The following is a 56,755-nucleotide window of genomic DNA, read 5'->3' as shown; positions in this document are numbered from 1 at the left end:
TGTCGGGCCGCGAGAACGCGAGCCCTGCCGCGACGAGCAGCGCCGCTCCGGCCACGCCGATGGCGACGACGGGGGTCCGCTGCCACCGGAGCGTCGTGTGTTCCGTGACGCGGATCGGATCGGTCATCGCACCGCGGATACGGTCGGTGGCACCGACGTCTTCGCGACGACCGCCGCGACGACCGATCGGGGATCCACGCCCTGCGCCCAGGCCTGCGGGGTGAGGGTGAGGCGGTGCGCGAGCACGGGTTCCGCGATGCGCTTGATGTCGTCCGGCCGCACATACGCCCGCCCGTCCAGCGCGGCGAGAGCGCGTCCAAGCAGCACCAGGGACTGCGAGCCGCGCGGAGAGGCACCCACCGAGACGTTCGCCACCTCACGCGTGGCGCGGACCAGCTCGACGCAGTAGCGGGCGACGTCCGCGTCGACGTGGATCCGTTCCACCGCTCGCTGGATCGCCCGCAGGCCCTCGCCGTCGACGACCGGCTCGACGGAGACGTCGGGCGACTGCCGTCGCACGCGGTCCAGGATGATGCGGGTCTCGTCGTCGACGTCCGGATAGCCGACCGAGAGCCGCACCATGAAGCGGTCGAGCTGGGCCTCGGGAAGCGCGTAGGTTCCCTCGTACTCGATCGGGTTCGACGTGGCGATGACATGGAACGGCTGGGGCAGCGGGAACCTGTTCCCCTCGACGGTGACCTGGTGCTCCGCCATCGCCTCGAGCATCGCCGACTGGGTCTTGGGGGTGGTGCGGTTGATCTCGTCCGCCAGCAGCAGCCCGGTGAAGATGGGCCCCGGCCGGAACTCGAAGTCGCCTGTCGCCGGTGCATAGACGTATGACCCGGTGACGTCTCCGGGGAGCATGTCGGGTGTGCACTGCAAGCGCCGGAAGTCCAGACCCAGCGCAGAGGCCAGGCTCCGCGCTGCGAGTGTCTTGCCGAGCCCGGGGACGTCTTCGAACAGCACGTGACCACCGGCGAAGATCGCGGCCAGGGCGATCGTGAGCGGCTCGTCCATGCCGACGACGGCGGCGCCGACGCTCTCCCGCACTCGGTGTCCGAGAGTAGCGATCCGGGTGACGTCATCCGTGTTCATCGGTTCTCCTCCATGCCGGCTTTCGCGGCGGTCGGGTGGTCTGCGTTCGCGGAGGCCTCGGTCGTGATGCCCTCGACCGCGTCGAGCACCTTTTCGAGATCGGCGGCCTGAACCTCGCGCTTGTGGAGCGCGTCACGGACTCCCGGCCCGAGAAGCGCATCGATCGTCGCGTGCTGACCGGGATCATCGAGGTCGAGCCCCCGATGGGCCAGTCGACGATGCAGCACGTTCTGCACTCGACGAACGACCACGTGCCCGGCGACGCCGGTCCGCGAGTTGATCGACCAGGCGAGCCGAGACACTTCGGAGCCGCGCTCCGCACCTCGGCGTTGCTCCGGAGGCCAGAGGGAGCTTTCGTCGAAGAAGACCTGACGGCTCACGAGCGCGATCGTCAGCACGATCAGCAGCCAGGAGGCGGCGAACAGCAACGGCACGCCGAGTGCGCCGAGCAGCACGAGGACGACGGCCGCCACGACCGCCCCGAGCGCCAGGAGAATCAGCCGCGCCTTCATCGCCACCCCTCCTGGATGCCGCGCAGACAGGCCGCTGCCGCGGCGCGATCGCGCTCGTCCGCGACGAGACCGCCGAAACGGACCTGCTCGTATAGTCGGAGCAGCCCGACGACGTCGGCGGCTATCCCCGCACGTCGGCCGATGATCCGGACGGTGAACTCGGAAGGCGTCTCGTGAGGGGCGCGGCCGGCGCCGGCATCCGTCGCCGATTCCTCGAGACCGACCCACGCGGCGACGATGCTGTCGCCCGGTGCCGGGTCGACGTCGATCGTCCGCAGTGCTTCGTCGATCCCTCTTCGGATGACCGCTGCGTCAGGCTCGGCATCCACCCCGGCGACAGCCGCGCTCGACGCATCGATGTCGGCGGCCGCGCGCCGCGCGAGCGGTCGATCCCGCCAGAGACCGCGCACGTAGCGGACCAGCATCCTCACCCCGAAGAACAGCAGCGTCAACACCGCGATCGCGACGAGTGTGGCCATCACGGCGCCGATCACCTTGAGCAGGGGCGATTCCTCAGTCTGCTCCATCGGTCCGGGCGTCGACTCGGCAGGCGCGGGCTCACTGGTCGCTTCATTGACGATCTCCGCACCGTTGCCGGACAGCGGTCGGAACTGCGGAAGACCCTGGTGTGCAGCGACGAACATGAGGACCGCGAAGACGCCCGCGACCGTGATCAGAGACAGCAAGACACGGACCGCGCGAGAGCCGCCGACGCGCCTGTCCCCGGAAACCGGGGCTTCGGGGCGCGACATGCCTCCACCCTAGGGCGCGACTCCCGATGAATCCGTCGTCGGTCGCGCGAGTCGTGGGCGGCATCGCTCGGGTTCAGCCGAGATCCGGACGCCGCCCGGCGAATGGACCGAGGCCGTCGCGGAGCGCAGCGATCTCATCGATGCCCATGCCGACCGCCGCCATGACCTGGTGCGGAACATCCACGGCGCGCTCGCGCAGTGCCACGCCTGTCGCTGTCAGGGTGATCTCCAGTCGTCGCTCGTCCTCGCTGCTTCGCTGTCGCGCCACGAGTCCGTCTGCTTCGAGCCGCTTGACCAGGGGCGACGCGGTCGCAGGCTCCAACGCGAGATCCAGAGCGAGATCGTTCAGCGTGCGCGGCGCCCTCTCCCACAGGGCGAGCATCACGAGGTACTGCGGGTGCGTAAGTCCCAGTGGCTCGAGGATCGGGCGGTAGAGGGCGACGACGTTGCGTGCCGCGGTCACCAGGGCGAAGCACAGCTGGTTCTCCAGCTTGAGCAGGTCGTCGTCAGCCGTCACATGGACGACTATACATCTGCACTAATCATTAGTACACTAAGCAACATGGCACAGGACTCCGACCGCCCGCCCCTTCGCACCCGCATCCGCGAGGCAGGTGGCCTCTACTCCTGGGTGAACACGAACCTCATCCGGCTCGCCGGTCCTGCCTCCGTCGGCCCGTACGAGAAGACTCCTCCGCCGAGTGCCGCCGAACGCGCCGAACGCGCGTGCCCGCTGTGCGGTGCCCCGATGACCCAGCACGAGATCGATCGGTCGGGCCCCAAGCCGCTGATGCACTGCCCATAGGTCAGTCCGAGCCGGACGTATCGGTCGCCGAGCCGGTCGACTCGCGCGCGACATCGAGCCAGAACATCAGTTCGCTGTCGTCTTCGATGGCCTCAGGCGAGACGTCGAGCCATCCGGAACCCATCGTGCGCGAGCCCATGACCGCCCGCGCGACACCCGCGCGAGTCACGAGCGCCGCTCCGTTCTCGTCGTCGACGCGCACCAGGAGGACGCCGCCCGGACGCGCACCGAGAAGAATGCGACCGTCGTCGAGGAATGCCCGGGTTCCGAACATCCGCCGCTCCTCGATCTCGATGTCGGCGCTCAGCAGCGCCCTGATCCGATCGGCCAGCTCGTCCCCCGCAGCATCCATGGTCCGCGCGTCGCCTTACGCGTGCCCCGCGCGTTCCATCGCCCGGAGTTCCTTCTTGAGGTCCTGCACCTCGTCGCGCAGGCGTCCGGCGAGCTCGAACTTGAGCTCCGCCGCCGCCGCGAGCATCTGGTCGGACAGATCCTGGATCGTGGCTTCGAGCTGCAGCGCTCCCTCGGCCGCGATGCCGGTGCGGCGCAGGTTGGGCGTCGGCGACTTGCCCTTGCCCGATGCGCGACCACGGGCCGACATCAGCTCTGCCGTGTCGGCGCCTTCGCGGGCGAGTACGTCGGTGATGTCGGCGATGCGCTTGCGGAGGGGCTGCGGGTCGATGCCGTGTTCCTTGTTGTACGCGACCTGCTTCTCGCGTCGACGATCCGTCTCGTCGATCGCCTTCGCCATCGAGTCGGTCATCTTGTCGGCATACATGTGCACTTCGCCCGAGACGTTTCGCGCGGCGCGACCGATGGTCTGGATGAGCGACGTCCCCGACCGCAGGAATCCCTCTTTGTCGGCATCCAGGATCGCCACGAGCGAGACCTCCGGAAGATCGAGGCCTTCACGCAGCAGGTTGATGCCGACCAGCACGTCGTACACGCCGGCACGCAGCTCGCTGAGAAGCTCGACACGACGCAGGGTGTCGACGTCGGAGTGCAAGTACCGCACGCGCACACCATGCTCACCGAGGAAGTCGGTCAGCTCTTCGGCCATCTTCTTCGTGAGAGTCGTGACGAGAATGCGCTCGTCCCGCTCGACGCGGACGCGGATCTCCTCGAGCAGGTCGTCGATCTGACCCTTCGACGGCTTGACCACGATGTGCGGGTCGACCAGACCGGTCGGGCGGATGATCTGCTCGACGATGCCGTCGGCGATCCCCATCTCATACTTGCCCGGCGTGGCCGACAGGTAGACGGTCTGCCCGATCCTGTTCTTGAACTCGTCCCATCGCAGCGGGCGGTTGTCCATCGCGCTCGGGAGCCGGAAACCGTGGTCGACGAGGGTGCGCTTGCGGGACGCGTCTCCCTCGTACATCGCGCCGATCTGCGGCACGGTGACGTGCGACTCGTCGATCACCATGAGGAAGTCGTCGGGGAAGAAGTCGAGCAGCGTGTGCGGCGGCTCCCCCGGCATGCGCCCGTCCATGTGACGTGAGTAGTTCTCGATCCCCGAGCAGAAGCCCAACTGCTGCAGCATCTCGAGGTCGAAGGTGGTGCGCATGCGCAGACGCTGCGCTTCGAGGAGCTTGCCCTGCCGCTCGAACTCGGCCAGGCGCTCTTCCAACTCGTGCTCGATCGTGCCGATCGAACGCTGGATCACGTCGGTACCGGCGACGTAGTGAGACGCCGGGAAGATGGGGACGGCGTCGAGCTTCTCGATGACCTCGCCCGTGAGCGGGTGGAGCGAGTACAGGGCCTCGATCTCGTCACCGAACAGCTCGATGCGGATGGCGTGCTCTTCGTAGACGGGGATGATCTCGATCGTGTCGCCACGTACCCGGAAGTTGCCCCGTGAGAAGTCGACGTCGTTGCGGTTGTACTGCATCGCGATGAATTGACGGATCAGCGCGTCGCGGTCGTATCGCTCCCCCACTTGCAGGGCCACCATGGCGCGCAGATACTCTTCGGGAGCACCGAGTCCGTAGATGCAGGACACGGTCGAGACCACGATCACGTCGCGACGACTCAGCAGCGAGTTGGTCGTGGAGTGCCGCAGCCGCTCGACCTCGGAGTTGATCGACGAGTCCTTCTCGATGAAGGTGTCTGTCTGCGGAACGTAGGCCTCAGGCTGGTAGTAGTCGTAATACGAGACGAAGTACTCGACGGCGTTGTTCGGCATGAGCTCGCGGAACTCGTTGGCCAGTTGGGCCGCGAGCGTCTTGTTGTGCGCGAGAACGAGCGTCGGCCGCTGCACCTGCTCGACGAGCCAGGCGGTGGTCGCCGACTTTCCGGTACCCGTCGCCCCGAGCAGCACGACGTCGGTCTCGCCCGCGTTGATCCGCGCCGCCAGGTCGGCGATCGCCGCCGGCTGGTCGCCGGCGGGCGCGTACTCGCTGATGACCTCGAAGGGGCGGACACTGCGCGTAGGTTGCATACCTCCAGCGTATGCCGCCCCTCCGACATCGAGGCCGTCAGGCGAGGATGGGGCCGTCGATCTGAGCGTCCCCGGAGCGGAGCCCACGACGGTGGAGGTCAAGCACCTCGCCGAAGGTTACCGCTGCCGGAGCCGCCCCCAGAGCGCGTCGGTCTGCTCGTGCGTGCGCTCCAGGGTTCCTGCCGTGTCGATCACGACATCGGCGATGGCGAGCCGCCTCTCGTCGGAGACCTGGGCATCGATCCGCTCCTGCGCCGCCTTCTCCTCCATGCCACGCAGCTCGGTCAACCGTCGGAGCCGTTCCGACGCGGGGGCATGCGCGACGACGATCAGATCCCACGGATCGTCGACCCTCGCCTCGACGAGCAGCGGCACGTCGTACACGACCACGGCATCCGCGTCAGCCGCGAACGCCGCATCGAATCGGCGCTGCGACTCCGCTCGCACAGCCGGGTGCACGATGGCGTTCAGCTTCCCGAGGAGTTCGGGGTCTCCGAAGACCTTCGCACCCAGGGCTGCGCGGTCGAGCGCACCCTCGCCATCGATCATCGACGCCCCGAACGTCTCCGCTATCCGCTCCAGCACCGGCGAGCCCGGCGCCTGCACGTCGCGGACGATCTGGTCGGCGTCGACGATCACCGCTCCGTGCTCCGCCAGTCGCCGGGCGATGGTCGATTTCCCCGACGCGATGCCGCCGGTGAGCGCGATGAGTGGCATGTCGCCAGTCTATGTTTCGATCAGGTCGACGCTCAGCGGGCGAGCAGCTGACGCCGCGAGCTGATCACACCGGTGTCGAACCCGGCGAGGTGCAGACCGCCGTGGAATCGGGCGTGCTCGATCTTGATGCAGCGATCCATCACGACCGACAGCCCTGCCGCCTCGGCGACCGCCGCAGCGTCTTCGTTCCATGAGCCGAGCTGCAGCCAGAGCGTCTGCGCGCCCGCCTCGATCGCCTCCTGCGCGACACCCGGAAGGTCGTCGTGCCGGCGGAACACGTCCACGATGTCGGGGACGACGGGAAGGTCGCTCAGCGACGCGTAGACCGGCTGCCCGAGGATCTCGGTCTCGCGCGGGTTGACGAGATAGACGTCGTAGCCGGTGCTGGAGAGGAGATAGGTCGTCACGAAGTACGACGCCCTCGCCGGGTTGTTCGACGCCCCCACGATCGCGATGGACTTGGCCCGCCGGAGCAGCCCGAAGCGCTCCTGCTGGCTCGGGCCGCCCCAGCTCCGCTCGGGATGAGCTGCGGGGGCGCCGGGCAGCGCACAGGCCACCCCGTCCGACACCGCCGGAACAGCGCAGGACTCTGCGGTGGCCGTCTGCGTCTCGCTCATCGGTTCGCTCCCGTCGCGGTCGTGAGGGCCTGGTCGAGGTCCCAGATGATGTCCTCGGCGTCTTCGAGACCCACCGAGATACGGATCAGGTCGGGGCGCACGCCGGCGGCGACGAGCTGCGCCTCGGTGAGCTGGCGATGCGTCGTCGAGGCCGGGTGGATCACGAGGGTGCGAGCGTCGCCGATGTTGGCGAGATGCGAGGCGAGCTGCAGGTTCTCGATCAGCGTCTCCCCCGCTTTCCGGCCATCCTCCGCCGCGACGCCGAACGCGAACACCGAACCAGGGCCGAGCGGCAGGTACTTCGCCGCCCGATCACGATGCGGATGTCCTTCGAGACCCGCCCACGTCACGTACGCGACCCGTGGATCGGAGGCGAGCCAGTCGGCGACGATGCGCGCATTCGCGAGGTGGGCGTCGATGCGCTGCGGGAGCGTCTCGATCCCCTGGAGCAGATTGAAGGCCGACTGCGGGCTGAGTGCCGGGCCGATGTCGCGCAGTTGCTCCGAGCGAAGCTTGGTGAGGAATCCGTACTCCCCGAAGTTGTCCCACCATTTGATGCCGCCGTAGGAGTCGACGGGCTCGGTCATCTGCGGGAACTTGCCGTTGCCCCAGTCGAAAGTGCCCTTCTCGATGACGACGCCGCCGAGGGTGGTGCCGTGCCCGCCCAGGAACTTCGTCACGGAGTGGATCACGATGTCGGCACCGTGCTCGAGCGGCCGCGCCAGGTACGGCGTGGCGAGGGTCGCATCCACCACGAGGGGAACCCCGGCCTCGTGGGCGACGGCGGCCAGTCCTTCGATGTCGGCGATCTCCCCGGACGGGTTGCCGATCATCTCGACGTAGACGACCTTGGTCTCCGGACGGATGGCCGCCGCATAGTCGGCAGGGTCGGTGGACGGGACGAACGTCGTCTCGACCCCGAACCGTCGCAGTGTCACGTCGAGTTGCGTCACCGTTCCGCCATAGAGCTGGGCCGCGGCGACGACGTGGTCACCGGCCCCGACGAGCGCCGCGAACGTGATGAACTCGGCGCTCATGCCCGACGCGGTCGCGACGGCGCCGATGCCGCCTTCGAGCGAAGCCAGGCGCTCCTCCAGCGCGGCGACCGTGGGGTTACCGATCCGCGAGTAGATGTTGCCGTACTTCTGCAGAGCGAACAGATTCCCGGCATCCGCCGCATCCTCGAACACGAACGAGGTCGTCTGGTAGATCGGCACCGCCCGGGCACCGGTAGCCGCGTCAGGCGTACCGCCGGCATGCAGGGCTCTGGTGCGAAATCCGAAGCGGTGTTCTTCCGTCATGCTGTCCTCAGTTCGGCGGCGGCGAGCACGTCGGCGATGTCGTCGACGGCCCAGGGGTTCTGGAGCGATGTGGTGTCCCCGAGGGGGCCGGGGTCGCGGCCTGACCGGCGATCCTGCTCGGCCTCCCACAACTGTGCCAGGAGTCTGCGCATGATCTTGCCGGAGCGGGTCTTCGGCAGGTCCGGCACGATCACGATGTGCTTCGGCTTGGCGACAGGGCCGATGGCGTGCGCGACCTGCGTGCGCAGGTCGGATGGCGTGATCTCTGCCCGGCCGGACGGGGTCACGAAGGCGACGACAGCCTGCCCGGTGACCGGGTCGGAGACTCCGGCGGACCCGGCCTCACCCACGGTGTCGTGCGCGACCAGTGCCGATTCGATCTCGATCGTGGAGAGTCGGTGTCCCGACACGTTCACGACGTCGTCGAGCCGGCCGAGGATCCAGATGTAACCGTCGGCGTCCCTGGTCGCTCCGTCACCGGCCACATAGAACCCGCCGTGCTCGCCCCGTCCGGCGAACGCCGACCAGTAGGCGTCGCGATATCGGGCGGGGTCGCCCCACACGGTCCTGGCCATTCCTGGCCAAGGTCTGCGGACCACGAGTGTTCCTGAGCGCCCGGGCGCGACCTCGTCGCCCCGCTCGTCCACCACGGCCGCATCGATGCCCGGGAGTGGCACGGAGGCTGATCCCGGCTTGAGAGCGGTGATACCCGGGAGCGGGGCGATCATCGCCGCGCCGGTCTCCGACTGCCACCACGTGTCGATGACGGGCAGCTCGTCGCGGCCGAAGTTGCGTCGGAACCAGACCCACGCCTCGGGATTGATCGCTTCGCCGACGGTTCCGAGCAGCCTCAGGGCGGAGAGGTCATGTCCCCGTGGGAATTCCGCCCCGAACCAGGTCATGAACGTGCGGATCAGCGTGGGCGCCGTGTAGTAGACGGTCACCCCATAGCGCTCGATGATCTCGAGGTGGCGTTCCCGGTGCGGTGCGTCGGGCGTCCCCTCGTAGAGGACCTGGGTGAGTCCGTTCGAGAGCGGACCGTAGATCTCGTAGGTGTGCGCCGTGACCCACGCGAGGTCTGCGGTGCACCAGTGCACGTCGTCGGGCTTCGCGTCGAAATGCGCCCAGTGCGCCCAGCTTGCGTGTGTCAGGTACCCGCCCGACGTGTGCACGAGCCCCTTCGGCTTCCCCGTCGTTCCCGATGTGTAGATGATGAAGAGCGGATGCTCCGCATCGAAGGCCTGCGCCTTGTGCTCCGGCGACGCCGTGTCGACGACGTCATGCCACCACACGTCGCGGCCATCCGTCCACGGAATGTCCTGCCCCGTGCGGCGCAGCACGAGGACGTGCTCGAGGTCGGGAAGCTCCGCCGCAGCGACATCGGCCGTCGACTTCACCTCGGTGGCGGTTCCGCGGCGATACTGACCGTCACTCGTGACGAGCAGCTTCGCGCCGGTGTCCGCGAGACGGAACCGCACGGCCTCGGCCGAGAAGCCGCCGAAGACGAGCGAGTGCACGGCGCCGATCCGCGCGCAGGCGAGCGTGATCACCACCGTCTCGACGAGCACGGGCAGGTAGATCACGACGCGGTCGCCGGGACGAATGCCGAGGGCGACGAGCGCGTTGGCTGCCTGCGACACGCGGCGCTGCAGATCGGCGTACGTGACGGACAGACGGTCGCCGGGCTCGCCCTCGAAGTGCAGGGCGACCTTGGCGCCGCGCCCGGCTTCGACGTGACGGTCCACACAGTTGACCGCGACGTTGAGCTTCCCGCCGAGGAACCAGCGTGCGGCCGGTACCGCGTCGCCGACCGGCGGATCCCACTCGTGGGCGGTGTGCCAGGGCTCGGACCAGTCCAGCCGATGCGCGGCCTCTTCCCAGAACGCGATCGGATCCGCGGCGGCGCGCGCATACGCCTCCGCGGTGACGTTCGCGTCGCTGAATCCGCCGCCAGGCGCGTACACACGCGACTCCTGCAGTCGAGCCTCGGTCATATTCACACCCATCGACGGAGCAGGTACTTCTCGATCAGCACGAGGATCCCGTTGGTGAGCGTTCCCAGAAGGGCGAGCAGCACGATCGAAAGCAGGATGCGGTCGACGCGACCGCTGCTCTGCGACTCGGTCAGCAGGAAGCCCAGGCCCATGGACGCTGCGATGAGCTCGGCCGCGACGAGGAACAGCCAGGCTTGCGCGAGCGCCAGACGCAGCCCGGACACGACCGACGGCACGACCGCCGGCAGCTGCACGATCCGGAACAGCGACCAGCCCCGCAGGCTGAACGAACGCCCGGCCTCGACGAGCTGAGGATCGACGTGTCGAAGCGCTGACGAGACCGTCGTATACACGGGGAAGAATGCACCGATCGCGATCAGCGTGACCTTCGACTCCTCGCCGATCTGCATCCAGAGGATGAGGAGCGGCACCCAGGCCAGCGACGGCACGGCGCGGACCGCCGTGAGCGTCGGGCTGAGAAGCACCTCTCCCAGCCGGGACAACCCCACCACACCTGCGGCCGCGAGCCCGATGACGGACCCGATCGCGAAACCGAGCAGCACGCGCTGCACGGATATCGCGATATGCGTCCAGAGTTGTCCGGTCTCGGCGAGCTCCACGCCGGCCTGGAACACCGACGCCGGCGTGGGCAGGCGGTACGGCGGCACCATCCCGCTCGTCGTCACCACCTGCCAGGCAGTCAGGATGATCACGGGCAGCAGGAGACCGGCGACGATCCGGACGACCGGCCGATCCCACGAGCGCCGCGCAACCCCGCTCCGGGGCTGCGACTTGCCCTTCGCGAAGTCGAGCGCGTCCCGAGACTCCTCGGGAACGATCAGTCGGTCGGGAATGGTCACTCGCCGTCGACCGCCTTCTTCGCGAACGTGTCGTTCACGATCGATGAGAGCGCCTTGTCGACGGAGTCCTTGCCGCCCTGCACGTCACCGGACTCGACGAGCACGGGCGCGATCTTCTCGAGCACCGCGATCTGGTCGTCACCGGGGACGCCACTCACGTCGAGGTTCGAGCGCTCCTCGATCACCGTGGTGGCGACGTCGGGGTCGATGCCGGCGACCTCGGCGAGCAGCGCGGCCGTCTCCTCCGGGTTCTCGAGAGCCCACTCGCGGGCCTGCTCGTACGCGTCGACGACAGCCTGTGCGAGGTCGGGATGGTTCGTGATGAAGTCCTCGGTGGCGTTCAGGAAGCCGTACGTGTTGAAGTCGACATTGCGGTAGATGAGCTGGTCACCCGACTCCACCTCGGCCGCGGCCATGATGGGGTCGAGTCCCGCCCAGGCGTCCACGGAGCCACCGTCGAGCGCGGCCCGGCCGTCGGCGTGCTGCAGGTTCTGCACCTCGACGTCGGAGAGCGACAGGCCGCCCTCCTCGAGTGCCTGCAGGAGGAAGAAGTAGGGGTCGGTACCCTTGGTGGCGGCGACGGACGCACCCTTCAGGTCTTCGAGCGAGGTGATATCGCTGTCCGGACCCACGACGATGGCCGACCACTCGGGCTGCGAGTAGATGTCGATGACCTGGATGGGCGAGCCGTTCGCCCGAGCCAGCAGTGCAGCCGATCCTGCCGTCGAGCCGACATCGACGGAGCCGGAGCGCAGCAGCTCGTTGGCCTTGTTCGACCCGGCGGACTGCACCCACTCGACCTCGACGTCGTCGCCGAGGATCTCCTCGAGGATGCCCTGGTCCTTGATCACGAGGCTCAGCGGGTTATAGGTGGCGAAGTCGATCGACAGGGTGTCCGACGACCACTCGGTCGTGCCCAGCGTGCTCTCGGTGTCGGACGCCTTGGCGTTCTCTCCGGCCACGCAACCGGTCGCGACGAGCATCATCGTCCCGGCGATCGCGATCGCGGGGATGATTCGGCGTGTGGTGGTGCTCATCGGGACTCCTCGGTGATGCGGTGGTGGGTGTCGACGCCGAGACCTTCGAGAAGGTCGGCGCGCAGGTCGGCGAGGCCGCGGTCGGCGCGGTCGCGGGGACGGATGCCCGGCACGGAGATCGTGCGGGCGATGGACGGTTCGTCGTCGGCACCCGTGCCCGAGGCGTCCAGCGTCCGCAGGAGCAGCACGCGGTCGGCGAGGTAGAGCGCCTCTTCGACGTCGTGGGTGACCAGCAGGATCGTGGTGGGCTCGGCCGCATGGATCTTCAGGAGCAGATCGTGCATGCGCAGGCGCGTCAGGGCGTCGAGCGCGCCGAACGGCTCGTCGAGCAGCAGCACCCCGGGGTTTCGGGCGAGCGCCCTGGCAAGGGAGGCGCGCTGGGCCATACCGCCGGAGACCTCGCGCGGCCGCTGGTCGGCCGCGTGTTCGAGTCCTACCAGGTGCAGCAGTTCGCGCACCCGCTCTCGGCCGTCACGACGAGCGGTGCCTCGCGGCAGTCCGAGCTCGACGTTCTGGGCGATGGTGCGCCATGGGAGCAGTCGCGGCTCCTGGAAGGCGATGGCGGTCCGCTCGTCGACGTCGGCGACGCCGATGTCGTCGAGGAGGATGCGTCCGCGCGACGGAGCGTCGAGTCCGCCGATGAGACGGAGGAGGGTGGACTTGCCGCACCCGGAGGGGCCGACGACCGCGAGGATCTCCCCCGCTGCGATACGGAGGTCGATGCCGCGGAGCACGTCGCGCCTCCCGCGCGGCAGCGCGAAGGAACGGTCGATCCCGTCGAGACGGACGGCCTGCGCAGTTCCTGCCGACGGCGAAGCGTCAGCGGTGCGCGACGCGGGCAGCAGAGCGGTCATACCCCCATGCTGGCGGGGCGCGTCGATTGTTACGAATGCCGTCGTAATGTTCCGTCACGCAACAGCAGCCGCATCCCGGAAACGCGAAACGGGCCGCCACACCCGCCCGAAGGCGAGGTGGCGACCCGTTTCAGAGTGCTGCTTAAGCGTTGCCGCCCGAGAGCTTCTCGCGCAGAGCCGCAAGAGCCTCGTCGTCCGCGAGGGTGCCGGCACCGGCGACCTCGCTGGCGAAGGACTGGCCGCCGCCGAAGTCTTCTCCGGCTGCTGCCTCGGCCTCGGCCGCCTTGACGACCTGAGCCTTGTGCGCCTCCCAGCGAGCCTGGGCTGCAGCGTACTCCTGCTCCCATGCCTCGCGCTGGGCGTCGAAGCCGTCCTTCCACGCACCAGTCTCGGCGTCGAAGCCCTCCGGGTACTTGTACTCGCCGGCCTCGTCGTACTCGGCAAGCATGCCGTACAGGGCCGGGTCGAACTCGGTGCCGTTGGGGTCGACCGACTCGTTGGCCTGCTTCAGCGACAGCGAGATGCGACGACGCTCGAGGTCGATGTCGATGACCTTGACGAAGACCTCTTCGCCGACCGACACGACCTGCTCGGCCAGCTCGACGTGCTTGCTGGAGAGCTCGGAGATGTGGACGAGGCCCTCGATGCCGTCTGCGACGCGGACGAACGCACCGAACGGAACGAGCTTGGTGACCTTACCCGGCGTGACCTGACCGATCGCGTGGGTACGGGCGAAGACCTGCCACGGGTCTTCCTGCGTCGCCTTCAGCGACAGGGAGACGCGCTCGCGGTCGAGGTCGACCTCGAGGATCTCGACGGTGACCTCCTGGCCCACCTCGACGACCTCGGAGGCGTGCTCGATGTGCTTCCAAGACAGCTCGGAGACGTGCACGAGGCCGTCCACGCCACCCAGGTCGACGAACGCACCGAAGTTGACGATCGACGAGACGACACCCTTGCGGACCTGACCCTTGTGCAGGTTGTTCAGGAACGTGGTGCGCGACTCCGACTGCGTCTGCTCGAGCAGCGCACGGCGGCTGAGGACGACGTTGTTGCGGTTCTTGTCGAGCTCGAGGATCTTGGCCTCGATCTCCTGGCCGAGGTACGGCGTGAGGTCGCGGACGCGACGCAGCTCGATGAGCGACGCCGGCAGGAAGCCACGGAGGCCGATGTCGACGATGAGTCCACCCTTGACGACCTCGATGACCGTTCCGGTGACGACGCCGTCGTTCTCCTTGATCTTCTCGACGTCTCCCCAGGCACGCTCGTACTGTGCGCGCTTCTTGGAGAGGATCAGACGGCCTTCCTTGTCCTCCTTCTGGAGAACGAGGGCCTCGACCAGGTCGCCGACAGCGACGACCTCGTTGGGGTCGACGTCGTGCTTGATCGAAAGCTCACGCGAGGGGATGACACCCTCGGTCTTGTAGCCGACATCGAGGAGGACCTCATCGCGGTCGATCTTGACGATCGTGCCTTCGATGATGTCGCCGTCGTTGAAGAACTTCAGGGTCTTCTCGACCGCGGCCAGGAAGTCCTCAGCAGATCCGATGTCGTTGATGGCGACCTGCTTGGTGGCCGGGGCGGTCGTTGCGGTAGTCATGTAGTGGGTTGTCCTTGTGAATGGAGACTCAGGCTGAGAGGCAACGACCGCGCACGGCCGACTGCATGCTTCTCAGCAGTTGGATTTTGGTTTTCTTGCCACGAGGGCATGCGCATGCACGCCACGAGTGACGGTTAAGGCTATCAGAACTTCGGATGCTGCAGGGAGTCGGATTCCGGGCAGGCGAGCTGTGGATAACTCGAACGGGCAGGCGGTCTCGCGAGTTAGCGTGACCGGGTGATCTCCCCGACGCCTTCCTTCCGCTCGTTCGCGCGCGTTGCAGCACTGACGAGCGCTCTTCTCCTGCTCGCCGGCTGCACCCCCGATCCCGTACCGTCACCCACCCCGACGCCCGCCTTCGCCTCGGAAGAAGAGGCCTTCGCCGCCGCCGAGGCGACGTATCGGGAATTCACTGCTCGACTAAACGAGCTCGATACGGCAGACCCCTCCACGTTCGAGCCACTATTTGACCTGTCGAGCGGGGAGTTTGAAGCGGCTGACCGCGAGGCCTATTCAGCCATGCACGCGGATGGAATGACGATCCAGGGACAGACGATAGTTACGTCCTTCGTCGGAACTCTCTCAACCAAGCCGTTCGACACGGTCACGGCCAACGTGTGCCTCGATGTGAGCGATGTGACGGTCACGGACTCAGAAGGCAATTCGCAAGTAGATCCGGGTCGCCCAGACGTTTATGCGCTCAACGTAACCTTCGTGCGCGAACATGCACGCCTAACCATCGACTCCGCAAGCAGAGCCTCCGACGTGCAATGTTGAGGTCAGTGGTTCTAGTTGCCTTTACAATCTCGGCCTCTCTATTGACGACCGCAGCCGACTCTCAGGAGGAAGCCCCTCTCGGGAGCGCGGCAATCTCTATGGGAAACTCCAGCTTGTCTGTCTCCGGTACCGATACCCGATCCCCCCGCGACACCTCCCGGTCCCCCAACTCTCCGACCGACCCACGTACGAATCCCGACAAACCAAAGCCCTGCACCACCGACCCCGTCCGCCAGGCGTCCTGCAACATCACGGCTGTGCGGATCACGAACGACGAAGGCCGCCCCCTCACCATCACCGACGTCGCGCAGTTCGCCCCCACCCCCGTCACGACCGCCGGAGAGCCGGGCAATGTCGGTATCGCGGGCATGCCCACGAACTTCGTCTCCGCGGCATCCGTGCACACGCGCGCCGGCACGCTCTTCGACAGACCGATCAGCGTGCGCTTCACCCCGGTCCGATTCACCTTCGCGTTCGGCGACGGCGCCTCGGCCACCTCGAACACGGGCGGCCGGTCCTGGGCTTCCCTGGGCCAGGCGCAGTTCACCCCGACCCCGACGAGCCACGCGTATCGCGACCGCGGTACGTACGCCGCGCACGTCACCGTTCACTACACCGCCGAGATCGACATCGGCGGCGGGTGGTTCTCGGTCGCGGGCGAACTCGCCGTCGCCGGCCCGGCACAACAGATTCGCGTCTACGAAGCAGAGACCGCACTGGTCGCTCGAACGTGTGTCGAGCAACCCGGTGCGCCCGGTTGCTGACCGCGGGCCGACCGCGCTCTACGCTGAGTCCATGCCCCGCGCCGACCGCCTCATGCTGCTCGACACCGCCAGCCTCTACTTCCGCGCCTTCTACGGCGTTCCCGACAAGGTGACGGCGCCGGACGGGTCGCCGATCAACGCGGCCCGCGGTCTCCTCGACATCATCGCCAAGCTCGTCACCCTGTACGAGCCGACGCATGTGATCGCGTGCTGGGACGACGACTGGCGCCCGCAGTGGCGCGTCGATCTCATCCCGAGCTACAAGACCCATCGAGTCGTCGAAGTCGTGGCCAGTGGGCCCGACGTCGAGGAGATCCCCGACCCGCTCGAGGCGCAGATCCCTCTGATCCGCGAGACTCTCGCCGCCATCGGCATCCCCATCATCGGGGTCGCCGAACACGAAGCCGATGATGTGATCGGCACACTCGCGACCGACGCCACGATGCCGGTCGACATCATCACGGGCGACCGCGACCTGTTCCAGCTCGTCGACGATGCCCGCGACGTCCGCGTCATCTACACCGCGCGTGGCATGAGCAACCTCGAGATCGTGACCGATGCGACGGTCGTGGCCAAGTACGGAGTGCTCCCTTCGCAGTATGCGGACTTCGCGACGATGCGCGGCGACGCCTCCGACGGGCTGCCCGGCGTCGCGGGCGTGGGAGAGAAGACGGCGGCGACGCTCCTCCAGACTCACAGCGACCTCACCGGCATCCGCGCCGCGGCGGAGGAGGGCGAGGGAATGAGCGCGGGAGTCCGCACGAAGATCCTGGCGGCTTCTGCCTACCTCGACGTCGCCCCCACCGTTGTCGCCGTGGCGACCTCGCTGCCGATCAGTGCGCCCGACATCCCGCTGCGCGTTCTCGACCCCGCCGAGGTCGACGCCGCCACCGCTCTCGCCGAGAAGTGGAACCTCGGCGGTTCGATGACGCGCGCGGTCGCCGCTGTGTCGAAAGCTGCCCTCGGAGCCGACTGACCGACGTTCGCGGGTAAGTCACTCCGCCCAGGCGAGCAGGCGCGAGAGGCCCCAGGTCGTCACGATCCGTGAGGCGGGAATCCCTGCCCGTTCGGCGCGCTCGGCGCCGTGATCGAGCAGCGACAGCTGCCCCGGCGCGTGGGCATCCGAATCGATCGAGAACAGGCACCCCGCGTCGAGCGCGATGGCGATCAGCTCGTCCGGAGGATCCTGCCGCTCGGGCCGCGAGTTGATCTCCACCGCCACGCCGTTCTCCGCGCATGCCGCGAACACGGCCGCGGCGTCGAACGCCGACGGCGGACGCGTTCCCCGATCGCCCTGCACGAGCCGCCCCGTGCAGTGCCCGAGCACGTTCACCCGTGGATGCGAGACGGCGGCGATCATCCGCGCCGTCATCGGCCGTGCGTCCATACGCAGCTTGGAGTGCACGGAGGCCACGACGATGTCGAGTTCCGCGAGCAGCTCATCCTCTTGGTCGAGGGTGCCGTCCTCCAGGATGTCCACCTCGATCCCCGCGAGCAGCGTGAAGCCGTCGCCGGACTCGGCGCGCACCAACGGAATCTGCTCGCGAAGACGCTCGGCTGACAGCCCGCGCGCCACGCGCAGGCGGGGAGAGTGATCCGTGATCGCCTGGTATTCGTGTCCCAGCGCCCGCGCGGCCGCGGCCATGACCGGGATCGGCGTCGTGCCGTCCGACCAGTCGGTGTGCGCGTGCAGGTCACCGCGCAGTTTGGCGCGGAGCGCCGAGACGCGCTCCGGCTCGACATCGCCGCGCAACTCGACCAGATAATCGGGAACCTGCCCCGCCTGTGCCTGCCGGATGACCGCGAACGTGGACTCGCCGATGCCCTTGGCCGCACGAAGTCTCGTGGGATCGGCCTGCACGTCGTCGGGAAGATCCTGCAGAGTCGCCGCGGCCTGGCGGAACGCTTTCGCCCGGTACCGTGACGCACGCTCGCGTTCCAGGAGGGAAGCGATCTCAAGCAGCGCGTCGACGGGATCCACGATCACTCCTGTGTAGCCGCCAGCTCGCGACTGACACCGATCCACTGATCGAGCTTGGCCAGGGCGCGACCGTCGTCGACGGCTGCGGCAGCCTTGTCGTACCCGGCACGCAACCGCTCGAGGATGGGCCGCTGCACCTGGGTGGCGTCCTGCGAGAGCTCGAAGGCGACGATGCCGGCAGCGGCATTGAGGAGCACGATGTCACGCACGGCGCCGGTCTCCCCCGCAAGCGTCCGCCGAAGCACCTCGGCATTGTGCTGCGGCGAGCCGCCGATCAGGTCGGCGAGGTCGGCGATCGGGATGTCGAGGTCGCGAGGGTCGAGGTCATGCTCGTGGATGTCACCGCGGGTGACCTCCCAGATGCGGCTGTGCCCGGTCGTCGTCAGCTCGTCGAGGCCGTCGTCACCGCGGAAGACGAGGGCGGTCGCGCCACGGGTGCGGAACACACCCGTGATCAGAGGGACGCGTTCGATCTGCGCCACACCGACGGCGTTGGCTTCCGCACGGGCCGGGTTACACAGCGGTCCGAGCATGTTGAAGACCGTCGGCACCCCCAGCTCGGCGCGGACGGCGCCGGCGTGCTTGAAGCCGGGGTGGAACGCACCCGCCCACGCGAAGGTGATCCCGGTGCGGTCGAGGATGGATGCCACGTCGGCGGGGTTCAGAGAAAGCTCCAGGCCGAGCGCTCCGAGCACGTCCGAAGATCCGGAGGCGGAGCTGGCCGCGCGGTTGCCGTGCTTCACGACGGGCACGCCGGTGGCACCGATGATGATCGCTGCAGTCGTGGACACGTTGACGGTACCGACGCGGTCCCCGCCGGTGCCCACGATGTCGAGCACATCCGGCGAGACCGGGAGCGGCACGGCGGCCTCGAGGATCGCATCGCGGAACCCGACGATCTCGTCGATCGTCTCCCCTTTCGCACGGAGTGCGACGAGGAATCCCGCGAGCTGAGCCTCGCTCACTCCGCCCTGCATGATCTGACGCATCGCCCACGTGGACTCCCAGACGCTGAGATCGCGGCGTTCCAAGAGGGAGGTGAGCACGTCGGACCAGGTCAACGAATCAGGCATGTGTGCGATCCTATCGGCGTGGAGAAAACATGCAGATGCTTCCGCACGCATGCGCACTCCGCGCCCACCCCCAGTTTCCCGCGGATTCACCGGGTATTCGCAGTGTTTTCTTAGGGTCCCCTAAGTCAAGCACCGGCGATTCGAAGGTCGTGGGTGCAAGAATCACGCCCCAGGATCGGCCATAATGGAGGGGTGACGACCTCAGCGACGTATGCCCCGGCGGCGAGAACGATTAAGCGGCCCAACCCGGTAGCTGTCGGCACCATTGTGTGGCTCGGCAGTGAGGTGATGTTCTTCGCGGGACTCTTCGCGATCTACTTCACTCTCCGCAGCACCTCCCCGGAGCTGTGGGCAGACCGGACCGAGCTGCTGAACGTCCCGTTCGCCGCAGTGAACACTGCGATCCTCGTCCTCTCCTCGTTCACGTGCCAGATGGGCGTGTTCGCGGCAGAAGACCTGCAGCCCTACAAGATCGGCAAGGGGCAGAAGAACGGCGCCGGACGCCGTCGCCTCTTCGGCTGGGGAATGGTCGAGTGGTTCTTCCTCACCTTCGCCCTCGGTGCGATCTTCGTCTCCGGCCAGGTGTGGGAGTACGCACAGCTGGTCGCTGAAGGCATGCCGATCAACGCCGACTCGTACGCCTCCGCCTTCTACCTGACGACCGGCTTCCACGCCCTCCACGTCACGGGCGGCCTCGTCGCGTTCCTGCTCGTCATCGGACGCGCATACGCCGTCAAGAACTTCCGGCACAAGGAGGCGACCTCCTCGATCGTGGTGTCCTACTACTGGCACTTCGTCGACGTCGTCTGGATCGTGCTGTTCCTCGTTATCTACTTCCTGAAATAAGAGCGGAGCTGATCCCCGAGATGGCACGAGAGAAGAAGCGCCGTTCCAGCGGTCGTCGCAGCCCTTTGGCGGCGGCCGCGCTCATCGGAGCAGGCCTCATGATCACCGGCGCCGTGTACGCCGGTGCCACGGCTGCGTTCGCCGCATCCGACACGCCGACCGCGTCGACGCAGCTGACCGTCGAAGACGGCGAGAAGCTGTTCCAGGCGAACTGCGCCACCTGCCACGGTCTCGACCTGCAGGGCACCGCCAACGGCCCCAGCCTGTACGGCGTGGGCGAGCTCGCAACCGAGTTCCAGCTGTCCACCGGTCGCATGCCCCTGCAGATGCAGGGACCGCAGGCTCCACAGAAGGCACCGCAGTTCACCGAAGACCAGATCCTCGCGATCTCGTCCTTCGTGCAGTCCGAGGCTCCCGGCCCGACGTTCCCCGCCGACCACATCCTGGACGGAGAGGGCGACGTCTCGAACGGCGCCGAGCTGTTCCGCGTCAACTGCGCGATGTGCCACAACGTGGCCGCCGCGGGTGGAGCACTCACCGAGGGCAAGTACGCACCGGGACTCCAGGAGACCAGCGCGCTGCACATGTATGCGGCCATGGTCACCGGCCCGCAGAACATGCCGGTCTTCGGCGACATGAACCTGTCCGACGAGGACAAGCGCGACATCATCTCGGCGCTGCTCTTCCAGCAGCAGTCCGTGCAGATCGGCGGATTCTCGCTCGGTTCGCTCGGCCCGGTCTCCGAGGGCCTGTTCGTGTGGATCTTCGGAATCGGCGCGCTCGTCGCCATCACCGTGTGGATCACGGCGAAGTCCAACTGACGCTTATTCATCGAAGAGGAACGTACGAGGAGCACCATGGCACACGACGACGACTCGCAGGCTCTTGACAGGGCCTACCAGCCCTCTCCGGGGCTGGGTGTCGCAGTCAGCGATCCCGTGCAGAACCCCGGGCTTCCGCCGCACCGCGCGCGGATGACCGACAAGGACCCGCGCGCTGAGAAGGCCGCTGTCCGCACTGTGTACACGCTGTTCTACCTCTCGCTCGCCGGGAGCATCTGGGCGGTCGCCGCCTACATGCTGTTCCCGATCGAGAGCGGCGCGCTCATCGACATCCGCCAGAACAACCTCTTCATCGGTCTCGGCATCGCCCTCGCGCTGCTGGCCCTCGGCATCGGTGCGATCCACTGGTCCAAGGCGCTCATGTCCGACAAGGAGTTCATCGAGCACCGCCACCCCACCCGTGGCAAGGATGCGACCCGCGAGGCAGCCGTCCAGGCATTCGCCGACGCCAACGAGGAGTCCGGCTTCGGCCGCCGCACGGTGATCCGCAACTCGCTGTTCGCCGCACTCGTCGCCTCGATCATCCCGGGTGTCACGCTCTTCCGTGGCCTGGCTCCGCACTCGACGCCGGAAGACCCCACCGCGGGCGACCCGGTCGTGCTGCTCAAGCACACGATGTGGGAGAAGGGCGCGCGCCTCGTCCGCGACCCCGACGGCACCCCGATCCGCGCCGCGGACGTGACCCTCGGGTCGGCGTTCCACGTGATCCCCGAAGAGCTCGCGACGCTCAGCCACCACGACGGCTATCTCGAAGAGAAGGCCAAGGCCATCGTCCTGATGATGCGCCTGCGCCCCGAGCAGCTGATCGAGGCCGAGGACCGCAAGGACTGGTCCTACGACGGCATCGTCGCCTATTCCAAGGTCTGCACGCACGTCGGATGCCCCGTGGCTCTGTACGAGCAGCAGACGCACCACCTGCTGTGCCCGTGCCACCAGTCGCAGTTCGACGTCACGGACCACGCAAAGGTCATCTTCGGCCCGGCGGCACGCCCGCTGCCGCAGCTGCCCATCACCGTCGATGACGAGGGCTACCTGGTCGCACGCAGCGACTTCAAGGAACCCGTCGGCCCGAGCTTCTGGGAGCGCCATTGAGCACCGCAACGCTGTCCAAAGACGACAAGGACACCAAGGCGCCCCTCGGCGGTCGCTTCGTCGGTGCCGCGTCGAACTACATCGATGAGCGCACCAGCCTCTCCGGCTTCGTCAAGGAGCTCGGACGCAAGATCTTCCCCGACCACTGGTCGTTCATGCTCGGCGAGATCGCGCTGTGGAGCTTCGTCGTCGTGTTCCTCTCCGGGACATTCCTGACGTTCTTCTTCCAGGCATCCATGGTCGAGACCCACTACACCGGCGCCTACGCGCCGATGCGTGGTATCGAGATGTCGGCGGCCCTCGAGTCGTCGCTGCACATCTCGTTCGACCTGCGCGGTGGGCTCCTGGTCCGCCAGATCCACCACTGGGCGGCGCTCGTGTTCATCGCCGGCATCGGCGTGCACATGCTCCGCGTGTTCTTCACGGGAGCGTTCCGCAAGCCGCGTGAGCTCAACTGGGTCATCGGCTTCGTCCTGTTCATCCTCGCGATGGCAGAGGGCTTCACCGGCTACTCGCTGCCGGACGACCTGCTCTCGGGCAACGGTCTGCGCATCATCGACGGCATGATCAAGGGCCTCCCCCTCATCGGCACCTGGACCTCGTTCCTCCTCTTCGGCGGCGAGTTCCCCGGAACCGACATCGTCGGACGCCTGTACACGCTGCACATCCTGTTGCTGCCGATGCTCGTCATCGCGCTCATCGTCGTGCACCTGATGCTGATGATCATCAACAAGCACACGCAGTTCGCCGGCCCCGGCCGCACGAACGACAACGTCGTGGGCTACCCGATGATGCCGGTCTACATGTCGAAGATGGGCGGCTACCTGTTCATCGTGTTCGGCGTGATCGTGATGATCGCGACGTTCTTCCAGATCAACCCGATCTGGAACTACGGCCCGTACGACCCGTCTCCCGTCTCCGCCGGCACGCAGCCGGACTGGTACATCGGCTTCGCCGACGGCGCTCTGCGTCTGGCGCCGTCGAACTGGGACATCGTCTTCCTCGACCGCACGTGGTCCTTCGGCATCATCGCGCCCGTGCTCGTACTCGGCCTCTTCATCGTGGTCGTCGCGATCTACCCGTTCCTCGAGGCGTGGATCACCGGCGACAAGCGCGAGCACCACATCGCACAGCGTCCCCGCAACGCGGCGACGCGCACGGCGATCGGCGTGGCCGGCGTCATCTTCTACGCCGTCCTCTGGGCTGCGGCATCGTCCGACCTCATCGCGACGCACTTCATGCTCACGATGGAAGGCGTGATCCACACGCTGCAGGCGCTGCTGTTCCTCGGCCCGATCCTCGGATACTTCGTCACGAAGCGCATCTGCATCGCGCTCCAGAAGAAGGACCGCGAGATCGTGCTGCACGGCTTCGAGTCCGGCCGCATCGTCCGCCTCCCCGGTGGCGAGTTCATCGAGGTGCACCAGCCGGTCGACCAGTACGACCGCTGGAAGCTCATCGACGTCGACGGCTACGAGCCCCTCGTGGTTCGCCCGAACGCCAAGGGACGTATCCCGTGGACGGAGAACCTCCGTTCCTCGATCTCCCGCTGGTTCTTCGAGGACCGTCTCGCCCCGCTCACGCAGGCAGAGGTCGAAGCAGCTGATGCACACCAGCACCACGTCACGGCTCAGAACGACGAGACCGAGGCCGCAGAGATCCAGGGCGCTCACGAGCGCGCCGGCTTCCCTGATGCCCCGCTCACCGTCGATGAGACGCACGTCGACGAGACGCCGAACACCCCCAGCACGGTCATCGCGACTGAGCCGGTGAAGAAGCCTCGCAAGAAGTCGGAGGATGGCGAGTAGTCGCCACTCCCCCACACGATGAAGGCCTCGTCCACACGGACGGGGCCTTCATCGTTAGTCCCTGAATGAGAGGATCGAACCATGTCATCTGCCGTCCAGCTGATCCGCGCCACCGCCCTCGCTGATGCCCCCTACGCCTATGCCGCGACCGCACCTGCGGGTTCGCGCCTCATCTTCCTCGCCGGAGCCTGCCCTCTGAACGACGACGGGACGACCGCCGCGCCGGGCGACTACGCGGTTCAGGCGGCCCGGTGCGTGGAGACGCTCGAGGCAGCACTCGCCGTCGCCGGCGCGACCCTCACTGATGTCATCAGCACACGCGTGCTGGTGGCCTCCTCCGCGCAGGCCGACCTGGTCACGGCGTGGGATGTGGTCCACGCCGCCTTCGGCGATCACGACGTCCCCAGCACCCTCCTCGGGGTCACGGTACTCGGCTACGACGACCAGCTCGTCGAGATCGAGGCCATCGCCGCCGTCGCCGGAGAGTGACCATGGAGATCCGAGTACGTCCTGCGCATCCGGCGGATGACGCGGAGACCGAACAGATCGAAGCCGCGGCGGATGCTCTGCTCGTCGACCGTTTCGACGCGGTCGACTGGCCGCCCCCGACCACTGCTCGGGAGCGCGCTTCGATGCCGGGCTTCGTGCTCATCGCTGAGGCCCACGAGGCCTCAGCCCCCTCTTCGGGCCCCGTCGGCTTCGTGCACGTCCTGGAGATCGACGGGCACGCTCATCTGGAGCAGCTCTCTGTGCTGCCCACGTACGGCCGGCGCGGGATCGGGCGTCGGCTCGTCCAGGCGGCGCTCTCTGAGACCCGAGACCGCGGACATCGTACGATCACCCTCCGCACCTACCGTGACGTCCCCTGGAACGCGCCGTTCTACGCCTCCTGCGGCTTCACGGAGACCGAGCCGGACTCCACTCTGCTCCGCTCCCTCGTCGACACGGAGACCGCCCTCGGGCTCTTCAGGTACGGCCCTCGCGTGCAGATGACTGCCACCCTCTGATGCGTCGGCGCTGACGGCATTCGCTCTCTGGGCGACGCCGACGGTGTGCACCGCCGCCCCGTCGACCCACTGACCGGCATCGCACGGGTCCGAACGAGGTCGTGAAGATCCCCGCCGCCCGCACACGAACCGACCCACTGGCGCGTACACGAAGAAGGCCCCCGGACGAATCCGGGGGCCTTCCTCTATTCTGATGTCTCAGCGGGCGAAGTTGCCGCGGTAGTACTCGTACACCCAGCCCACGATCGCGACGACGAAGATCGCGAGACCGATCGGGAGCAGGAAGTGACCGACGGCCAGGCCGACGACGAAGACACCGGCCGAAGCCGCGAGCACGATCGGCCACCAGGACCAGGGGCTGAACTCGCCGAGCTCGGGGTCACCGTCGTCGATGTCCGCCGTCAGGATGTCTTCCGGCAGCTCGCCGTTCTGCGCCTTGTGCGTGCGGTCGAGGTAGAACGCGACCATCGCTGCCATGAACGCCGCGAAGAACAGCGCGACGGTTCCGACCCACTCGATCCGCATCGCGAAGTTGTCGGACGGAGTGACCAGGATGTGCCAGCCGGTGTAGACGACACCGACGAGGGCGAAGAACGCCGTCAGCACCCACCAGAGAATGACGTTGTCGCGCATGACTTAGTGGGCCTCTCGCTCGCCGGGCGCCGTGGTCGCGAACTCGGCGGCCTCCGGGTGATTCAGGTCGAACGCAGGACGCTCGCTGCGGATGCGCGGGATCGACGTGAAGTTGTGCCGCGGCGGCGGGCACGACGTCGCCCACTCGAGCGAAGCACCGTAGCCCCACGGGTCGTTGACCGTGACCTTCGGAGCCTTGCGGGCCGTGATCCAGACGTTCAGGAAGAACGGCAGCATCGAGGCGCCGAGGATGATCGCTCCGATCGTGGAGACCTGGTTCTGCCAGGTCCAGCCGTCGGCCGCGGAATAGTCCGCATAGCGCCGCACCATTCCGTCGACACCCAGCCAGTGCTGGATGAGGAACGTCATGTGGAAGCCGATGAAGAGCATCCAGAAGTGGACGTAGCCGAGACGCTCGTTGAGCATGCGGCCGGTCCACTTCGGCCACCAGAAGTAGAAGCCGGCGAACATGGCGAACACGACGGTGCCGAACACCACGTAGTGGAAGTGAGCGACGACGAAGTAGGAGTCGGAGAGGGCGAAGTCCAGCGGCGGGGCCGCGAGGATGACACCGGTCAGACCACCGAAGACGAATGACACGAGGAATCCGAGCGCGAACACCATCGGAGTCTCGAAGGTCACCGATCCTCGCCAGAGCGTGCCGATCCAGTTGAAGATCTTCACACCCGTCGGCACCGCGATGAGCATCGTCATGAGGGCGAAGAACGGCAGCAGCACCGACCCGGTCACGTACATGTGGTGCGCCCACACGGCGACGGAGAGAGCGGCGATCGCGATCGTCGCGTAGACCAGCGTCTTGTATCCGAAGATCGGCTTACGGCTGAAGACCGGGAAGATCTCCGACACGATGCCGAAGAACGGCAGAGCGATGATGTAGACCTCGGGGTGGCCGAAGAACCAGAACAGGTGCTGCCACAGCAGGACGCCGCCGTTGGCGGGGTCGTAGATGTGAGCGCCGAGGATGCGGTCCGCTGCAGCAGCGAAGATCGCTGCGGCGAGCACGGGGAACGCCATCAGGATGAGCAGGCTCGTGATGAGCGTGTTCCACGAGAAGATCGGCATGCGCCACATCGTCATGCCCGGAGCGCGCATCGTGATGATCGTGGTGATGAAGTTGACGGCACCGAGGATGGTTCCGAAACCGGAGATGCCCAGTCCGACCATCCAGAGGTTTCCACCCGCGCCCGGCGAGAACGACGCACCGGCCAATGGCTGATAGGCGAACCATCCGAAGGACGCCGCGCCCTGCGGGGTGAGGAAGCCGGCGACCGCGATGGTCGAGCCGAAGAGGAAGAGCCAGAAGGCGAACGCGTTCAGACGCGGGAAGGCCACGTCGGGGGCGCCGATCTGCAACGGCAGGATCGCGTTGGCGAAGCCCGCGAAGAGCGGCGTCGCGAACATCAGCAGCATGATCGTGCCGTGCATCGTGAACAGCTGGTTGTACTGCTCCTTCGTCGGGACGATCTGCATGCCCGGCGCGAACAGCTCGGCGCGGATGACGAGTGCCATCACACCACCGAGGAGGAAGAACAGTACGGACGCGATCAGGTACATGTACCCAATGGTCTTGTGGTCGGTGGAGGTGATCCACTTGACGACGATGTTGCCCTTCTGCTCCACGCGCGAGGAGCTCATGAGAGCGGCCTGGCGAGCGGGCAGAGTGGTCGGACGCGACTGGGGAGTCTCGTCGGTACGGGGAGCTTCTGTGGTCGACATGACTTACTCCCCTCCTTCCTCGGTGTCGGTCTTCGGGGTCGTCCCCGGGAAGTTCGAGAGACGGTCGTACGCGTCGGTGATGTCGCCCGTGTTGCCCTTCTCCTCGAGCGACTCGAGGTACGCGTCGTAGTCGTCCTGAGAGACGACCTTCACGTTGAAGAGCATCATCGAGTGATACTCACCGCAGAGCTCGGCGCACTTGCCGGCGTACTCGCCCTCACGGGTGGGGATGAACGACCAGGAGTTGTCCTTCCCGATGAACATGTCCTTCTTGTAGAGGAAGTCGATGATCCAGAAAGAGTGGATGACGTCGCGCGACTGCAGGTCGATCGTGACCTTCTTGTCGACCGGCAGAACCAGGGTCGGCAGTTGCGACTGATCGATGTTGCCTTCGGCGTCGGGCTGGGCCTGGATGCCCATCGTCCACACGGCATCGGAGTTGTCGTCTTCTTCGCCGTCGTACTGGAAGTCCCACGCCCACTGCTTGGCGATCGCGGTGATCTCGACGTCGGGCTCGTCCCACTTGGCCTCGATCTCGGTCTGATCACGAGCGGTGAAGAAGAACATTCCCAGCACGAGGATGAGCGGCACGATCGTGTAGAAGATCTCGATCGGCATGTTGTAGCGCATCTGCACCGGGAGGCCGGTCTGCCCCTTGCGGCGACGGTAGGCGATCGCGGCCCAGGCCATCAGGCCCCAGGTGATGATGCCGACCGCGAGCAGCACGATCCAGGAGTTCACCCAGAGCGAGGAGACGCGCTCGGTCTGATTGGTGGCTGCGGGGCCACCCTCCACGAAGCCCGGAAGAAAGCCGTTCAGCTCGGTGGGAGAACATCCCGCCAGAGCAACGGCTGCCACGACTCCCACAGGGAGTGCGGCCCAACGAAGGCTGCGTTTCGAGGGCACGATGCACCTTTCAGATCGCGAACAGAGCACACCCAAGTCTAGGGCAACCTCACACCTGATTCATGCCAACCACGCAGGTTCCGAAAGCGGAACGGCCGCCGTCACCAGTGGTGACGGCGGCCGATTCGGCAGACGGATGATCAGTGGAAGCTGTCACCGCAGGCGCAGCTGCCCGCAGCATTGGGGTTGTCGATCGTGAACCCCTGCTCGGAGATCGTGTCCTTGAAGTCGATCGCCGCACCGTCGAGGTACGGGACGCTCATGTTGTCGATGATCACCTCGACGCCGTCGAAGTCGACGGTCTCGTCGCCCTCGAGGTAGCGCTCGTCGAAGTACAGCTGGTAGATCAGGCCCGAGCATCCGCCGGGCTGCACGGCGACGCGCAGACGGAGATCGTCGCGGCCTTCCTGCTCGAGGAGGTTCTTCACCTTGACGGCGGCAGCGTCGGTCAGGGTGACGCCGTGTGCGCGGGTGGTCTCTGGGGAGAGTGTGGTGTCGCTCATGTCGCTCCTTGTGACGGGCCGCAGGTGCACGGCTTCTCGGACGATTCTACCGCTGCAGATCCTGAGAGGCTCAGAGTTCTGCAGCATTCATGCGGGCGAGCAGCAATGCCTCGGTGGCGACCGCATGGCGGAAGGTGTCGAGGTGCAGCGACTCGTTCGGGCTGTGCGCGCGCGAGTGCGGGTCCTCGACACCGGTGACGAGGATCTGTGCGGACGGGAATTCCCGCACCAGGTCGGCGATGAACGGGATCGACCCGCCGACTCCCAGATCCACCGGCGGGACGCCGTAGCCGTCCCGCATGGCGTCACGCGTGAGCTGCACCGCCCATCCGCTGGTGTCTACGAGGAAACCATCCCCCAGGTCCACATCCGAGAAGGTGAGTTCAGCGCCGAACGGGGCGTGCGCCCGCAGATGGCTCTCGAGCGCGTCGTAGGCGTCCTGTCCTGTCTGCCCCGGTGCGACACGAGCGCTGATCACGACCGTGACCTCGGGAAGCAGGGTGTTGGATGCCGCCGCCACGCTCGTCGCGTCGATGCCGATCACCGTCACTGCGGGCTTGTTCCAGATCCGGCTGAGGATCGTGCCGTCACCGATCGGAGTGGTGCCGGGCAGGAGCCCTGCCTCGTCACGGAGTGTCGCCTCGGTGTAATCAGGAGTGGGAGCATCGCGCTCCGTCATCCCCGCCACCGCCACCGAGCCGTCGGAGTTCCACAGCGTCGAGAGCAGCTTCACGGTCGACATCATCGCGTCGGGCACCGCTCCCCCGAACATCCCCGAGTGGGACGCGTGATCGAGGGTGCGCACGCGCAGCGTGAAGCGGGCGTTCCCGCGAAGCGAGACGGTGAGGCCCGGGGTGACCGAATCCCAGTTGCCGGAGTCGGCGACGACGATGGCGTCCGCGCGGAGCGCCTCCTTGTTGTCGGAGAGGAACTGAGCGAAGGAACGAGACCCGTACTCCTCCTCCCCCTCGATGAACATCGCGATACCGAGGTCGAGGTCGTCGCCCAGCACCTCGTGTACGGCTCGGATCGACGCGATGTGCGCCATGATCCCCGCCTTGTCGTCTGCGGCGCCGCGTCCGTACAGACGCCCGTCGCGCACCGTGGGCTCGAACGGCGGGGTCTCCCAGAGAGCGTCATCGCCGGGAGGCTGCACGTCGTGGTGCGCGTAGAGGAGGATCGTGGGCTTGCCGTTGCGCGCCTTCCGAGTGGCGAGGATCGCCGGCTGTCCCTGCTCATCGGTGCCCGGAATCGCCGCACGGAGCACACGCACCTCGTCGAAAACGCCGGTGCCCGAGGCCAGCGCCGCCACGGCTTCCGCGCTGCGCTCCAGCTGGGTCTGATCGAACGCCGGCCACGCCATCCCGGGGATGCGCACGAGGTGGCCGAGGTCCGACAATGCCGAGGGGATACCGGTCGCCACAGCCTCGAGGACGGCGGCATCGGGCTCACGGGGAGGAACAGGAGAGGTCATGCGAGTAATCTTAAGGTGATCCCCCGCAGCGAACCGAGGAACTCCGTGGCCACTACCCCTGTCTCCCCTTCGACGAACGACGACGCCCCCGAGACGCCCGCCGTCGGAAAGGGGCGCGCGACGCCGACCCGTGCGGAGCAGGAGGCTGCCCGCCGCCGCCCCCTGGTCGCCAACACCAAAGAGGCCAAAGCCGCCGCCAAGGCTGAGCTCAACGAGCGCCGAGCCAAGGCGCAGGCCGGTATGGCCGCCGGCGAGGAGAAGTACCTCCCCGTCCGCGATAAGGGGCCTCAGCGCCGTTGGGTGCGTGACTACGTCGACGCGGGCTGGCACCCGGCGGAGTTCGTGATGGGCGTCATGGTGCTGGTCATCCTCGCCTCGCTGCTGCCCACGAACATGATGATCTCGTTCTACGCCTACATGGTCATGATGGGCTACCTGGTGATCGCGATCGGCGGCATGGTTCTGCTGGGCATGCGCGTCAAGCGCAAAGCGGCGGCGAAGTTCGGCAAGGAGCGTCTCGAGCGCGGTCTCGGCTGGTACGCCGCGATGCGAGCCCTGCAGATGCGATTCATGCGTCTGCCGAAGCCGCAGGTCAAGCGCGGACAGTACCCCGACTGACCAGTCCCCTGTTGATCTCGCGGCCCCAGAACGGACCGCGGTACAGGAATGCCGTGTAACCCTGCACGAGAGTGGCGCCGGCTTCCAGACGCTCCTGCACGTCCGCAGCCGTCTCGACTCCACCGACCGCGATCACGCAGAAATCATCGGGAACTGCGGCTCGCACGACGCGCAGCACCTCGAGCGAGCGCTGCTTCAACGGCGCACCCGACAGTCCGCCTGCGCCGGCAGCCTCGACCTTCGTCGCATCCGCGAGCAGGCCGTCTCGGCTGATGGTCGTGTTGTTCGCGATGATTCCGGAGAGTCCTTCGGCCACTGCCAGCTGCGCGATCGCCGCGATCTCCTCGTCCGGAAGGTCCGGGGCGATCTTCACGAGCAGCGGAGTGGCACCGGAGGCCTGCTTGACCGCGCGCAGGAGCGGGGCGAGGGTCTCCACCGCCTGCAGCCCGCGCAGCCCCGGCGTGTTCGGAGACGACACGTTGACGGCGAGGTAGTCGGCGAGCGGGGCGAGGCGAGTCGCGGAGGCCACGTAGTCGGCCGTCGCGTTCTCCACGTCCACCACCCGGCTCTTGCCGATGTTGACGCCGATCACCGTGTCGGGCGCTCCGCGGCGCAGGCGGGCCAGACGACGCGCCGCAGCATCCGCGCCGGCGTTGTTGAAGCCCATCCGGTTGATCACGGCACGGTCGGCGATGAGACGGAACAGACGCGGCTTCGGGTTGCCGTCCTGCGGGATCGCCGTTATCGTGCCGACCTCCACGTGCCCGAAGCCGAGAGCAGCCAGACCCCGCACCCCGACAGCGTTCTTGTCGAATCCGGCCGCGATGCCGAAGGGCGAGGGGAAGGTGAGACCGAGCGCCGCGACACGCAGGGATGGGTCCGGGCGTGTCATCGCACGTGTCGCCCAAGAGAACGGAGGCACGCCGAGAACTCGGATCACCGCCATTCCGGCATGGTGGGCGAACTCGGGGTCGAAGCGCGAGAGGACAGCGCGGAAGAGCAGCGGATACATCCCTGCCAGATTACCGGTCCGCGGACTCCTGCTTCGTGTGGTCGGCTCGCAGATCGGTGATCGCTTCCTCGAAGTCCTCGAGCGAGTCGAACGCCTGGTAGACACTGGCGAACCGGAGGAACGCGACCTCGTCGAGCTCACGCAGCGGGCCGAGGATGGCGAGACCGATCTCGTTCGCGTCGAGCTGCGAGACACCGGTCTGGCGAACGGCCTCCTCCACCCGCTGCGCGAGGATGGCCAGGTCAGCCTCCGTCACCGGCCGTCCCTGGCACGCCTTGCGCACGCCGGAGATGACCTTCTCGCGACTGAACGGCTCCATGACGCCGGACCGTTTGATGACGTTGAGGCTCGCCGTCTCGGTGGTCGTGAACCGGCCACCGCATTCCGGGCACTGACGGCGGCGTCTGATCGACAGCCCGTCGTCGCTGGTGCGCGAGTCGATGACACGAGAGTCGGGATGACGACAGAAGGGGCAGTGCATCTGACCGATCCTACGCCGTGAAACGCGCCTCGATCGCCTCGCCGTGTGCCGGGAGCACCTCGGTTTCGGCGAGGGCCACGACGCCGGCGCGAACGGCTGACAGCGCCGCGCGATCGTAGGAGATGACCTGCTGCGGGCGCAGGAAGGTGTAGGACCCGAGACCGGGCGCATACCGCGCCTGACCACCGGTCGGGAGCACGTGGTTGCTCCCCGCCATGTAGTCACCGAGGCTGACGGGCGTCTGGTCGCCGACGAAGACGGCACCGGCGCTGGTGAACGCAGCGGCCGCATCCTCAGCGTCGGCGAGGTGCAGCTCGAGGTGCTCCGGGGCGTAGGCGTTGCTGAAGGCCGTCGCCATGGCACGGTCGTCGACGAGGACGATCGCGGACTGCGGACCGGACAGAGCCGCGGCGACACGCGTGCTGTGGCGTGTGACCGCCGCCATCCGCTCGACCTCGGCGGCGACCTGATCGGCGAGTTCGACCGCATCCGTCACCAGGACCGCGGAGGCCTGCTCATCGTGCTCCGCTTGGCTGACCAGATCCGCGGCGATGAGTCGCGGGTCGGCATCCGCATCGGCCACGACGAGGATCTCGGTCGCACCGGCCTCGGAATCCGTCCCGACGACGCCGGCGACGGCGCGCTTTGCAGACGCGACGTAGTTGTTTCCCGGACCGGACACCACGTCGACGGGGTCGAGCCCGAGCGACGGGACACCATGCGCGAAGGCGCCGATCGCGCCGGCTCCCCCCATGGCGTAGACCTCGGTGACGCCCAGCAGGGCGGCGGCCGCCAGGATCGTCGGGTGGATCCGACCGCCCTGATCGACCTGCGGCGGCGACGCCAGAGCGATCTGCTCGACGCCCGCCACCTGCGCGGGGACCACGTTCATGATCACGCTCGACGGATAGACGGCCTTACCGCCCGGGATGTACACGCCCACGCGGTGCACCGGCTGCCACCGCTGCAGAATGCGCGCACCGGGGCCGATCTCGGTTGTCCGCGGTGCCGGCACCTGGGCTTCGGACCCACGGCGCACACGCACGATCGCCTCTTCGAGCGCGGCCCGGACGGCGGGTTCGATGGATGCGAGGGCGTCGGCGATGTGCTCGGCGGGAACACGCACCTCGTGGCCCGCCACCCGATCGAACTGCTCCGCCTGCTCACGGAGAGCGGCTTCGCCGCGAACGCGCACGTCCTCGACGATGCGGGCGGCGGTGTCGAGCGCCTCCGCTCGAGCCTGTGTGGCGCGCGGCACGGCCGCGAGCATGTCAGCGGGCGAGAGCTCGCGCCCCCGCAGATCGATCGTGCGCATTTCAGCCCTTCGAGATGTCGGAGATGTCGTGGAGGTAGCCGATCCGTCCGTCGTCATGTCGGACGACGTACGCACCTCCACGGTCCTCGATCACAAGAGCCCAGGCGCTCGGCCCGATGCGGAACAGCGGCTCTCCTCGCTCGTCATGCACATCCCGTTCGGAGGCGGCGAGAATCCAGAACGGCTGCGCGGCCGGAGCCGTCTCACGAGGATTCGTCGCATCCAGATCAGCGTCGGCGTCGGCGAAGCCCTCGACGATGCGGGGTTCCGCTTCAGCCGAGACATCACCGGTCTCGTAGGTCGCCGCCGTCTCGAGCAGCGACTCGATGCTCCCGGTGTCTGAGACGATCTCGGGCTCCTGCCCGCGGGATCGACGGGAGTAGGCGGGAACATACTCCTCGTCGGAGGTGTCCTGGTCAGTCCCGACACCGCCACCGGAGGCGTGCGCCGTGAGAGGCACCTGCTCCGCGAGGTCGAGTCGCGCGATCTCGTCGGTCGCCTGGCGCCCGCTCATCTCGACGTCGAGGCCGGTCACCGGCGGCAGCGCTGATGCATCGACGGTGACCTCTGCCTGAGTACCGCTGGGCGCGGCGGTCGACTCGGCAACGGGGTCGGGCTCGGGCTCGGGCCGCGGGCGTGCGATCACCGGTCGCACTGGATTCGCATTGCGATGAGCGAGCGTGACGAGGCGGCCGTGGAAGTCCTCTTTCAGCCCCGGAATGATCGGGGCGAAGACCGTGAACGTGACCAGCGCCAGAGAGGTGATGACCATTCCCACGCCATTCCACGGGAGTCCCCAGTAGCCGGTGGCGATCAGCCCCGAGATCGAGAGCCACAGATTCCCGACCCAGACGACCGCCGCGACGGAGAACGCAACCGAGGCGAACTGGTCGATGCCCAGCGAGCCCACCCGGCGGATGCCATCGGGCGAGAAGCGGCGCAGCACCAGCAGGAAGACCGCCACGGTCGGAAGTGCGATGGGGAGGATCCACTGGATGCCGATCCCCCAGAGCGAGAGGCCGCCGGTCAGCGGGAAGAAGGACAGCACGAAGGAGACCGCCCACACTCCGACGATCAGCAGTTCGCGCAGCGTGAATCCGAGAATGCCGAATTCCGGAGTCACCTCGTCGTCGTAGAGCACACCGTCGTCGTCGCTGAAGATCGAGTCCTCGGGGTCCGATTCGGGAAGGTCGGGTTCGGAGGTGTCCGTACTCATGGTGGTCCTTTCGTCACAGTGCTCGACGGGGTGTTCGTCGTGCTGCCGACGGCTCACGATCCTACCCGCTCACCCCAGACAGGTGGGTCCGAGCAGCGACTTGAGGTCACCGAAGAGGTCTGCGGAGACCTTGACCGGCATCGGCACTTCGAAGACCTTCGCGGTGCCGCCGCGGTGCACGCGGAGCAGCACCTCGGTGTCGCCGTTGTGCCGGCGAAGAACCTCGGCGAGTTCCGTCATCACTCGCTCCGTCGCGCGCTGCTCGGCGAGGACGAGCGCCAACGGACCCGCGGCATCGAATGAGCCGATGTCGGGCGCGAACGCCGATTGGGCGTGCAGGTTGAGCCCGTCGTCACGTCGGGAGACTCGCCCGCGGACAGCGAGGATCGCATCTTGCTGCAGCGTGTGCTGGAACTCGGTGTAGGTCTTCCCCATGAACATCACGGTCACCTCGCCGTTGAAGTCCTCGACGGTGATCATGCCGTACGGGTTTCCACTGGCCTTGGCGACGCGGTGCTGAACACTGGTCACGAGTCCGGCGACCGTCACCTGATCGCCGTCCTGAAGATCCTCGGAGTTGTTGAGGTCGTGGATCGAGATCGAGGCGTGCTTGGCCAGCGGAACCTCGAGGCCCGCGAGCGGGTGATCGGAGACGTAGAGCCCGAGCATCTCCCGCTCGAAGGCGAGCTTGTCCTTCTTGATCCACTCCGGGCGAGCGGGCACCTTGGCAGGGGCTGCCTCTTCCATCCCGTCGTAGAGGCTGTCGAAATCGAACCCGATCGCGCCCTGGGCCTCATTGCGCTTACGGTCGACGGCCGCTTCGACCGCGTCTTCGTGCACCTCCATGAGAGCCCGTCGCGAGTCTCCCATCGAATCGAAAGCCCCCGCTTTGATCAGCGATTCGACGGTGCGCTTGTTCGAGACGTGCAGCGGCACCTTGTCGAGGAAGTGGTGGAACGAGGTGAACCGCTCGTCTTTTCGTGCGCGCACGATGCCGTCGACGACGTTGCTGCCGACGTTGCGGACAGCGCCGAGACCGAAGCGGATGTCGTCGTCGACGGCCGCGAAGTAGTTGATCGAGTCGGACACGTCGGGAGGGAGCACCTTGATGCCCATGCGGCGACACTCGTTGAGGTACAGCGCCATCTTGTCTTTGGAGTCGCCGACGCTGGTCAGCAGCGCGGCCATGTACTCGGCGGGATAGTGCGCCTTGAGGTAGGCGGTCCAGTACGACACGAGGCCATACGCGGCGGAGTGGGCTTTGTTGAACGCGTAGTCGGAGAACGGAAGCAGGATGTCCCAGAGGGCTTTGATCGCCGCCTCGCCGAATCCGCGCTGCTTCATGCCGCCCGCGAAGCCCTCGTACTGCTTGTCGAGCTCGGACTTCTTCTTCTTTCCCATCGCTCGGCGCAGGATGTCTGCTTGTCCGAGGCTGAACCCGGCCACCGCTTGAGCGATCGCCATGACCTGCTCCTGATAGATGATGAGACCGTAGGACTCCTGCAGGATCTCTGCGAGAGGCTCCTCGAGCTGAGGGTGGATCGGCGTGATCTCCTGCAGACCGTTCTTGCGCAGCGCGTAGTTCGTGTGGGAGTTCGCACCCATGGGGCCCGGGCGGTAGAGGGCGATGAGGGCCGAGATGTCACCGAAGTTGTCAGGCTTCATGAGGCGCATCAGAGACCGCAGCGGCGGGCTGTCGAGCTGGAAGACGCCCAGGGTGTCGCCGCGCGCGAGCAGTTCGTACACGCCGGGATCATCGAGGCCGAGGTGCTCGAGGTCGAGTTCCTCGCCACGGTTCGTCCGGATGTTATCGAGCGCGTCGGAGATGATCGTGAGGTTTCGGAGCCCCAGGAAATCCATCTTGATCAGGCCGAGCGACTCGCACGACGGGTAGTCGAACTGGGTGACGATCTGACCGTCCTGCTCCCGCTTCATGATCGGGATGATGTCGAGCAGGGGGTCGGACGACATGATCACGCCGGCGGCGTGCACGCCCCACTGGCGCTTCAGGCCCTCGAGACCGAGCGCACGGTCGAAGACCGTCTTCGCCTCGGGGTCGGTCTCGATCAGCACGCGGAACTCGCTCGCCTCTTTGTACCGCGGGTGCGCCGAGTCGAACATGCCGTCGAGGGGCATGTCCTTGCCCATGACGGGCGGCGGCATCGCTTTGGTGAGCCGCTCCCCCATGCTGAACGGGAACCCGAGCACGCGACCCGCGTCCTTCAGCGCCTGCTTGGACTTGATGGTGCCGTAGGTGACGATCTGGGCTACGCGCTCCGAGCCGTACTTCTCCGTGACGTAGTCGATGACCTCGCCACGGCGCCGGTCATCGAAGTCGACGTCGAAGTCAGGCATCGAGACACGGTCGGGGTTCAGGAACCGCTCGAAGATCAGGCCGTGCTCGAGGGGGTCGAGGTCGGTGATCTTCATCGCGTACGCGACCATGGAGCCGGCACCGGAGCCACGGCCGGGACCGACGCGGATGCCGTTGTCCTTGGCCCAGTTGATGAAGTCGGCGACGACCAGGAAGTAGCCGGGGAAACCCATCTGCAGGATGATGCCGGTCTCGTACTCGGCCTGCTTGCGCACCTTGTCGGGGATGCCACCCGGGTACCGGTAGTGCAGGCCCGTCTCGACCTCTTTAATGAGCCAGCTGTCTTCGGTCTCGCCGTCCGGCACCGGGAACCGCGGCATGTAGTTCGCCGAGGTGTCGAACTCGACCTCGCAGCGCTCGGCGATCAACAGGGTGTTGTCGCAGGCCTCGGGGTGATCGCGGAACAGCTGCCGCATCTCAGCGGCGGTCTTGATGTAGTAGCCGTCGCCGTCGAACTTGAAGCGGTTCGGGTCGTCCATAGTGGAGCCCGACTGCACGCACAGCAGGGCCTCGTGCGCATCGGCCTCGTGCTGGTGCGTGTAGTGCGAGTCGTTGGTCGCGACCAGCGGGATGTTCAGGTCTTTCGCGAGGCGGAGCAGATCGGTCATCACCCGTCGCTCGATGGAGAGACCGTGGTCCATGATCTCGGCGAAGTAGTTCTCCTTGCCGAAGATGTCCTGGAACTCTGCGGCCGCCGCCCGCGCCGCGTCGTACTGCCCCAGCCGGAGCCGCGTCTGCACCTCGCCCGACGGGCACCCCGTCGTCGCGATGATCCCCTTGCCGTAGGTCTGGAGCAGCTCGCGGTCCATGCGGGGCTTGAAGTAGTAGCCCTCCAAGCTCGACCGGGAACTGATCCGGAAGAGGTTGTGCATGCCCGCAGTGCTCTGGCTCCACATCGTCATGTGGGTGTAGGCGCCCGAGCCGGAGACGTCGTCACTCTTCTGATCGGGCGACCCCCACTGCACGCGCGTCTTGTCGCTGCGGTGGGTGCCCGGGGTCATGTACGCCTCGAGCCCGATGATGGGTTTGATGCCCGCATTCCGCGCCGCGTTGTAGAACTCGAACGCCGCGAAAGTGTTGCCGTGATCGGTCACCGCGATGGCCGGCATGCCGTAATCGGCGGCCGCCTGGGTCATCGCATTGATCTTCGCCGCACCGTCCAGCATGGAGTACTCGCTGTGCACATGCAGGTGGACGAAGGAGTCGGATGCCATGCCTTCGAGTCTACGGCGGAGCCCCGACACCGGAGGTCGGTGTCGGGGCTCTGTGCCTGCGATCGGCGACCGCTACGGACCCGAATTCACGAGGGAAACGGTGTACGTCGTCCGGATGTCGGGCACGTCTGCGGGCACCATGTCCCCCGACGCACCGGACTGACGGTCGTAACGCACAGTATGGACAGTCACCCATCCCGTCGTTTCGTCGACGAGTATCGTCTCGGTCCGCGGGGAGTACTGTTCTCGGCGAAGCTCGAAACTGACGGTCCCGTCGTCTGACGATGTCGTCACAGCGAGGCCACTCAGAGTCAATGCGCCCATGTACGCCTCGCGGACATCGGCCGGTGCGAAGTTCGACAGCAACGTGGACGTCATGTTCTCGAGGAGTGCATCGTCCGTCTCGTCCTGGCTGGACGTCCAGGCGCCGACAACCGTCCGTAGATGATCGAGAAGTGCTTGCGGTTCCCGCGGAAGGTCCGCGTAGTACTCCGTCGAACCCATGGGGGGGAAAGCGTCGCCCGCCAGCCCACCCGTGCTCCATGTCTCCCCGACATTGCCGTCCACCGGCATGAGGGTGTTCCACCTCTGCTCCTCATCGGGCCCTTGCACCCCCGGGAAGAGCTTCACCCTCTCGGCCGTGGGGCCGTGCGCCTGATACCAATCGCCCGAGCGATCCGCGGGGACGTACTGCTCGTCGCGATCGCGCGCCAGCAGAGCCGAGACGGGTGGGGACGAGGACTGGGTCGTCCAGGCCCAGGGGAACACCTCCCCTGACGAGGCTGTGTAGTGCAGACGTTCAGTGACGCTGACGATGTGGAGGTACTGCCCCGCCTGCGGGGTCGTACCGGGGAAAGGCTCGGTCGTCCCGGTTCCCGAGGTCGCGGAGGGCTGCGGACTCGGCGACGCCTGCGGCTGCGGCGTCGCTGTCGGTGTCGGAATCGCCTCGACGCGAGGCGGCGGCGCTGTCTCCTGCGTGAAGACCACCACGGCTGTGGCCACCGTGGCTGTGGTCGCCACGGCGCCGGCGATCAACAGGGTTCGATGCGCGAGACGTCGGCGATTCCGCTCCCGGCTCTCGTCGATCCCACTCAGAAGGCGTGCACGAGCCGCGGCCACACGGTCGTCCGTGAGGCTCGCGCTCGTGTTCACCTCACGCACGCGTTCGAAAACGTCCATCGACCTCTCCTTCCTTCTCGCTCACAACTCGTTCTCGGCGGCTCCCTCTGGTCGGATCGAGTCGAGTCCGTATTCGATTCATTCGCGAGCGGACGGTGCCCACAGGTACGCCGAGGGCGACGGCGACCTCCTCATACGTCAGGTCTCCCCAGGCGTAGAGCAGCAGCGTGTCCCGTTCCTTCGCTGACAGCGCGGCGATGCGGGGCGCCAGCTCTCGGGTGGAGATCTCGGCATCGAGGCGAGCGATCGTCCCCTCGAGGTCGCCGAGCGACACGTGTTCCTCGCGGTGTGCGGACTCCACACTCGATCGGTGGTGCTTCGCCTCCCGAACTCGGTGCTTCTTGATCAACCGCGAGGCGATGCCGAACAACCACGGCAGCGCGGAGTCCCACGCCGCGTCGAAAGACTTCCGTCGCGCGAAAGCGACCAGGAATGTCTCGCTCAGGATGTCCTCACCGGCATCGGGACCGAGGCGGCGAGCGGCATACCGACCCACCGATCCCGCGTGCCGATCGAACAGTTCAGCGAAGGCTCGGGGTTGCCCGAGCGACCGCTGAATGATCTCGCTATCTGTGCTCACACTATGTATTGCCCCTGAGTCGGCAAACGGTTCGAAATTATCTTGGGCGTCCCGCCGAGTCTATGGCGGAGCCCCGACACCGGAGGTCGGCGCCGGGGCTCAGCCTCGGCCGCTAGCCCTGGGGCGCGGAGTCCACGACGGAGGTGTGCACCGTGGTGGTGGAGTCGACCGTGTCGCCTGCAGGTCCTCCGCTTCCGTAGTTCTCCGAGATCGAGTCGACGAGGCCCCGCTCGGTATCGATCGCGATCTTCGTCGTCCGGTGGCCGGGAACGACGTATTGCAGCGTCGCCGTCGAACCGTCCTCCGCCACCACCTCGAATCCGGGGATCAGCGCGATCGCGAGGAAGAACGCCGAGCGCAGGTCGGCCGGCATCAGGTTGATCGCCGACGGGTCGCTGAGACTCGCCACGAGCCAGCGGTCCCCCTCCTCCCCCGTCATCCCCGACTGCGCGCGGAGCCAATCGAGCAGCTTCTGAGGATCCCTCGGCATTTCGTCGTAGTACGGACGGTATCCGTCCGCCAGGTACGGCATCGGCGGTTCGTCGCCTCCCACGGCGAGATACTCGCCCGCCGGGAGTGTCTCGATCGTGCCGCGTTCACGAATCGCGGAGCCGGGCGAGGATGACCACTCCCGTGCCGCCTCCGCGCCACGGGATCCGAAGGAGTCCACGACCTCGGAGGAGCCCCAGTCGTAGAACCAGTCACCAGCCCGGTCGGCCGGGACGTAGAGCACGCGCGTGTCGCGCTCCAGCACGGCGGCGTCGCCGCCGTCTCGCGAGGCGTTGAACGCGAACGTGTTCTCGTCATCGTCATCGGCCCATTCGGCCTTCCAGAAATGGAGGTACTCACCGACGGTCTCGATCCGCAGGTATTGCCCGGGGACGAGTGTGGTGTCCTGCGCATCGAGCGTCACCGCTGACGCGCGCTCCAGCACCTCGGCTGCGGCCGCATCGGGTGCGTTCGGTGGCGCGATGACAGAACCGGCCACGATCGCGGTCACGGCCGCTCCGGCCACGAGACCCCCGAGACCGATCCCGGTCCACGTGCGTCGTTTCGACGACCGCGCTCGCTCCGGACGCGCACTCCGCGCCATCTCTCGCGTCAGCGCCCGTCGCGCCGCGAGAACGGTGTCTTCATCCACACGGGACTCGTCGATCCCGATCTCACGAACTTGTTCCATAAGCTGCATCGCTCTCCTCCTTCGCCATCCATGTCAGTCGGGCTGCTCCGTGCGAGCCGGGCGGTGCGAGCTTGCGACGAACGCGATTCAGTCGGGACCGCACGGTTCCGACGGGCACGCCCAGCGCAGCGGCGATCTGCTCATACGTGAGATCGCCCCACGCGTGCAGCAGCAAGGTGTCGCGATCCTTCGCCGCGAGAGCCGCGATCCGCGGGGCCAGCGCTCGCAGAGCGGCATCGGCGTCGATCCGGGACTCAGATGCGACCTGCGGAGTCTCTGCCGCGACCTCCCCTGCGGACGCCGAGGCCTCGAAGGCCCGCCACTGCCGCGCTTCCGCAGCCCGATGGCTCTTCACCACCCTGGTCGCGATGCCGAGCAGCCACGGCCGCGCCGACTCCGTCCCGAGCTCGAAGGACGCGCGTCGCCGGAAGGCGACGAGGAACGTCTCGCTCAGAACGTCGTCGACGGCGTCCGCCCCGACCCGTCGTCGGATGTAGCCGCCGACGGGTCGGACGTGCCGCTCGAAGATCTCGGAGAAGACTCCGGGTTCTTCGAGCGACCGCTGGATGATCTCGCTGTCCGTGCTCACACTGAGTATTGGGACGATTCACGAAAACGGTTCACGCTTTCTTCGACGCCTTTCGTGAGGCGCCCAGATCGAGCCTCATCACCACCCGAGGGAAGCCGTCGAGGACGGAGCCCGTATCGGCTGCCTTCACGAAGCCTGCGCTCTCGAAGAGCGCTCGCGTACCGACGTACGCCATCGTCAGGTTGACCTTCTCCCCGCCGTTGTCAACGGGATACCCCTCGATCGCCGGCGCGCCGCGCTCCCTCGCGTAGGCCACGGCACCGTCGATCAGCGCGTGGGAGATGCCCTGCTTGCGGTGTCCCGGCCGCACCCGGAAGCACCACAGCGACCAGACGTCCGAATCGTCGATGTGCGGAATGAGACGGTTGCGTGCGAAGCTCGTGTCACGCCGTGGATGCAGCGCCGCCCAGCCCACCGGCTCATCGTCGAGGTAGGCGATGACCCCAGGTGGCGGATCCTGATGGCACAGGTCGCGCACGCGATCAGCGCGCTGCGACCCACGCAGCGCGACGTTCTCCTTGCTGCCGATGCGATAGCTCAGGCAGAAACAGACGTTGGATGTCGGCTTCTTCGGGCCGACGAGCGCGGCGACATCATCGAACTCCGTTGCTGGTCGAACCTCGATGTCCATGCGATCAGTGTGGCGCACGACGCAGACATCGCCTCGACGAAGCGCGGGCTATTCGCCGCGGAGCACGTCCAGCGCGTGCCGGAAGTCCTCCGGATACGGGGAATCGAACTGCACCCAATCCCCCGTCGCCGGGTGCGCGAACGCCAGCTGATGCGCATGAAGCCACTGCCGCGTGAGTCCGAGACGGGCCGACATCGTCGGGTCTGCTCCGTACAGCGGATCACCGACGCACGGATGCCGGTGGGCGGCCATGTGCACACGGATCTGGTGAGTGCGTCCCGTCTCGAGATGGATCTCCAGGAGCGAAGCACCGGGGAACGCCTCGAGCGTCTCGTAGTGGGTGACCGAGGGCTTGCCGTCGGGAACGACGGCGAACTTCCAGGAGTGGTTCGGATGGCGCCCGATCGGCGCGTCGATCGTCCCGGCGAGCGGATCGGGGTGCCCTTGCACGACGGCGTGATAGATCTTCTCGACCGTACGATCCTTGAACGCCTGCTTCAGCACCGTGTAGGCGTGTTCGGATTTCGCGACGACCATCAGACCGCTGGTGCCGACATCGAGCCGATGCACGACTCCCTGGCGCTCGGGAGCGCCGCTGGTGGCGACGCGGAATCCTGCGGCCGCGAGAGCACCGACGACCGTCGGGCCTTCCCAACCGACCGAGGGATGCGCCGCGACGCCGGTGGGCTTGTCGACCACGACGATGTCGTCGTCGTCGTACACGATGCCGAGTTCGGGCACCGCGATCGGAATGATCCTCGGCGCTTCCTTCGGCTGCCATTCCACATCGAGCCAACCGCCGCCGCGAAGGCGGTCGGACTTGTCGAGCGTCACGCCGTCCAAGCGCACACCGCCTGCTGCGGCGACGTCGGCGGCGAAGGTACGCGAGAAGCCCATGAGCTTCGCCAGCGCCGCGTCGACGCGAGTGCCGTCCAGACCGTCGGGCACCGGCAGAGACCGGGACTCCACGGTCAGCGTCCTTCGGATGCGGGAGCCGCATCCTCCGATGACGCATCGTCGTCGCTCGAGCGGCCTGTGCCTGCGGCATCCGCCGCTGCGTCATCCGCGTCCACGAATTCTGCATCCGTCTCGGTCTCGGCCATGGCGGCCACAGCGGCCGCTTCGGCTTCTTCCTCGGTCTCGATGACGGCGTGGTCGCGCTCGCGCGTCCCGTCGAAGCGGAGCCCGAAAACGACGAGAAGGGCGACCGAGATCATGCCGGTCACGATGAAGATGTCTGCCACGTTGAAGATCGCGGGCATCATCCACGGCATCGAGATCATGTCTACGACGTGCCCAACGGGGAAACCGGGCTCGCGGAGCAGACGGTCCGTGAGGTTGCCCAGCACACCGCCGAGCAGGCAGCCGAGAACGACGGCCCACAGCCGGGACTTGATCCCGAATGCCTTCCAGATGATGATCGACGCCACCACCGCGAGGGCGATCGTGAAGATCCACGTCACCTCGGACCCGAGCGAGAAAGCCGCGCCGGGGTTACGGACGTAGTACAGCTGAAGGAACTCACCGAGAACCGGAACCGGCTCATGCAGGGGCAGGTTCTCGATCGTGAGGTACTTCACAAACTGATCGGCGGCCAGCACGAGCGCTGCGAGAATCGCAACGATCGCACCGGCCGCCGACCGACGAAGGGGCGGGCGTCCTGACAAGGGGCGCCTTACAGACCGATCGCGGAGACGGGCGTGGAGTCCGTGGACGCCGACTTCTCGTCGAGCTCGCGGAGCTGGCCCTCGATGTAGCCGCGCAGCTGCGAGCGGTAGTCGCGCTCGAAGTTGCGGAGTTCGGTGATGCGGGCTTCGAGCGTGTTGCGCTCGCGCTCCAGGCGTGCCGACTCTTCGCGCTGCTTCGCCTCGGCCTCGGTGCGGATGCGCGCCACCTCGGTCTCGGCCTCGGCGATGAGCGCATTGCGCTTTGCCTCACCCTCAGCCACGTGCTCGTCGTGCAGACGCTGCGCGAGCTCGATGATGCCGGCGGTCGCGGTCGCGGATCCGGTCGGTGCGGGCTCTGCAGGAACCTCGGCGACGGGCGCGGGAGCTTCGGTCGCGGCAGGTGCGGCGGCCTCGGGGGCGGCACCGGACTCGTAGGCGGCCAGCTTGGCCTTCAGCTCGACGTTCTCCTCGAGAGCCTTGCGCCACTCGATGACGATCTCGTCGAGGAAGTCGTCCACCTCGTCCGGGTCGAAGCCGTCCTTGAATCGGACGTGCTGGAACTGCTTGGTGACGACGTCATCCGGGGTAAGTGCCATGAGTGGCTCCTCTTTCGATGAGTTCGAATGCCAGTATCGATGTATGGCGTGGTCGTGATGTGGCGCGAACCCGGGGCGCGCACCTGGGTGCCAGCATAGTCCCCGCGCCTCAGCGCCGCGATGTCGCGACACTCAGAGTGCACGAACTCGGGGCGTGCCCGACGCGAGGAGCGGGCGGAGTTCAGCGGATGAAAAGCCGCACGATGTTCATGAGGATCAGCACCACCAGCAGCGTGAGAGTGAACCCGAAGTCGAGCGACAGCGATCCGATCCGCAGGGGCGGGATAAGCCTCCGGAAGAACCGGATGGGTGGATCGGTGACCGTGTAGACGGCCTCAGCGGCGACCAGACCGAAACCCTTCGGACGCCATTCCCGATTGAACATCGGGATGTAGTCCAGGATGAGGCGCGCGAAGAGCACGAAGATGTACAGCAGCAGCACCAGGTGAACGATGCTCGCTGCGACGGAGACCAGCTCCACGGGCTACGACTGGTCGAAGCCCGCAGACTCAGCGTCTGCGTGTGCGATGCCCCCGTGGCCCGAAACCGCGATGTTCTCCGGCGAGAGCAGGAACACCTTCGAAGTGACGCGCTCGATACGGCCGTACAGACCGAGGGAGAGCCCGCTCGCGAAGTCGATGAGGCGACGCGCGTCGGCATCGCTCATCTGGGAAAGGTTGATGATGACGGGGACGCCCTCACGGAAGCTCTCGGCGATCAGCTGCGCGTCGCGGTACTGCTTCGGGTGGACGGTGAGGATCTCGTTCACGGCTCCTGCAGACGGCTGGCGGACGGCGACGGGGCGACGCAACGGCGTGACGGGGGCCGGTGCCGGCTCCTCGCGGTCACGGTCGCGTTCGCGGTGGGGGCGGGCAGGAGCCTGCGCCTCTTCCTCATAGACCTCTTCCTCGTCGGCGAGGCCGAGATACACCATGGTCTTCTTCAGCGGGTTACCCATCGTGTCCTCCGGTTCGAACGTTTGGGGCTGGTCTTTTCACAGGTTAACCCCGGTCGGGCCGGGGTCCGGTGATTGCGGAGCCGATCCGCAGGTGTGTCGCGCCGGCGGCGATCGCCTCGACGAAGTCTCCGGTCATCCCGGCCGAGATCCAGGTTGCGTCCGGGGCCGCGGCTCGGACGGCATCGGAGACGTCGCGCAGACGAGCGAATGCGCCAGCAGGCTCCTCATCGAGAGGAGCGACCGCCATCACGCCGCGCAGGCGCAGGGAAGGCAGGGCGAGCACATGCTCGGCGAGACCGACCGCATCGGCGGGGGCCACGCCTCCTCTACCCGGATCATCCGTCAGGTTGACCTGCACGAGCACGTCGAGCGCATCGTCGCCGTCGGCGGCTCTGTGCAGGGCATCGGCGAACCGGTCTCGGTCGACCGAGTGCACCACGTCGGCGCTGCGACGGATAGCCGCCGCCTTGTTCGTCTGCCCCTGGCCGATGAAGTGCCAGGCCAGGTCGAGGGCGGCGAGCTCAGCCTGCTTGGCCGACAACTCCTGCTGCCGGTTCTCACCGACGTCCCGCACACCGAGCGCGCACAGCTCCTCGACCAGCGACGCCGGGTGGAACTTCGTCACCACGATCCTGGTGAGCTCTTCGGGATCTCTGCCTGCGGCACGCGCGGCGGCGGCGATCCGTTCGTCGATCGCCGCCAGCCGCGCGGCCAGGCCCGATGGCTCCTGGCCGTCGACCGCCGAGGTCACTTCAGGAATTCGGGGATGTCGATGTCGTCGTCGGCGAACGCCGGCTCGATGCTCGTGGCGGGCACGCGCTGGTGCACGGGCTCCGCCTGTGCAGGCTCGCTCTTCGTCTCGGACTCGTCCGGGAGGGCCACCTCGGGAAGCGTCGCGGCCGACGGACGCGAGACCACCATCGGGTCGAGACGCAGCGACGGTTCCCCGCTGTCGAAGCCGGCGGCGATCACCGTCACCCGCACCTCGTCGCCCAGAGTGTCATCGATGACCGTACCGAAGATGATGTTCGCCTCGGGGTGCGCGGCCTCCTTGACGAGGTCGGCGGCATCGTGGATCTCGAAGATTCCGAGATTCGATCCACCCTGGATCGAGAGCAGCACACCGTGGGCACCCTCGATGGAGGCTTCGAGCAGCGGCGACTCCACGGCGAGCTCCGCGGCCTTGATGGCCCGGTCCGCCCCGCGCGCCGAACCGATGCCCATGAGCGCGGAGCCGGCGCCCTGCATGACGGACTTGACGTCCGCGAAGTCGAGGTTGATCAGACCCGGGGTCGTGATGAGGTCGGTGATGCCCTGGACACCGGCGAGCAGAACCTGGTCGGCGGTGGCGAACGCCTCGATCATCGAGATGCCGCGGTCGCTGATCTCGAGGAGACGGTCGTTGGGGACGACGATGAGGGTGTCGACCTCTTCCTTGAGCTTGACCACACCCGCCTCCGCCTGGCTCTGACGACGGCGACCCTCGAAGGAGAACGGCTTGGTGACGACACCGATGGTGAGGGCGCCGATGGACTTCGCGATGCGAGCCACGACCGGTGCGCCTCCGGTTCCGGTTCCGCCACCTTCGCCGGCGGTCACGAAGACCATGTCGGCGCCGGTCAGGGCCTGCTCGATCTCCTCGGCGTGGTCCTCGGCGGCACGTCGACCCACCTCGGGGTCCGCGCCGGCGCCGAGGCCGCGGGTGAGCTCACGGCCCACATCGAGCTTGACGTCGGCGTCGCTCATGAGCAGCGCCTGAGCGTCGGTGTTGACGGCGATGAACTCGACTCCGCGGAGACCGAGATCGATCATGCGATTGACGGCGTTGACGCCGCCACCGCCGACGCCGACGACCTTGATCACGGCGAGGTAGTTCTGGTTCTGGCTCATGGCCGGCCTCCGATTATTCGAGCCTGGAAAAGGGTGAACCTTAAACCTCAAGTAGAGGTGTAAAGTATTTCCCGGTATTGCGTTCTCTTTGATCGAAGGTAAGCGCCGCCTGGCTCCGCGCGCGCGATCGCCTGGGCGTGTCGCGCCATTCCTTCGCGAAAGCCTTCGGCGTGGCTTCGAAAGCCGTCAGCCGACGACGGCCACCTCGGGAGAAGTGACGTCGATGGAGGCAGCGTCCGGGTTCTTGGCCATCGTGGCGGAGAGCGTGAGCGCCTTCAGGGCCGACTCCTCTGCGCTCCCCCAGACCACGGTCAGCCCGGATTCGAGGGTCAGCGTCACATCATCGGCGGTCGTGGCACGCACGCCTGTGAGAGCGGCACGGACATCTGCCGGCAGCGCACGGACGACGAGACCGGCGCTCTGGAAAGCGCGCGACTCGACGCCGCCGTCGACGTCGATCACCGGCTGGCCCGCCGGTTGATCGGCTGTGGTCGAGAGCGCGACTCCCGCGGCATCGACGAGGGTGTACCCGGCGCCCGATCGGATGACACCGACCGGCGTGCGTTCCACGATCCGCACCGTGAGGTCGTGTGGCGGACGCGCTTCGAGTGCATATGTCTCGATGAGGGGGAAGGCCAGCAGCGCGGCCTTCACCTCACTGGTGTCCACGAGCGCCAGCGGCGTGCCGATCTGGTCGCCGAGCGCCGCCTCGATCGCGGCGGGATCGAGGCTCCCGGCCCCGACCACGGTGATCTTCTCCACCGCGAACAGCGGGCTGTACGCGGCCGCGACGCTGCCCCCGATCAACAGGATCACGGCACCGATGCTACTCAGCCAGATGATCCGTCGACGCCGGGAGCGCTGCGTGAAGCGCCGGATCTCGGAGCGGAGAGCCTTACGTCTGGCCCGTGCTGCACGCCACACGTCCCTGGTCGAGGTCGGCTCCGGCTCGTCCGCGCCAGCAGCGTCGAATCCGTCGTGGGCCGGAGGCTCCGGCACCGACCCATCCGGTTCGGACCGCACCCCGCTGCGGTCGCTCCGCCGTCCGTGGCGTGCCCGTGCTTCTGACGCGTCGCCCTTCTCCACCGGGCTCTCCGGTGCGGACGGCAGCGGTGGGGGACGGCGCATCGCTACGCCTCGTCGGTCCGGCGCAGCGAATCCAGGACCTGCGGGATGATCTGGTAGACGTTGCCGCAGCCGAGCGTCACGACGAAGTCGCCGTCACGGGCCACCGCGGCGGTGTAGTCGGCCGCCTGCTGCCAGTCGGCGACGAAGTGCACATGCGACGGATCGCGGAACGCCGTGCTCACCAGCTCGCCTGTGACACCGGGGACGGGGTCTTCGCGAGCGCCGTACACGTCGAGCATCACCGTGTGATCGGCGAACTCCTCGAGGACGTCGGCGAACTCCTGATACATGTGCTGTGTGCGGGAGTAGGTGTGCGGCTGCTGGATCGCGATGATCCGTCCCGACCCCGCGATGCTGCGCATGGCCTCGAGCGCCGCCCGCACCTCCGTCGGATGGTGCGAGTAGTCGTCGTAGACCGTGACGCCTCGTTCGACGCCGTGCTGCTCCAGGCGGCGCACGGTCCCGGCGAAGCCCTCTACCGCGCGCACGGCGTCGACGAGCGGGTACCCGAGTGCTCGGAGCACCGCGACGACTCCGGCCGCGTTGATCGCGTTGTGCACGCCGGGGACCGCGAGCTGCATGCGCGCCTGCTCATCCCCTTGGCTGATGGTCGCGGCGACCGGTCCGGCCGCGACGACGTCGGTGACGCGCACGTCGGCGTCCTCCGCCTGGCCGAAGGTGAGCACGTTCGGGTGCGACAGCCCGGCACCGACGCGGAGCGCACCGGCGTCGTCGCTCGAGATGACGACGGCTTCGGTGGCCGCGTCGGCGAACCGCACGAAAGCGTCGTGGAATGCCTCTTCCGAGCCGTAGTGGTCGAGGTGGTCGGGATCGACGTTGGTGATGAGCGCCACCGCGGTGTCGTACAGCAGGAACGTGCCGTCGGACTCGTCGGCCTCGACGACGAACAGGTCGCCCGTGCCCGTGGCGCTCGAGGTGCCGAGCTGTTCGATGACGCCTCCGTTGACGAAGTGCGGGTCGGCGCCGAGCTCGCGCAGTGCCGTGACGATCATCCCGGTCGAGGTCGTCTTCCCGTGGGCACCCGCGACCGAGACCAGCCGCCGCGAACCGATCAGCCAATGCAGCGCCTGCGACCGGTGGATCACGTGCAGACCGCGCGCCTTCGCCGTCACGAACTCGGGGTTCTCGGGCCAGATCGCTCCGGTGTGCACGACCGTGTCGGCATCACCGAGGTGGGCGGCGTCGTGGCCGACGTGCACGGTCGCCCCGGCGGCTGCCAGGGCGCGCAGATTGTCGCTGTCCGCACGGTCGCTGCCGGAGACGCGGATCCCCGCGTCGAGGAACATCTTGGCGAGGCCGCTCATGCCGGAACCACCGATGCCGATGAAGTGCGCAGCGGTGATCGTCTCGGGAATGGGGAGGGTGAGGTCGGGTCTGATCATGTCCGCTTCAGTCTACTTTTCTTCGATGTCGTCGACCGTGTCAGACCGAGTCCAGCGCGCGGTCGATCAGCCGGATCACGTTCTCGGTGCCGTTGCGCGTTCCCGCCGTCTCGGCCGCTGCGGCCATCCGGTCGAGCCTGTCCCGGTCCCCCAGGATGGGCACGACGATCCGCCGCACGGCGTCGCCGTCGAAGGTCGCGTCGTCGAGGAGCTCGGCCGCACCCGCCGCCACCGCGGACGCCGCGTTCAGACGCTGCTCGCCGTTGCCGACCGAGTAGGGCACGTACAGGGCGGGGATGCCCAGCGCACTGATCTCGCTGACCGTCGCCGATCCGGACCGCGAGACGATCAGGTCCGCGACGGCGAAAGCCAGGTCCATACGGTCGACGTAGCGCCGCAGTGCGTACCCCTCGGCCCCAGGATCGGCGAGTTCGCTGCGCTCACCCGTCACGTGCAGGAGCTGCCACCCGGCCGCCAGGACATCGCGCCAGGAATCCTCGAGGGCCTCATTGAGGCGCTGAGCACCGAGCGAGCCGCCGAACGCGAGCAGCACCGGGCGATCCGGGTCGAGACCGAAGTACTCCGCGGCCTCCGCGCGCGCCGCCGCACGATCGAGCGTGATGATCTCCTGGCGCAGCGGCATCCCGACCGTCTCGCTGCCCCGGAGCGGGGTGCCCTCGAACGCGACGCCCACGGCCGCGGCACGGCGGGCCCCGAGCACGTTGGCGAGACCGGGCTTGGCGTTGGCCTCGTGCACCACGAACGGCACGCCCTCGCGCCGCGCAGCCACGTAGGCGGGGGCAGACGCGTAGCCGCCGAATCCGACGACGACATCGACACCGTGTCGGCGGATGTGCGCGCGCACCTGAGCGATCGCCTTGCGGAACCGCATCGGGAAGGCCGCCGCCTGCCGGTTCGGACGACGCGGGAACGGGACCTTGTCGACGATGAGCAGTTCGTAGCCTCGAGCGGGCACCAGCCGGGACTCGAGCCCCTCGGCCGTACCGAGCACGAGCACGGTGGCATCGGCGTCGCGTTCACGAAGTGCGTCGGCGACGGCGAGCAGGGGATTCACATGGCCGGCGGTGCCACCGCCGGCGAGGAGGTACGAGGTCACCTGGTGACCCTACCCCGCTCGGCTGAGGGCTTCTCGACCACGGGAATGGTGCGCGCGAAGGCGAGCAGCACGCCGCAGGCGATCAGCACGGCGAGCAGGGCCGTGCCTCCCTGAGACATGAACGGGAGCGGCACTCCCATCACCGGGAACACACCGATGACGACGCCGATGTTGAGCACGGCCTGACCGACGATCCACACCGTGATTCCGCCTGCCGCGACGCGGATGAAGGGATCAGGCGTCTTCCGGATCACATGGAAGGCACCGACCGTGAAGAACGTGAACAGCGCCAGGACGACGATGCAGCCGATCAGCCCGAGTTCTTCCCCGACGATCGCGAAGATGAAGTCGTTGCCGGCGGCGGGCAACCATCCGTACTTCTCCTGGGAGTTACCGAGCCCGAGCCCGAATATCCCGCCCGATGCCATCCCCCAGATGCCGTGGATGGACTGGTAGCAGTCGCTCTCGTACAGCGCCATGTTGTCGCAGGTCGCCGTGATGCGCCGCATCCGGTCCTGGCTCGACAGCGCGTAGGCGAGGACCGCGCCGATGCCGATCACCACCGGGATGATGAACAGGCGGAGTTTGACGCCCGAGAAGAAGAGGCAGCCCAGCAGGATGAGCACCAGCACCATCGCGGTGCCGAGGTCCTTCCCGGCGAGCACGGTTCCGATCGCCAGCGCCCCGACCGGGATCACGGGGATGAAGACGTGGTGCCAGGTTCCGAGCATCGCCTGCTTGCGCAGCAGGACTGCGGCGATCCAGAGAGCCAGTGCGAGCTTCAGGAACTCGGAAGGCTGCAGCGTGAAGCCGCCGATGTCGATCCAGTTCCGGTTTCCGCCGTCTTCGATCCCGAGCGGGGTGAACACGAGCAGCTGCAGGGCGACGGCGCCGAACAGCGCCGGCCACGCCATCTTCCTCAGGAATGCGACCGGCAGGCGGCTGATCAGGAACATCAGCGGGACTCCGAGGAGCGCGAACACCCCCTGGCGGAGTACGCCGCCCATCGGATCGGATCCGCTGGCCACCGCGGTCGCGCTGGTCGCGGAGAGCACCATGACCAGGCCGAAGAGCGTCAGCAGCAGAGCGGTCGACGCGATGAGAAGGAACTCGGTGGACACCGGCGTGAACCGGCGTCCGAGCGACACCCTGGCGGCGAGTCCGCCGGACTCAGAGCGCGGAGGGCGGGACACCTGCGTCATCGGCGCTCCCCCGGTCTATCCAGTCACGCACCGCCTCGGCGAAACGGTGACCTCGATCCGCGTAGCTCGAGAACTGATCGAACGATGCCGCCGCCGGGGCCAGCAGGACTGTGCCCTCGCCTTCGACGATCCCCGACGCGATCTCCACGACACGGTTCATGACCTGTCCAGTCTCGCCAGCATCGACCTCGAACACCGGTACCGACGGCGCGTGTCGCCGGAATGCCGCGACCACGGAGGCCCGCTCGACCCCGATCACGACTGCAGCTCGAGCCGTCGCACCGACATCGGCGACCAGGTCGGCGATGTCGACGCCCTTCAGGTCACCCCCGACGATCCATACCGCTCCGGGGTAGGCACGCAGCGACGACGCCGCGGCGTGCGGATTGGTGGCCTTGGAGTCGTCGACCCAGGTGATGCCCGCATGCCGCGCGATGACCTGGATGCGGTGCGCGTCCAGGCGGAAACTCTGCAGCGCCGTGTGGATCGCCTCCGGTTCGACTCCGAGCGATCGCGCCAGGGCACTGGCGGCGAGGATGTTCTGGACGATGTGCGGAGCTGCGAGCCCGACCTCGTCGAGGGCCGCGATGGTCGTGAGTTCGAGGGCGCTGCGCGCGCGGTCGTCGAGGAAGGCCCGATCGACGATGAGCCCCTCCACGATGCCGAGGTCGCTCGGTCCGGGGATACCCAGATCGAAGCCGATCGCGCGGGCTCCTTCGACCACCTCGGCTTCTTCGACCATGAGCCTGGTCGCCTCATCGGCCTTGTTGTAGACGCAGGCGACGCGGGTGTTTCGATAGACCACAGCCTTCGCGTCGCGATACGCCTGGGCGCTGCCGTGCCACACCAGATGGTCGTCGGCGAGGTTGAGGCACACGGCCGCGTGCGGGAAGAGCTCACCTTCGGGCCGCGACTGGCCGAGGTACCAGAGCTGGTGGCTGGAGAGCTCGACCACGAGCACGTCGAAGCCGGCGGGGTCCCGCACCGCATCGAGGACGGGTACGCCGATGTTGCCGCAGGGCGCCGCCCGCAGGCCGCCCTCGACCAGCAGCGAGGCCGTCAGCTGCGTCGTGGTCGTCTTGCCGTTGGTCCCGGTGATGAGCACCCAATCGGCCGGCGTTCCGTCGGCGCGCACCACCTTGTCACGGACACGCCAGGCGAGTTCGACATCGCCCCAGATCGCGATTCCCGACTCCTGGGCCCAGCGGATCACGGAGTGCGACGGCGAGAAACCGGGCGAGGCGATCACCACTTCGGGGGCGAAGTCCACCAGTGCGGCCGGCACGTCGGCCAGGGAGCCGAGTTCGAGCGCGGCACCGATCACCGGGAGCAGGCGCGCGTACTCCTCTTCCGCGGACTCGCTGAGCACGAGCACCTCCGCACCGAGCTCGGCGAGGGTGTCGGCCACCGAGAAGCCCGTCATCGACAAACCGAGCACGGCGACGCGGAGATCGCGCCAATCGGCGTTCCAGCTCGTGAGTCCGCTGAGCCGATCAGTCGACACGGGTGAGCCACTCGACGTAGAAGAGGCCGACGGCCGAGACCGCGAGGAGTCCGGCGATGATCCACATGCGCACCACGATCGTGACCTCGGACCAGCCGCGCATCTCGAGGTGGTGATGGAAGGGACTCATCAGGAACAGCCGCTTGCCGCGCGTGATCTTGAAGTACGCCCGCTGCAGGATGACGGAGCCGGAGGACAGGACGAAGACGCCGGCGATCACCAGCAGGAGGAGCTCGGTGCGGGTCAGGATCGCCATCGCGGTGATCACGCCGCCGATCGCCATCGAGCCGACATCGCCCATGAAGACCTTCGCCTTGGGCGCGTTCCACCACAGGAATCCGATGAGGCTGGCCGCGACCGACGCCGCGATGATGGCCAGGTTGAACGGGTCGCGCACCTCGTAGCATCCGCCGAGGGCGTCGGGATCGCCGCCGATGCAGGGCTGCTTGAACTGCCAGAACGCGATCACGCTGTAGGCGCCGACGACGATGACTCCGGCCCCGGCGGCGAGACCGTCGAGACCGTCCGTCAGGTTCACACTGTTCGAGGTCGCGACGCCGATGATCGAGATCCACACGAGGTAGAGGATCCAGCCGAGCACGACGCCGAAGGCGAAGAGGTTCAACCAGGTGATGTCGCGGAAGAGCGAGATCGCGGGGCTCGCCGGCATCTGCCCCCATTTGTTCGGGAAGTTCAGAGCGACGATGCCGAAGGGGACGATGACGAGCAACTGGCCGATCACCTTGCGCCAGCCGGACAGGCCGAGGCTGCGCTGGCTGCGGACCTTCATGTAGTCGTCGATGAAGCCCACGGCGCCGAAGCCGACCATCAGCCAGATCACCAGGATCGCCGAGAGTGCGGGCACCTCGCCGCTCACCAGCACGCCGGTGAAATAACCGACGATGGATCCGACGATGAAGATGACACCGCCCATCGTGGGCGTGCCGCGCTTCGCCTCGTGGCTCGGATTGTGCACCGACTCCGGGGTGCGGATCACCTGCCCCCAGCCCCACTTCCGGAAGAGTCGGAGGAAGACAGGAGTCAGGAACAGGGTGAAGGCGAGCGAGATCGCCGCCGACATGATGAGAGACCTCACGAGAACAATTCTCCCAGACGATCGCCGAGATGCCGGAGGCCCACGGAATTGGATGACTTCACGAGTACGCGGTCGCCGTCGCGGAGTTCGGTGCGCAGGTACTCGAAGGCTGCGTCCTGGTCGGCCAGGTGGATGGCCTCACTGTCCCAGGAGCCCTCGCCGACAGCAGCGAGGTAGAGCCGCCGCGCCTCGGGGCCGACGACGACGATGCGTTGGATGTTGAGTCGGACGGCGAGCAGACCGATCCGGTCGTGCTCCTCCCCTGCGCTCTCTCCGAGCTCGGTCATCGCGCCGAGGACGGCGACGGTGCGCTCCTCCGGCCCGGTGATCTGCGCGAGAGTCCGCAACGCCGCGGACATCGAGTCGGGGCTGGCGTTGTAGGCATCGTTGATGATCCGCACGCGGTCGCTGCCCAGCGGCTGCATGCGCCACCGCTCGGCGATCTCCACCGTCTCCAGGCGCGCGACAGCGTCTACGGGAGTGACGCCGACGACGAGCGCTGCGGCGATGGCTGCCAGCGCGTTGGACACGTGATGCGCGCCGAGGACCCGCAGGCGCAGCGTCAGGCGGTCGCCGCCGACCTCGACGGTGCAGGTCGTGCCGGAGGCGGAAACGGAGATATCGTGCGCGCGGACATCGGCACTCGGACCCTGCCCGAAGCCGACGACCTGCAGGCCACGCGCTTCGGCGAGCTCCTGCATGGCGGCGACCCTGCTGTCGTCGACGTTGAGAACAGCGGTCCCGGGCACGCGAGCCGCTTCGACGAGCTCGGCCTTCGCCTTCGCGGTTGCTTCGATCCCCCCGAATCCGCCGGCGTGAGCCATGCCGACCATGAGCACGACAGCGACGTCCGGCTCGACGAGACCGGCGAGGTGCGCGATGCTGCCCGGTGCCGCCGCCCCGAACTCGCTCACCAGGAACCGCGTGTTCTCGGTGACGCGGAGCATCGTGACGGGGGCGCCGACCTCGTTGTTGAACGACTTGACCGGCGCGACGGTTTCGCCCTCGCCCTCGAGGATGCGTGCGAGGAAGTTCTTCGTGGTGGTCTTGCCGTTGGATCCCGTGATCCCGATGATGCGGAGGGAGCCGCCGGCACGCACACGTGCCACGACCTCTCTGGCCAGCTCTCCGAGCGCCGCGACGGCGTCCGCGACGACGATCTGGCTGACGGGCACATCGACCGGGTGCTCCACGATCGCCAGCACCGCGCCGGCAGCGACGGCAGCTCCGACGAACTGGTGACCGTCGGTCTCCGCTCCGGGCTTGGCGACGAAGATCGAGCCGGGGACCATCGTCCGCGAGTCCGTGTCGACGAGGCCGTCGACGACCGTCTCGGCCGTGTCTTCTCCGGCCACGCGCAGATCACCGCTCACTGCGGCGGTGATCTCAGCGAGCGTCAGGGCGATCATTTCATCTCCATGCGCGGCTCTCGCCGACTATCCGAACTTGGGAAGGAGCTCGTCCATCGGGACAGAGGACGGCATCACGCGATACGTTTTCATCACCTGCGTCATCGCCTTCTGGAAGGCGGATGCGGTGGCCGCGGACGATACAACCTTAGTCGGCTCGTCCAGGGTGACCACGACGACGTACTGGGGATCATCCACCGGCGCGAAGCCCACCATGCTCGTGTAGTACACGCCGTTCTTGTAGCCGCCGTTGATGGGGTCTGCGACCTGAGCGGTTCCGGTCTTGCTGGTCACGCGGTAACCGGGTACCTGGATCCGCTCGGCGTTCCCGCCCTGCACGGCCACGTTCTCGAGCATGCGCGTGATCTC

At 67.2% G+C, this 56,755-nt stretch carries 58 protein-coding genes (2 of these 58 running past the window's edge); 11 read left to right on the top strand and 47 right to left on the bottom strand.

Features of this window, described 5'->3' with window-relative positions; genetic code table 11:
• The 5 genes from HCX50_RS06275 to HCX50_RS06255 form a co-directional block, all read right to left on the bottom strand.
• A protein-coding gene (locus HCX50_RS06275; RefSeq protein ID WP_167633361.1) for a DUF58 domain-containing protein crosses the window boundary here: on the bottom strand, nt 1-127 show its beginning. Its footprint begins 1,187 nt before the window's first position; 127 of the gene's 1,314 nt are visible here — the first part of the coding sequence; it begins with the start codon at nt 125-127; the stop codon falls past the left edge of the window.
• A complete protein-coding gene (locus HCX50_RS06270) occupies nt 124-1,095 on the bottom strand; it encodes an AAA family ATPase (RefSeq protein WP_167633360.1) in 972 nt (323 codons plus the stop codon). The genes HCX50_RS06275 and HCX50_RS06270 overlap by 4 nt, the downstream gene beginning before the upstream one ends.
• Complete coding sequence (locus HCX50_RS06265) at nt 1,092-1,607, bottom strand: hypothetical protein (protein ID WP_205828841.1); 516 nt, start codon at nt 1,605-1,607, stop codon at nt 1,092-1,094. Before HCX50_RS06265 ends, HCX50_RS06270 begins: the two co-directional genes overlap by 4 nt.
• Entirely contained in the window at nt 1,604-2,359 is a 756-nt protein-coding gene (locus HCX50_RS06260) for a DUF4129 domain-containing protein (protein ID WP_167633359.1), read from the bottom strand. Before HCX50_RS06260 ends, HCX50_RS06265 begins: the two co-directional genes overlap by 4 nt.
• A 73-nt stretch (nt 2,360-2,432) precedes the next feature.
• On the bottom strand, nt 2,433-2,876 hold the full coding sequence (locus HCX50_RS06255; protein ID WP_091037182.1) for a MarR family winged helix-turn-helix transcriptional regulator: 444 nt from the start codon (nt 2,874-2,876) through the stop codon (nt 2,433-2,435).
• A gap of 45 nt (nt 2,877-2,921) precedes the next feature.
• On the opposite strand from HCX50_RS06255, the gene HCX50_RS06250 reads away from it, so the two are divergent.
• The gene (locus HCX50_RS06250) at nt 2,922-3,164 is read left to right on the top strand and encodes a hypothetical protein (protein ID WP_091037185.1); all 243 of its coding nucleotides are present in this window, start codon (nt 2,922-2,924) and stop codon (nt 3,162-3,164) included.
• A 1-nt stretch (nt 3,165) separates the two neighbouring features.
• On the opposite strand, the gene HCX50_RS06245 is transcribed toward HCX50_RS06250, so the two are convergent.
• From HCX50_RS06245 to rpsA, 10 genes are all read right to left on the bottom strand, one after another.
• The gene (locus HCX50_RS06245; RefSeq protein ID WP_237682372.1) at nt 3,166-3,516 is read right to left on the bottom strand and encodes a TfoX/Sxy family protein; all 351 of its coding nucleotides are present in this window, start codon (nt 3,514-3,516) and stop codon (nt 3,166-3,168) included.
• A 15-nt stretch (nt 3,517-3,531) separates the two neighbouring features.
• A complete protein-coding gene (uvrB, locus tag HCX50_RS06240) occupies nt 3,532-5,604 on the bottom strand; it encodes an excinuclease ABC subunit UvrB (RefSeq protein ID WP_091037186.1) in 2,073 nt (690 codons plus the stop codon).
• A gap of 117 nt (nt 5,605-5,721) precedes the next feature.
• Nucleotides 5,722-6,321 (bottom strand): dephospho-CoA kinase, encoded by a 600-nt coding sequence (gene coaE, locus HCX50_RS06235; RefSeq protein WP_167633358.1) that lies wholly within the window; start codon nt 6,319-6,321, stop codon nt 5,722-5,724.
• A 32-nt stretch (nt 6,322-6,353) separates the two neighbouring features.
• Entirely contained in the window at nt 6,354-6,938 is a 585-nt protein-coding gene (locus HCX50_RS06230) for a CoA-binding protein (protein WP_167633357.1), read from the bottom strand.
• A complete protein-coding gene (locus HCX50_RS06225; RefSeq protein WP_167633356.1) occupies nt 6,935-8,239 on the bottom strand; it encodes an O-acetylhomoserine aminocarboxypropyltransferase/cysteine synthase family protein in 1,305 nt (434 codons plus the stop codon). The genes HCX50_RS06230 and HCX50_RS06225 overlap by 4 nt, the downstream gene beginning before the upstream one ends.
• The gene (gene acs / locus HCX50_RS06220; protein WP_237682371.1) at nt 8,236-10,233 is read right to left on the bottom strand and encodes an acetate--CoA ligase; all 1,998 of its coding nucleotides are present in this window, start codon (nt 10,231-10,233) and stop codon (nt 8,236-8,238) included. Before acs ends, HCX50_RS06225 begins: the two co-directional genes overlap by 4 nt.
• 2 nt (nt 10,234-10,235) lie before the next feature.
• Nucleotides 10,236-11,087, bottom strand: a complete 852-nt coding sequence (locus HCX50_RS06215) for an ABC transporter permease (protein ID WP_443189880.1) — start codon at nt 11,085-11,087, stop codon at nt 10,236-10,238.
• A gap of 2 nt (nt 11,088-11,089) precedes the next feature.
• Nucleotides 11,090-12,130, bottom strand: a complete 1,041-nt coding sequence (locus HCX50_RS06210; protein WP_167633354.1) for an aliphatic sulfonate ABC transporter substrate-binding protein — start codon at nt 12,128-12,130, stop codon at nt 11,090-11,092.
• Complete coding sequence (locus tag HCX50_RS06205) at nt 12,127-12,984, bottom strand: ABC transporter ATP-binding protein (protein ID WP_167633353.1); 858 nt, start codon at nt 12,982-12,984, stop codon at nt 12,127-12,129. Before HCX50_RS06205 ends, HCX50_RS06210 begins: the two co-directional genes overlap by 4 nt.
• A gap of 142 nt (nt 12,985-13,126) precedes the next feature.
• Nucleotides 13,127-14,584, bottom strand: coding sequence for a 30S ribosomal protein S1 (rpsA, locus tag HCX50_RS06200; RefSeq protein ID WP_091037200.1), 1,458 nt, complete (start codon nt 14,582-14,584; stop codon nt 13,127-13,129).
• Nucleotides 14,585-14,821: 237 nt separating this feature from the next.
• On the opposite strand from rpsA, the gene HCX50_RS06195 reads away from it, so the two are divergent.
• From HCX50_RS06195 to HCX50_RS06185, 3 genes are all read left to right on the top strand, one after another.
• Nucleotides 14,822-15,361, top strand: a complete 540-nt coding sequence (locus HCX50_RS06195) for a hypothetical protein (RefSeq protein WP_167633352.1) — start codon at nt 14,822-14,824, stop codon at nt 15,359-15,361.
• A 257-nt stretch (nt 15,362-15,618) separates the two neighbouring features.
• On the top strand, nt 15,619-16,125 hold the full coding sequence (locus HCX50_RS06190) for a hypothetical protein (protein ID WP_167633351.1): 507 nt from the start codon (nt 15,619-15,621) through the stop codon (nt 16,123-16,125).
• Nucleotides 16,126-16,156: 31 nt separating this feature from the next.
• Nucleotides 16,157-17,101 carry a 5'-3' exonuclease gene (locus HCX50_RS06185; RefSeq protein WP_091037682.1) on the top strand — a complete coding sequence of 315 codons (945 nt, stop codon included), beginning with the start codon at nt 16,157-16,159 and terminating at the stop codon, nt 17,099-17,101.
• 18 nt (nt 17,102-17,119) lie between these two features.
• Here the strand turns inward: HCX50_RS06185 and HCX50_RS06180 are convergent, their stop codons facing one another.
• Nucleotides 17,120-18,106 (bottom strand): PHP domain-containing protein, encoded by a 987-nt coding sequence (locus HCX50_RS06180; protein ID WP_208617697.1) that lies wholly within the window; start codon nt 18,104-18,106, stop codon nt 17,120-17,122.
• A gap of 2 nt (nt 18,107-18,108) precedes the next feature.
• Entirely contained in the window at nt 18,109-19,179 is a 1,071-nt protein-coding gene (gene trpD / locus HCX50_RS06175; RefSeq protein ID WP_167633350.1) for an anthranilate phosphoribosyltransferase, read from the bottom strand.
• Nucleotides 19,180-19,371: 192 nt separating this feature from the next.
• Between trpD and ctaE the strand changes: the two genes are divergently transcribed.
• The 6 genes from ctaE to HCX50_RS06145 all read left to right on the top strand — a co-directional run bounded on the left by ctaE (nt 19,372) and on the right by HCX50_RS06145 (nt 24,774).
• Nucleotides 19,372-20,025: an aa3-type cytochrome oxidase subunit III gene (ctaE, locus tag HCX50_RS06170; RefSeq protein WP_029261593.1), complete on the top strand. Its 654-nt coding sequence runs from the start codon at nt 19,372-19,374 to the stop codon at nt 20,023-20,025.
• Between the two features lie 20 nt (nt 20,026-20,045).
• Nucleotides 20,046-20,846, top strand: a complete 801-nt coding sequence (qcrC, locus tag HCX50_RS06165) for a cytochrome bc1 complex diheme cytochrome c subunit (protein ID WP_091037214.1) — start codon at nt 20,046-20,048, stop codon at nt 20,844-20,846.
• A gap of 36 nt (nt 20,847-20,882) precedes the next feature.
• Entirely contained in the window at nt 20,883-21,959 is a 1,077-nt protein-coding gene (gene qcrA / locus HCX50_RS06160) for a cytochrome bc1 complex Rieske iron-sulfur subunit (RefSeq protein ID WP_167633349.1), read from the top strand.
• On the top strand, nt 21,956-23,767 hold the full coding sequence (gene qcrB / locus HCX50_RS06155) for a cytochrome bc1 complex cytochrome b subunit (protein WP_091037218.1): 1,812 nt from the start codon (nt 21,956-21,958) through the stop codon (nt 23,765-23,767). Before qcrA ends, qcrB begins: the two co-directional genes overlap by 4 nt.
• Nucleotides 23,768-23,848: 81 nt before the next feature.
• Complete coding sequence (locus HCX50_RS06150) at nt 23,849-24,256, top strand: RidA family protein (RefSeq protein WP_167633348.1); 408 nt, start codon at nt 23,849-23,851, stop codon at nt 24,254-24,256.
• Between the two features lie 2 nt (nt 24,257-24,258).
• A complete protein-coding gene (locus HCX50_RS06145) occupies nt 24,259-24,774 on the top strand; it encodes a GNAT family N-acetyltransferase (protein ID WP_167633347.1) in 516 nt (171 codons plus the stop codon).
• Between the two features lie 198 nt (nt 24,775-24,972).
• Here the strand turns inward: HCX50_RS06145 and ctaF are convergent, their stop codons facing one another.
• The 5 genes from ctaF to HCX50_RS06120 form a co-directional block, all read right to left on the bottom strand.
• Complete coding sequence (ctaF, locus tag HCX50_RS06140) at nt 24,973-25,407, bottom strand: aa3-type cytochrome oxidase subunit IV (protein ID WP_029261586.1); 435 nt, start codon at nt 25,405-25,407, stop codon at nt 24,973-24,975.
• 3 nt (nt 25,408-25,410) lie between these two features.
• The gene (gene ctaD / locus HCX50_RS06135) at nt 25,411-27,144 is read right to left on the bottom strand and encodes an aa3-type cytochrome oxidase subunit I (protein ID WP_029261585.1); all 1,734 of its coding nucleotides are present in this window, start codon (nt 27,142-27,144) and stop codon (nt 25,411-25,413) included.
• A gap of 3 nt (nt 27,145-27,147) precedes the next feature.
• Complete coding sequence (gene ctaC / locus HCX50_RS06130; RefSeq protein WP_167633346.1) at nt 27,148-28,050, bottom strand: aa3-type cytochrome oxidase subunit II; 903 nt, start codon at nt 28,048-28,050, stop codon at nt 27,148-27,150.
• 140 nt (nt 28,051-28,190) lie between these two features.
• On the bottom strand, nt 28,191-28,553 hold the full coding sequence (gene erpA / locus HCX50_RS06125; RefSeq protein WP_029261583.1) for an iron-sulfur cluster insertion protein ErpA: 363 nt from the start codon (nt 28,551-28,553) through the stop codon (nt 28,191-28,193).
• 70 nt (nt 28,554-28,623) lie between these two features.
• Nucleotides 28,624-30,027, bottom strand: a complete 1,404-nt coding sequence (locus tag HCX50_RS06120; RefSeq protein ID WP_167633345.1) for a dipeptidase — start codon at nt 30,025-30,027, stop codon at nt 28,624-28,626.
• 45 nt (nt 30,028-30,072) lie between these two features.
• Here HCX50_RS06120 and HCX50_RS06115 point away from each other — a divergent pair, with 45 nt between their 5' ends.
• Complete coding sequence (locus tag HCX50_RS06115; RefSeq protein WP_091037685.1) at nt 30,073-30,645, top strand: DUF3043 domain-containing protein; 573 nt, start codon at nt 30,073-30,075, stop codon at nt 30,643-30,645.
• Here the strand turns inward: HCX50_RS06115 and HCX50_RS06110 are convergent.
• The 25 genes from HCX50_RS06110 to HCX50_RS05990 all read right to left on the bottom strand — a co-directional run.
• The gene (locus tag HCX50_RS06110) at nt 30,620-31,657 is read right to left on the bottom strand and encodes a quinone-dependent dihydroorotate dehydrogenase (RefSeq protein WP_167633344.1); all 1,038 of its coding nucleotides are present in this window, start codon (nt 31,655-31,657) and stop codon (nt 30,620-30,622) included. The genes HCX50_RS06115 and HCX50_RS06110 overlap by 26 nt on opposite strands.
• 10 nt (nt 31,658-31,667) lie before the next feature.
• A complete protein-coding gene (nrdR, locus tag HCX50_RS06105; protein WP_091037253.1) occupies nt 31,668-32,138 on the bottom strand; it encodes a transcriptional regulator NrdR in 471 nt (156 codons plus the stop codon).
• 10 nt (nt 32,139-32,148) lie between these two features.
• A complete protein-coding gene (gene hisD, locus HCX50_RS06100; RefSeq protein ID WP_167633343.1) occupies nt 32,149-33,453 on the bottom strand; it encodes a histidinol dehydrogenase in 1,305 nt (434 codons plus the stop codon).
• Nucleotide 33,454: 1 nt separating this feature from the next.
• On the bottom strand, nt 33,455-34,669 hold the full coding sequence (locus HCX50_RS06095) for a hypothetical protein (RefSeq protein WP_167633342.1): 1,215 nt from the start codon (nt 34,667-34,669) through the stop codon (nt 33,455-33,457).
• 69 nt (nt 34,670-34,738) lie between these two features.
• Nucleotides 34,739-38,257, bottom strand: a complete 3,519-nt coding sequence (gene dnaE / locus HCX50_RS06090; RefSeq protein ID WP_167633341.1) for a DNA polymerase III subunit alpha — start codon at nt 38,255-38,257, stop codon at nt 34,739-34,741.
• Nucleotides 38,258-38,329: 72 nt separating this feature from the next.
• Nucleotides 38,330-39,436 (bottom strand): hypothetical protein, encoded by a 1,107-nt coding sequence (locus HCX50_RS06085; RefSeq protein ID WP_167633340.1) that lies wholly within the window; start codon nt 39,434-39,436, stop codon nt 38,330-38,332.
• Nucleotides 39,411-40,016: a sigma-70 family RNA polymerase sigma factor gene (locus HCX50_RS06080; protein WP_167633339.1), complete on the bottom strand. Its 606-nt coding sequence runs from the start codon at nt 40,014-40,016 to the stop codon at nt 39,411-39,413. Before HCX50_RS06080 ends, HCX50_RS06085 begins: the two co-directional genes overlap by 26 nt.
• Before the next feature lie 112 nt (nt 40,017-40,128).
• Complete coding sequence (locus tag HCX50_RS06075; RefSeq protein ID WP_167633338.1) at nt 40,129-41,205, bottom strand: hypothetical protein; 1,077 nt, start codon at nt 41,203-41,205, stop codon at nt 40,129-40,131.
• Complete coding sequence (locus HCX50_RS06070) at nt 41,180-41,785, bottom strand: RNA polymerase sigma factor (protein ID WP_091037287.1); 606 nt, start codon at nt 41,783-41,785, stop codon at nt 41,180-41,182. The genes HCX50_RS06075 and HCX50_RS06070 overlap by 26 nt, the downstream gene beginning before the upstream one ends.
• 31 nt (nt 41,786-41,816) lie before the next feature.
• Nucleotides 41,817-42,416: a GNAT family N-acetyltransferase gene (locus HCX50_RS06065; RefSeq protein ID WP_167633337.1), complete on the bottom strand. Its 600-nt coding sequence runs from the start codon at nt 42,414-42,416 to the stop codon at nt 41,817-41,819.
• Nucleotides 42,417-42,464: 48 nt separating this feature from the next.
• Nucleotides 42,465-43,385, bottom strand: coding sequence for an RluA family pseudouridine synthase (locus tag HCX50_RS06060; RefSeq protein WP_167633336.1), 921 nt, complete (start codon nt 43,383-43,385; stop codon nt 42,465-42,467).
• A gap of 2 nt (nt 43,386-43,387) precedes the next feature.
• Nucleotides 43,388-44,083: a signal peptidase II gene (gene lspA, locus HCX50_RS06055; RefSeq protein ID WP_091037294.1), complete on the bottom strand. Its 696-nt coding sequence runs from the start codon at nt 44,081-44,083 to the stop codon at nt 43,388-43,390.
• Between the two features lie 8 nt (nt 44,084-44,091).
• The gene (locus tag HCX50_RS06050) at nt 44,092-44,679 is read right to left on the bottom strand and encodes a DivIVA domain-containing protein (RefSeq protein WP_167633335.1); all 588 of its coding nucleotides are present in this window, start codon (nt 44,677-44,679) and stop codon (nt 44,092-44,094) included.
• A gap of 181 nt (nt 44,680-44,860) precedes the next feature.
• A complete protein-coding gene (locus HCX50_RS06045) occupies nt 44,861-45,160 on the bottom strand; it encodes a YggT family protein (protein ID WP_029261567.1) in 300 nt (99 codons plus the stop codon).
• Nucleotides 45,161-45,163: 3 nt separating this feature from the next.
• Nucleotides 45,164-45,637, bottom strand: a complete 474-nt coding sequence (locus HCX50_RS06040) for a cell division protein SepF (protein ID WP_167633334.1) — start codon at nt 45,635-45,637, stop codon at nt 45,164-45,166.
• Between the two features lie 43 nt (nt 45,638-45,680).
• A complete protein-coding gene (locus tag HCX50_RS06035) occupies nt 45,681-46,388 on the bottom strand; it encodes a YggS family pyridoxal phosphate-dependent enzyme (protein ID WP_167633333.1) in 708 nt (235 codons plus the stop codon).
• Entirely contained in the window at nt 46,385-47,527 is a 1,143-nt protein-coding gene (gene ftsZ, locus HCX50_RS06030; protein ID WP_091037300.1) for a cell division protein FtsZ, read from the bottom strand. Before ftsZ ends, HCX50_RS06035 begins: the two co-directional genes overlap by 4 nt.
• A gap of 186 nt (nt 47,528-47,713) precedes the next feature.
• A complete protein-coding gene (locus HCX50_RS06025; protein WP_337749005.1) occupies nt 47,714-48,526 on the bottom strand; it encodes an FtsQ-type POTRA domain-containing protein in 813 nt (270 codons plus the stop codon).
• Nucleotides 48,527-48,657: 131 nt separating this feature from the next.
• Nucleotides 48,658-50,058: a UDP-N-acetylmuramate--L-alanine ligase gene (gene murC / locus HCX50_RS06020; RefSeq protein WP_167633331.1), complete on the bottom strand. Its 1,401-nt coding sequence runs from the start codon at nt 50,056-50,058 to the stop codon at nt 48,658-48,660.
• Between the two features lie 40 nt (nt 50,059-50,098).
• The gene (locus HCX50_RS06015) at nt 50,099-51,175 is read right to left on the bottom strand and encodes a glycosyltransferase (protein WP_167633330.1); all 1,077 of its coding nucleotides are present in this window, start codon (nt 51,173-51,175) and stop codon (nt 50,099-50,101) included.
• Nucleotides 51,172-52,377: a putative lipid II flippase FtsW gene (gene ftsW, locus HCX50_RS06010; RefSeq protein WP_167633329.1), complete on the bottom strand. Its 1,206-nt coding sequence runs from the start codon at nt 52,375-52,377 to the stop codon at nt 51,172-51,174. Before ftsW ends, HCX50_RS06015 begins: the two co-directional genes overlap by 4 nt.
• Complete coding sequence (gene murD, locus HCX50_RS06005) at nt 52,346-53,881, bottom strand: UDP-N-acetylmuramoyl-L-alanine--D-glutamate ligase (RefSeq protein ID WP_167633328.1); 1,536 nt, start codon at nt 53,879-53,881, stop codon at nt 52,346-52,348. The genes ftsW and murD overlap by 32 nt, the downstream gene beginning before the upstream one ends.
• Nucleotides 53,871-54,977, bottom strand: a complete 1,107-nt coding sequence (mraY, locus tag HCX50_RS06000; RefSeq protein ID WP_091037314.1) for a phospho-N-acetylmuramoyl-pentapeptide-transferase — start codon at nt 54,975-54,977, stop codon at nt 53,871-53,873. Before mraY ends, murD begins: the two co-directional genes overlap by 11 nt.
• The gene (locus HCX50_RS05995; protein ID WP_091037317.1) at nt 54,974-56,386 is read right to left on the bottom strand and encodes a UDP-N-acetylmuramoyl-tripeptide--D-alanyl-D-alanine ligase; all 1,413 of its coding nucleotides are present in this window, start codon (nt 56,384-56,386) and stop codon (nt 54,974-54,976) included. The genes mraY and HCX50_RS05995 overlap by 4 nt, the downstream gene beginning before the upstream one ends.
• Nucleotides 56,387-56,413: 27 nt before the next feature.
• Nucleotides 56,414-56,755, bottom strand: the 3' portion of a protein-coding gene (locus tag HCX50_RS05990; RefSeq protein WP_091037320.1) for a peptidoglycan D,D-transpeptidase FtsI family protein. It continues 1,428 nt past the right edge of the window; only the last 342 of its 1,770 coding nucleotides appear in the window; its start codon lies beyond the right edge, outside the window; its stop codon occupies nt 56,414-56,416.

The sequence above is a fragment of the Microbacterium sp. B19(2022) genome (genome assembly GCF_012030385.1).
In the GTDB taxonomy this organism is placed as follows: Bacteria; Actinomycetota; Actinomycetes; order Actinomycetales; family Microbacteriaceae; genus Microbacterium; species Microbacterium oxydans_B.
Note: the sequence above shows the minus strand (reverse complement) of the source record. Positions and strands in the feature narration are given on the sequence as shown.

What these genes read in the sequence shown, in the direction of transcription:
- HCX50_RS06270 (WP_167633360.1), bottom strand. Translation starts at nt 1,095, where the DNA reads ATGAACACGGATGACGTCACCCGGATCGCTACTCTCGGACACCGAGTG.
- HCX50_RS06265 (WP_205828841.1), bottom strand. Translation starts at nt 1,607, where the DNA reads ATGAAGGCGCGGCTGATTCTCCTGGCGCTCGGGGCGGTCGTGGCGGCC.
- HCX50_RS06260 (WP_167633359.1), bottom strand. Translation starts at nt 2,359, where the DNA reads ATGTCGCGCCCCGAAGCCCCGGTTTCCGGGGACAGGCGCGTCGGCGGC.
- HCX50_RS06250 (WP_091037185.1), top strand. Translation starts at nt 2,922, where the DNA reads ATGGCACAGGACTCCGACCGCCCGCCCCTTCGCACCCGCATCCGCGAG.
- HCX50_RS06245 (WP_237682372.1), bottom strand. Translation starts at nt 3,516, where the DNA reads ATGGATGCTGCGGGGGACGAGCTGGCCGATCGGATCAGGGCGCTGCTG.
- uvrB (WP_091037186.1), bottom strand. Translation starts at nt 5,604, where the DNA reads ATGCAACCTACGCGCAGTGTCCGCCCCTTCGAGGTCATCAGCGAGTAC.
- coaE (WP_167633358.1), bottom strand. Translation starts at nt 6,321, where the DNA reads ATGCCACTCATCGCGCTCACCGGCGGCATCGCGTCGGGGAAATCGACC.
- HCX50_RS06230 (WP_167633357.1), bottom strand. Translation starts at nt 6,938, where the DNA reads ATGAGCGAGACGCAGACGGCCACCGCAGAGTCCTGCGCTGTTCCGGCG.
- HCX50_RS06225 (WP_167633356.1), bottom strand. Translation starts at nt 8,239, where the DNA reads ATGACGGAAGAACACCGCTTCGGATTTCGCACCAGAGCCCTGCATGCC.
- acs (WP_237682371.1), bottom strand. Translation starts at nt 10,233, where the DNA reads ATGACCGAGGCTCGACTGCAGGAGTCGCGTGTGTACGCGCCTGGCGGC.
- HCX50_RS06210 (WP_167633354.1), bottom strand. Translation starts at nt 12,130, where the DNA reads ATGAGCACCACCACACGCCGAATCATCCCCGCGATCGCGATCGCCGGG.
- HCX50_RS06205 (WP_167633353.1), bottom strand. Translation starts at nt 12,984, where the DNA reads ATGACCGCTCTGCTGCCCGCGTCGCGCACCGCTGACGCTTCGCCGTCG.
- rpsA (WP_091037200.1), bottom strand. Translation starts at nt 14,584, where the DNA reads ATGACTACCGCAACGACCGCCCCGGCCACCAAGCAGGTCGCCATCAAC.
- HCX50_RS06185 (WP_091037682.1), top strand. Translation starts at nt 16,157, where the DNA reads ATGCCCCGCGCCGACCGCCTCATGCTGCTCGACACCGCCAGCCTCTAC.
- trpD (WP_167633350.1), bottom strand. Translation starts at nt 19,179, where the DNA reads ATGCCTGATTCGTTGACCTGGTCCGACGTGCTCACCTCCCTCTTGGAA.
- qcrC (WP_091037214.1), top strand. Translation starts at nt 20,046, where the DNA reads ATGGCACGAGAGAAGAAGCGCCGTTCCAGCGGTCGTCGCAGCCCTTTG.
- qcrA (WP_167633349.1), top strand. Translation starts at nt 20,883, where the DNA reads ATGGCACACGACGACGACTCGCAGGCTCTTGACAGGGCCTACCAGCCC.
- HCX50_RS06150 (WP_167633348.1), top strand. Translation starts at nt 23,849, where the DNA reads ATGTCATCTGCCGTCCAGCTGATCCGCGCCACCGCCCTCGCTGATGCC.
- HCX50_RS06145 (WP_167633347.1), top strand. Translation starts at nt 24,259, where the DNA reads ATGGAGATCCGAGTACGTCCTGCGCATCCGGCGGATGACGCGGAGACC.
- ctaF (WP_029261586.1), bottom strand. Translation starts at nt 25,407, where the DNA reads ATGCGCGACAACGTCATTCTCTGGTGGGTGCTGACGGCGTTCTTCGCC.
- ctaD (WP_029261585.1), bottom strand. Translation starts at nt 27,144, where the DNA reads ATGTCGACCACAGAAGCTCCCCGTACCGACGAGACTCCCCAGTCGCGT.
- erpA (WP_029261583.1), bottom strand. Translation starts at nt 28,553, where the DNA reads ATGAGCGACACCACACTCTCCCCAGAGACCACCCGCGCACACGGCGTC.
- HCX50_RS06120 (WP_167633345.1), bottom strand. Translation starts at nt 30,027, where the DNA reads ATGACCTCTCCTGTTCCTCCCCGTGAGCCCGATGCCGCCGTCCTCGAG.
- HCX50_RS06110 (WP_167633344.1), bottom strand. Translation starts at nt 31,657, where the DNA reads ATGTATCCGCTGCTCTTCCGCGCTGTCCTCTCGCGCTTCGACCCCGAG.
- nrdR (WP_091037253.1), bottom strand. Translation starts at nt 32,138, where the DNA reads ATGCACTGCCCCTTCTGTCGTCATCCCGACTCTCGTGTCATCGACTCG.
- hisD (WP_167633343.1), bottom strand. Translation starts at nt 33,453, where the DNA reads ATGCGCACGATCGATCTGCGGGGGCGCGAGCTCTCGCCCGCTGACATG.
- HCX50_RS06095 (WP_167633342.1), bottom strand. Translation starts at nt 34,669, where the DNA reads ATGAGTACGGACACCTCCGAACCCGACCTTCCCGAATCGGACCCCGAG.
- dnaE (WP_167633341.1), bottom strand. Translation starts at nt 38,257, where the DNA reads ATGGCATCCGACTCCTTCGTCCACCTGCATGTGCACAGCGAGTACTCC.
- HCX50_RS06085 (WP_167633340.1), bottom strand. Translation starts at nt 39,436, where the DNA reads ATGGACGTTTTCGAACGCGTGCGTGAGGTGAACACGAGCGCGAGCCTC.
- HCX50_RS06075 (WP_167633338.1), bottom strand. Translation starts at nt 41,205, where the DNA reads ATGCAGCTTATGGAACAAGTTCGTGAGATCGGGATCGACGAGTCCCGT.
- HCX50_RS06065 (WP_167633337.1), bottom strand. Translation starts at nt 42,416, where the DNA reads ATGGACATCGAGGTTCGACCAGCAACGGAGTTCGATGATGTCGCCGCG.
- HCX50_RS06050 (WP_167633335.1), bottom strand. Translation starts at nt 44,679, where the DNA reads ATGGCACTTACCCCGGATGACGTCGTCACCAAGCAGTTCCAGCACGTC.
- HCX50_RS06040 (WP_167633334.1), bottom strand. Translation starts at nt 45,637, where the DNA reads ATGGGTAACCCGCTGAAGAAGACCATGGTGTATCTCGGCCTCGCCGAC.
- ftsZ (WP_091037300.1), bottom strand. Translation starts at nt 47,527, where the DNA reads ATGAGCCAGAACCAGAACTACCTCGCCGTGATCAAGGTCGTCGGCGTC.
- murC (WP_167633331.1), bottom strand. Translation starts at nt 50,058, where the DNA reads ATGATCAGACCCGACCTCACCCTCCCCATTCCCGAGACGATCACCGCT.
- ftsW (WP_167633329.1), bottom strand. Translation starts at nt 52,377, where the DNA reads ATGACGCAGGTGTCCCGCCCTCCGCGCTCTGAGTCCGGCGGACTCGCC.
- HCX50_RS05995 (WP_091037317.1), bottom strand. Translation starts at nt 56,386, where the DNA reads ATGATCGCCCTGACGCTCGCTGAGATCACCGCCGCAGTGAGCGGTGAT.